This is a genomic window from Collinsella sp. CM84Y_54, from assembly GCF_036317945.1.
Lineage (GTDB): Bacteria > Actinomycetota > Coriobacteriia > Coriobacteriales > Coriobacteriaceae > Collinsella.
This window is the reverse complement of record NZ_JAWQCX010000006.1, coordinates 1-57,671: the sequence shown is the minus strand read 5'-3', so window position 1 is coordinate 57,671 and position 57,671 is coordinate 1. Positions and strand designations below refer to the sequence as shown.

Here is a 57,671-nt window from a genome sequence, read left to right as displayed (position 1 = left end):
GATGGAGGCAACCTTGCCCACGAGCAGGGTGCCCGCGGTGGCGGCAAAGGCGAAGGTGACGATGAGGACCCAGAAACGCGGGGTCTTGACCATCTCGCCCGGGGTGAGGTCGCCGAAGGTGCCGGCATGCGCGCCGCCCTTGGGGGCCTCGAAGCCCTCGGGCAGCCAGCCGGTCTCGGGGGCCTTCAGGAACAGGGCGGAGGCGGCGATCGTCACAAAGAAGATGACGCCGAGCGTCTTAAGGGCGCCAAAGATGCCCAGGCTCGGGATGAGCAGCGAGGCGAGCACCGGGGACAGCACGGCGGGGCCGGCGGTCGAAGCGGCCAGGGTGATGCCGGAGGCGAGGCCCTTCTTGTCGATGAACCACTTTTGGCCGGTGGTGAGTGCCGGGTTGTAGCCCAGGCCGTTGCCGACGGCGGCGACAAGCGAGAACCACAGGTAGAACTGCCACGGCTCGGTGACGGTGCCGGACATGAACCAGCCCACGCCGTAGCACACGGCGGCGGCGATCACGACGTTGCGCGGGCCGATCTTGTCGGAGATGCGGCCGGCGAAGATGCCCGTCACGGCCATGATGGTCTGGAAGACGGGGAAAGCCCAGGTAAGGGCGCTCGACCACTCGGGGTAGACGGCGAGCAGGTTCTTGCTCACGACGGAATACAGCGCGATGGAGCTGATGAAGAACATGGTGACGCACGCGGCGGAAAGCACGGCGGCGCGACCCTTGTTGGAGTTGGTGGAAGCCATTGGACTCTTTCTAATCGATACGGGGGAGGGGCGGGCGTGTCCGCGGGGCCTCCCTGTCAGGTTGGTTTACTGGTCAGTCGGCTTTGCGACGCCGGACTCATCGGACCAGAGCTCGACACCCTTGTTCTTAAGGTAGTTGTCGGCATAGGCGCGACGGCCGCCGGGCTTGGCGGTGAGGTCGCCCATCATGTTGGAGAAGCCGCCGTCGACCTTGATGGCGTCGCCGGTGGTAAAGTCCGAGCGCGTGGACGCCAGGAACATGACGGCGTTGGCGATATCGCTGACCTCGCCGATGCGGCGCGTGGCGATCAGACGGCTGCGGCTCTTTTCGACCTCGGGGTCGGCGTAGAAGTTGGCCGACATCGGGGTCTTAACGAAGCAAGGCTCGACGCAGTTGGAGCGGACGCCGTAGGGGCCCCACTCGGCGGCGAGCATCTTGGACATCATGTTGACGCCGGCCTTGGTGGAGCTGTACACGCCCGAGAACGTCTCGGGGGAGTGGCTGGCGACGGTCGAGATGTGCACCAGGCGACCCTGGCCGGCCTTGATCATCTCGCGACCAAAGCGCTGCGAGGTGATGAAGTAGCCGGTGAGGTTGACGTTGATGACCTCGTTCCAGTCGGAGAGCGGCAGGTCCTCCATGGCGGCGAAGCGCAGGATACCGGCGGTGTTGACGAGGACGTCGACACGGCCGAAGTCGGCGATGGTGGCATCGACGGCGGCCTGAACCTCGGCCTCGTCGGTGGCGTTCATCTTGTAGCCCTCGGCGTGGATTCCAAACTCGGCGGCGAGGTCGGCGGCTGCGGCCTTGACCTTTTCCTCGTCCAGGTCGAGCAGGACGACGTTGGCGCCGTTGCGGGCGAACTCGCGGCAAATCGCGACGCCCATACCGCCGAGTGCGCCGGTTACGGCGCAGACATCGCCCTCGAGCTTAAGCCAGTTGCTCATAGGAACTTCCCTTCTTGTGCCTCCCTGTGGGTCGTTCCCATTAATCGACCCACGTGGTTTTCGCAGGTTATCGTATGCTTTGCATTTGCGCAGGTGAATTGCATATTTGTTAGAATGGCGTTAACCGTAGGTTTACACTGTGCGATGCAGCTCATTCTCAATTGAGCGTGTGACCTGCGAAAACAACCCCCTGTGGCACCATGCGGTCACGGGCGCGAAAACGGGAGATTGACGTGTACGATCGACGACTTGAGGCCATATCGGCCGCCGCGGAGCTGGGGAGCTTCTCGCGTGCGGCGGCAAGATTGCGCGTGTCGACCCCGGCCCTCGTCAAGCAGGTGTCGGGCTTCGAGGCCGAGTTCGGCATCACGTTGTTCGAGCGCTCGCACTCGGGCGTCAAGGTGACGCCGGCCGGCGCACTGCTGGTGGACGACGCGCGCTCGATCATGCGGCAGTCCGAGGACGCGCTGCGCCGTGCCCGACGCGCGGCGGGCGATGGTGGTGCCGTGCGCCTGGGCGTGTCAATGATGTGCCCAGGACGCCAGACGCTGTCGATGTGGTCGGGCATCCACGATCTGGAACCGTCGCTACGATTTGAGATCGTGCCGGTAAGTGACCTCTACGACGAGCGCGAGACCGTCATGCGCAGCTTGGGCCGCGAGGTCGATGTGGTGCAGTCGAGTTTTTCTACCCCACGCTGGGGCGACGCTTGCCAAAAGCTCCACATCGTTAACGTACCGTTTTATATCGACCTGCCGCGCGCGAGCCCGCTGGCGCGCAAGAATCGCATTACGGTTGCCGACCTAGAGGGCATGCGCCTGCGCGTGCTCCGTCACGGCAACGATGCGATGGACAGCCTACGCATCGACCTTTTGGCCGACGGCGGCGTGGACGTGATCGATGTGGATAGCTTTGACTTTGCGCTCTTTAACGAGGCGGAGGAAAAGGGCGATGCGGTACTCACCTGTGGCGCATGGTCAGGGGTGCACCCGGCCTTTGTGGGCGTGCCGTTCCTGTGCGGGCGAGAGGTGCCGGTCTTTTTGCACTATCCGCTCGAGCCAACCCTCCAAGTCCAAAAATTCGTCAACGCCATGGCCCAACTTCTCAAATAGCTCATTTGGGACGGGGCTTTTTGACTCCTTACAAAATGAGGCCCTGGCCAAACGGCCAGGGCCTCACCACTTCTTTTCAGGCTGCGAGAAAAGACTGTGTGCGTAGGACCTCCCCGAGGGAGACGGGGTGTTTGCTCCGCGCGCAGTTTCGCAGCGAAGCGAGAATGTTTGAGCACGGAGTAAACACCCCGTCTCCCTCGGGGAGGTCCGTTGGGAGCGTAGGGGCTGTTTTGAGCTACTCCAGCTCAAACGCTCCGGTATAGAGCTGGTAGTAATACCCGCGCTTGGCGATAAGCTCGTCGTGGTTGCCGCGCTCGATGATGCGGCCGTGGTCCAGGCAGATAATCGCGTCGGAGTTGCGCACGGTGGAGAGGCGGTGCGCGATGACAAACGTCGTGCGGCCCTCCATGAGCTTATCCATGCCGGCCTGCACGATGGCCTCGGTGCGGGTGTCGATGGAGCTCGTGGCCTCGTCCAGAATCATTGCCGGCGGATCGGCGACGGCGGCGCGTGCGATCGAAATCAGCTGGCGCTGGCCCTGCGACAGCTGCGCGCCGTTGCCGGTGAGCATGGTGTCGTAGCCGTCGGGCAGGCGGGTGATAAAGTCGTCCGCGCCCGCGAGCTTGGCCGCCGCGATGCACTCCTCGTCGGTGGCGTCCAAGTTGCCGTAGCGGATGTTGTCCATCACGGTGCCGGTGAACAGGTTCACGTCCTGCAGCACCACGCCCAGCGAGCGGCGCAGATCGGCCTTGCGGATCTTGTTGACGTTGATGCCGTCGTAGCGGATCTTGCCGTCGGCGATGTCGTAGAAGCGGTTGATGAGGTTGGTGATGGTCGTCTTGCCGGCACCCGTGGCGCCGACAAACGCGACCTTCTGGCCCGGCTTGGCAAACACGGACACGCCGTGCAGCACCTCGTGGTCGGGCGTGTAGCCAAAGTCGACGTTGTCCATGACCAGGTCGCCGCGCAGCGGTACGTACTCGATCTCGCCGGTTGCGCGGTGCGGATGCTTCCATGCCCACATGCCGGTGTGGTGGTCGGCCTCCTCGAGCTGCCAGGTATCGGGGTTCACCTGCGCGTTGACGAGCGTCACATAGCCTTCGTCGGCTTCGGGCTTCTCGTCGATGAGTTCAAAGATGCGGTCGGCGCCGGCGAGGCCCATGACCACGGCGTTGATCTGCTGCGAGATTTGGCCGATCTGCCCGCAGAACTGCTTGGTCATGTTGAGGAACGGCACCACGACGGCGATGGACAGCGCCATGCCCGAGATGCTCAGGTTAGGCACGCCCAGCGCCAGGAAAATGCCGCCCGCCAGTGCGACCAGCACGTAGAGCAGGTTGCCCAGGTTCATAAGGATAGGCATGAGGATGTTGGCGTACATGTTGGCCTTCTGCGAGACCTCGAAGAGCTTTTCGTTGCGCTCGTCAAAATCGGCCTCGGCGGCAGACTCGTGGCAGAATGCCTTGACGACCTTCTGGCCGTTCATGACTTCCTCGATATGACCCTCGACCACGCCGAGCTCGGTCTGCTGCGCAATGAAGAAGCGCGCGGAGTTGGAGCCGAGCAGCTTGGTCATAAAGGTCATAAAGGCGACGCCTGCCACAATGACCAGGCACATCCAAACGCTGTAGTACAGCATGATAAAGAACACCGTGACGATGACGATGGTCGTCATGAGCAGGTTGGGCAGCGACTGGCTGATCATCTGGCGCAGCGTGTCGATGTCGTTGGTGTAGTGGCTCATGATGTCGCCGCGCTGGTGCGTGTCGAAGTAGCGAATCGGCAGGTCCTGCATGCGGTTGAACATCTTCTCGCGCAGCTTCTCGAGCGAGCCCTGCGTGACGATGGCCATGGCGCGGTTCCAGAACAGCGAGGACAGGATGCCGACGCCGTAGATGCAGGCGAGGGTGGTCACGAGCTGTGCGATCTTGGGCTGTGCGGCTTCCCAATCGCCCGACTGCCACGATTCGCTAATGATCTGCAGGGCGCTCTGAAGGAAGGTCGCGCCGATGGAGTTGATGATGGCGCAGAGTACCACGCCGACGACGACGAGGGGCAAAAGCACGGGGTAGAAGCCAAAGAGCGTCTTGATGAGGCGCGACATGGTGCCACCCTTGCGGTTGAGCGCGCGCTCGGCGGTCGTTGCCTTACTCATGTGCCTCGCCTCCTTCCTGGGTCTGAGCTTGCGTTACGGATGTCTCGGTGCCGGCTTCGACGGCCCCTTCGCCTTCGGCAGACATCTTGTTTTGCGAGGTAAAGGTCTCGCGGTAGATCTCGCTCGTCTTGAGCAGCTCGTCATGGTTGCCGATCTGCGCGATACGGCCACCCTCCATGACGATGATGCGGTCTGCGTCCTGCACGGAGCTGATGCGCTGGGCGATGATGAGCTTGGTCGTGTTGGGCAGATAGCTTGCCAACCCTGCGCGAATCTTGGCGTCGGTCTTGGTGTCGACGGCGCTGGTGGAGTCGTCCAGGATTAAGATCTTGGGGCGACGCAGCAGGGCACGCGCAATGCACAGGCGCTGCTTCTGACCGCCGGAAACATTGGAGCCGCCCTGTTCGATCCAGGTGTCATAGCCCTTGGGGAAGCCATCGACAAACTCATCGGCGCAGGCCAGATGTGCCGCCTCGCGGACTTCCTCGTCGGTGGCGTTCGGGTCGCCCCAGCGCAGGTTCTCGGCAATGGTGCCGCTAAACAGCACGTTTTTCTGTAGCACCATGGCCACTTGGTGGCGCAGCGCGTCCAGGTCGTAGTCGCGTACGTCCATGCCGCCCACGCGCACGGTGCCTTCGGTGGCGTCGTACAGACGGGCGATGAGGTTTACAAGCGTGGACTTGGCCGAGCCGGTACCGCCGATGATGCCGATGGTCTCGCCGCTCTTAATGTGCAGGTCGATATCGTCGAGCGCCTGGCGCTTCGCATGCGCGGAATACTTAAAGCTCACGTGGTCAAAGTCGATGGAACCGTCGGCAACCTCGAGCACGGGCTCGGCGGGATCGGCGATCGTGGGCTCGGCGGCCAGCACCTCGGTAATGCGGTGCGCCGATTCGTCGGCCATGGTCACCATGACAAAGATCATCGACAGCTGCATCAGGCTCATGAGGATCGCGAAGCCATAGGTAAAGATCGAGGAGAGCTGGCCCACGTCGAACAGCGTGCCCTGGCTCGTGATGATGAGCTTGGATCCCAGGTAGATGATGACGACAAATGCGCCGTTGACGCAGATATTCATCATGGGGTTGTTAAAGGCGAGCAGCTTCTCGGCGCGGGTGAAGTCCATCTGGACGTCGCGCGCGGCGGTCGCGAACTTCTCCTTCTCAAAGTCTTCGCGCACGTAGCTCTTAACCACGCGCATGCCGGTGACGTTTTCCTCGACGGACTCGTTAAGGGCATCGTACTTGTGGAACACGCGCGAGAAGATGGGGCGCACCTTAAAGATGATAAAGAACAGCCCAAAGCCCAGCAGCGGAATGATGACCAGGTAGACCATGGCGACGCTGCCGCCCATGATAAACGCCATAGTAAAGGCGAAGATCAATACCAGCGGCGCGCGCACGGCGATGCGGATGATCATCATAAAGGCCTGCTGCACGTTGTTGATATCGGTGGTCAGGCGCGTGACGAGCGAGGAGCTCGAGAACTCATCGATGTTGGCAAAGCTGAACGTCTGGATCTTGTAGAACAGGTCGTGACGCAGGTTCTTGGCGAAGCCGCAGCTCGCATGGCTGCAGGTGACGCCGGCGGCGGCACCAAAAGCAAGCGACGTCAGCGCGATGAGCACCAAAAAGCCCGCGGTGGGAAGCATCTCGGCTACGGTGGCGCCGTCTTTGATGGCGTCGATCAGGTTGGCGGTGATAAATGGAATCAGCATCTCGCAGAGCACCTCGCCAAGCACGAGCAATGGCGTGGCAACGGTGGCTTTCATATAGTCACGGATGCTGCCCATGAGGGTTTTAATCATCCAGTTCCTCCCAGGTTACACGGATTTTCTCGAGCATTTCGGCGAGCTGCTCGCGCTCGTCGTGAGTGAGGGCACTAAAGGCCCGTTCTCTAAAGCGGATGCGGGCCGCCTGGTCGATGCGGGCGTTTTCCCGGCCGGTTTCGGTCAGGCGAATGGTGAGCTGCCGTCGATCCTTGGGGTTACGGCTGCGCTCGATGAGACCGTTGACCTCGAGCTTGGACAGGATCTCGGAAAGCGACCCCGGCTTGAGGTCAAAGTGCATGCCGAGTTCCTGCTGCGACATCTCGCCGCCGGGCTGCTTGGCCAGCAGGCAGATGATGGGCGCCTTGCCGGACACGCCTCCGCCATGAAAATGCATGTAATGGCCGCAAAAACCCAGGCCGCTCAGGATGCGCTTGGCGAGTTTGTCTTCGGCACTGACCGCTTCGGGTACATCCGCCGGCTGTGACGGGTCGCCGCCGGGCTCGTGCGAACAAAGGTTAAGAGGTTCATCGCACATGAATTAGTGTTGCTCCTTTCTTTAGTTAGGTAGTGGAATTGTTTTGTGCCTAACCAATCTAGGAGCATGAGAAATGAATGTCAAGGTACCAAACTAGTGGTTGCGCGGTTTTGCCAAACCGCGCAACGGCTCGACGCTGCAAACCCGCCAGAGCGGCAATCTGCCTTTCAACTTCGGCGGCATGACCAGAAGGTCAATGCCGCCTTGCTTCAAGGCACCTTGCTCGCTCTGACGGGTTTTCGCTGACTTCGCCAAAACATCGGCGTTGCCCTTGTTGGGATAGTCGTTGGGGACGCTCTTGTTGAGTGATCCGTGGGGGACGGAGGAAAACGAATCATTTTGGGCTGCGGTGACACCCTTTCGAAGTTGCTTTGTCCAAAACTATGCCGGATTACTACGATGAATTCGAAATATCAGACCTCGGCATTGTTTTTCGTAAAATCACAAGCTGTCTACCTGCGGTTTTGCCGGAGTGCAATTCGTTGTGGTTGGAGGCTAACGGTTTATCGTAGTAATCCGGCATAGTTTTGGAATGGTAGTAAATAGATGGCAGCTACTGTGCCGCTACCGCCGCGATTTTGCCTCCCATTTCCGTAACCTTTCCGCAACAATGTGCCCTCCTCGGCGCCTGCGCCCGCTTGCAACGCCCCCTGCGCTACACTTAGTCGCACTATGGCGCCGTCGCGTCGCACCCGACCCAAGGGGGACACTCATGAAGAACACTCAGCTGCTGCTGATCAACGATATGTGCGGCTACGGTAAGGTCGCGCTTTCTGCCATGCTGCCGGTGCTGTCGCACATGGGTTACCGTATCCACAACCTGCCGACGGCCCTCGTTTCCGATACGCTCAACTACCCCAAGTTTTACATCCACGACACCACGGAGTACGTGCGTCAGAGTCTTGCCATCTGGGAGGAGCTCGGCTTTGAATTCGACGCCATCTCGACCGGCTTTATCGTGACCGAGGAAGAGGCGCGCATCATCTCGGACTTTTGCCACCGCCGTTCGCAAAAAGGCACCAAGGTGTTCGTCGACCCCATCATGGCCGACAACGGCAGGCTCTACGCCGGCGTGCCCGAATCGACCATCGGCCTTATGCGCAGCCTGGTCGAGTGCGCCGACTACGCGGTGCCCAACTATACCGAGGCGTGTCTGCTCACCGATACGCCTATGGCCGAGCAGATTACGGCCGATGAGGCTCGTGCGCTCGTGGACGCCATGCTCGCGCTGGGCGCCAAGTCGGTGGTCATTACGAGCGCGAAGGTCGACGGGGCGAGTGCCGTCATCGGCTACGACCATGTGGCGGGAGAGTACTTCACGATTCCCTTTGAGCTGATCCCGGTGTATTTCCCGGGCACGGGCGATACGTTCTCGTCGGTGCTCGTGGGTCGCGTTATGGCCGGCTGGAGCTTACAGCGTGCGACGACCGACGCCATGCGTGTGGTGGCCGAGCTTATCGAGCGCAATGCCGACCAAGAAGACAAGTCGGCCGGCCTTCCCATCGAGGCCTGCCTGGATGTGATCGACCATGAGTAACGCCGGCGAGGGCGGCGTCAAGCCTGCGGGCGAGAACGGGCCGCTCGGTGCGCCGCGTGGCAAGCGTCCGCGTATCCGCGTGAGCTGCGTGGACCAGCTGGGTGCGTGTCGCTGCCACCATGGTCATAAGCCGGGCGATGTCTTCGACTTCGATCGAGACCGCGGCAAGATGTGCGCTATGGCCTGTCACGTGGGCTTTCCCTATATCGATATCCTGCGCTACGGCGGAACCGTGCCTGGCAACGAGCCCGGTACGGCAAAGTTCTGCTGCCCCGAGGTCGATACGCTGAACGTTTGGCTTGCCGAGGTCGTCGACGAGTAGCTGAGCGCAATGTGACAAAGGGACAGTTCTTTTGTCACATTCGCGGGTGGTGTCCCTTCTTTTTGCTTATAATCTCAAATCTCTGCATTTCATCAGATTTTAGGTTCTAAAAATTCTGCGTTTCATCGATAATCAAGCGTATAAAACTTTGCATTTCATTTGATGACACCGAGGGGAGAGCCTATGCTGCGCAGGAAAATAGCGGCAGAGCTGGAGCGTTGGCTGAAGTCTTCCGAGCAAAAGGCCTTGTTCATTACGGGTTCTCGCCAGATTGGCAAAAGCTATTCGATTCGCGCATTTGGCAAAGCCAACCATGCAACCTACATCGAGCTTAACCTCATGGAAAACCGCCAGGCAAAAGATGCTCTTCTCGAGGCGCGGAATGCCGATGATTTCATCAGCAGGGTGACGCTTCTTTCGGGAAAGTCGATTGCGCCAGGCAAAACGCTCGTGTTTATCGATGAGGTCCAAGAGGCCCCCGACATCATGACGATGGCAAAGTTCCTTGTTGAGGACGGGAGGTGCCGCTGGGCGTTTTCGGGGTCAATGCTCGGGACTCAGTTCAAGGGCGTCAGGTCCTATCCCGTGGGGTATGTCCACGAGCTTAGGATGTTCCCGCTCGATTTTGAGGAGTTTTGCTGGGCAACCGGGGTGAGCGAGGGGGCTCGCCAAACGATACGTGACGCGTGTATCAGCGAGAGGCCCGTTCCTGATTACATTCATGACGCGATGATGGCAAACTTCAGGACCTATACCGTTGTCGGCGGAATGCCGGAGGTCGTGCAGCGTTTCCTTGACACGCAGGGCGACCTTGCCTCTGTTCGTCAGCTACAGTCAGAGCTCAACGAACAGTACCGGCGGGATATCTCCAAGTATGCAAGCGGGCGAGCCCTTCAGGTGCAGAGCATTTACGATCAGCTCCCTATTATGCTCGAGGGCGAAAACAAGCGCTTCGTGCTCAATTCCATTGACCCCAAGGCTCACTACGAGAAGTATCAGCGAGATTTTGTATGGCTTGTCGATGCCGGCGTTGCTCTCAAAGCCGATATCGTAACCGAGCCAAAATCGCCCTTGCTCAAGACGGCACGGCCATCGCAGTTCAAGCTATATCAATCGGATACGGGCATGTTGATGGCGCGCTACCCCGTCGGAGTCGCCCAAGCGGCGTATCTTGATAGCAAGGAGCCCAATCTGGGCGGCATTTACGAAAACGTGGTGGCCCAGCAGCTGGCTGCCCAAAATCGCCAGCTTTACTACTATCAGACAAAAAAGCGCGGTGAAGTGGACTTTGTGGTCGATGGACCGGATGGGACGGCTGTTCCGATCGAGGTTAAATCGGGCTCCTATTACCACGCGCACGCTGCGCTCGGTCATGTGCTTGATACGGCTGAATATGGCGTAAGGCTCGGGATTGTTTTCTCGAGAGGCAACGTTGAGCGCAACGGAGCGGTTCTCTATTTGCCGCTATATGCGACCTGGGCCCTTTCGGATGTTTTGGGCGACTCCTGCGCCGAGGGGATAAAGCTGGAGGTCAAGCCGGTCTAGGGCTAGTCCCGGATGTGACAAAGGCGTGGCCCGCGACCTCGATTGCCTACAGCTGCTCGAGCATAGCGGTGCAGCCGTCGAGTACGTCGCGGTAGGTGGCATCGAAATTGCCGGTGTACCAGGGGTCGGCCACGTCGCCGGGGCGCTCGGTCCAATCGAGCATGCGCGTAATCTTGCCGTCGGGGTCGTCGCCAAAGATGCGACGCAGGCCACGCGCGTTCTCGTCGTCCATATAGACAATGTGGTCCCAGTTGCCATACTCCGCGCGACGCACCTGACGTGCACGATGTGCGACGACGGGAATCCCGACCTCGCGCAGCTTGGCAACGGTACCGTGGTGTGGCGGGTTGCCGATCTCCTCGGTCGAGGTCGCAGCGGAGTCAATGACAAACTCGCCCGCGCGCCCGGCGCGCCGCACCAGCTCGGTAAACACCGACTCAGCCATCGTCGAGCGACAGATGTTGCCATGGCAGATAAACAGTATGCGTTGCATGAGCGGTTTCCTTTCTAGGCGGTCGTGCAGGGCTTACAGACTGCTCTTGAGGCAGTTTGCTCCAATAAAGCCCGCTGCGTAGTTTACCTGCGATAATAACAAGATTAGACCTTTAATCCCAACGCTTCTACTGTGTTCAACGAGCTGAATGGCTCAAAAAATAGTTTCCAATATAGGGAAGGAAATCCACTTTATTAAGGCCAGAAATCAGTCAAAAGTAGAAGCAAAAGTAGTAAAAACGTAGTACGGCTCAAATTTTTACTACCAATGTCTACCTGCGGTTTTGTTCAATAGCAAGCATCTCGTCTTGAATATCTTCAAGCCCAAGATGGGTGTAAACGTTGTAGGTGGTGTTGATATCCGAGTGCCCCATAATGTATCTGAGCTTTGCTGGACTCATGCCAGCGCGTGCCATTCGGCTACAGAAAGTGTGCCTGAGCTGGTGCGGAGTTATATGAGGCAGTTCTTCCTTATAGATGTGGTTGTGCTTAATGATGGCGCGTTTGAGCCTATGCTCCCAATGCAGAGCAACGCATGGCATCTCATTCTTGTCTAGGCATATGAAGCCCCTTACCCCATCAATAACAGGCTCTTCTTTTGGCTGCGCCCTCTGTTCGATGAGACTGTGGAAGGCCTTTTCGACAGAGGCGGTCATGGGGATATACCTCATACCAGATTTCGTCTTGGGCTCTTCAACGTAATACTGCATATCTCTCGCACGATGGAGTTGCTTTTGAACGCATATGCAGTGATTTTCGAAGTCAATGTCATCAAGGGTCAGGCCGCAGTATTCAGAAATTCTGAGTCCAGTGTTCAACAAGATGAAGTAAGTCTCAAAGTAGCGCGAGAAGTGATGATCCGAGCGCATGAACTCAAGGAATAGCCGTTCCTGTCTAACGCTTAACGATTCTCTGGATACCGTATCGTTGACCAGCACATTGATAAGCTCGAAGTTAAAGGGGTTTCTTCTGATGAGGCCGCATTCCTCAGCAAGTTGAAAGGCTGGCCTGAGTACGCCTCGGATGCAACAGACGCTGCTATAGCCCTTTCCAACATCTTGCTGAAGGTGGATAAGCCATTTCTTTGCGTCCAACACCGTAATGTTTGATATTTTGGCTTTGCTGAAGCTGTCTGTTTTCAGGTAATTGGTGACGGTTTTATAGGCGCTAACGGTTGTCTTTCGTACCGCAACCTTGGTCGCAAGGTAGTTCTCAACCAGAGTCATGACGTTCATGTTCTCAGGTGCGATGTGGTCGAAGAGGTCTTTTTGAACCTGCTGCTCTTTTTGTCTTAAGCAGAGGTCTCTCTTTTTGCCGTGCGGCGTTTGGTCGTGAATTGTCAAAGTCCACGAATAGACAAAGCAGGTTTTTCCCATCCAATTGGTGTATTTAAACGAGTAGCGACCGTCTGGGCGCTGGCCTTCTCCGCGATGGAGAACTCGACCCTTGTTATCTTTCCTATTCGACATAGCTTGGATCTCCTTTCAGAGACTCAAGCACGACAACATGATTGTAGCTATGGGGTTGTCTATGCCATGGTAAAAGGGTTCGTTTATTGGGTTAAATCAAAGGAAATGAGGCCTATTTGCCCCGTTGAGGCTGGGGTTGGAGTAAGTGTCCATCGGCGTAATTCCAAGCCCAAATTTCGCCCTCAGCGTGCATCTTTGCTATAGGCTGAGCGGACATCAATTGAAATCGCAGTTTGAAAGAAAGGGCACCGTGGCGAAGTACGCTACGGTGCCAGACATTGCACAGTGTGGATTGAGGAGCCTATGCGACTGTTGCCCTAAGCAGGACTTTCTCACCGTCGCTGGCAAAAAGATATGTAATCCCGTTTTTGCTTGTAGACCCACTGAAGTCTTCGACACTGTTTGCAAGATTTGTAACGACTTCCTGAGCATCGGTTTTCGAGAGTGAGGAATCGCAAGCCATCACGAATCCGCGTGCGACGATTGCTGAGTCACATTTTGTGGTGTCAATCATAAGGACGGGGGACGGGTTGCAGGAGCTGTCATACCTGCTGCTCTTTGTCAGGTTACTCTGCCCGTCCATTGTCGTAAAAGAGAGCATTGCGTACATATCGGGGTCTTTGATGTCGTCAACAAATATATAGGAAATAAGCTCATCGGTGCTCTTGTCGATAACGTCTGCGTCTAGATTGCTTTTGAGCTTTCCATTGAAGGAGCTAGGGGAAAAGGAGAATGCGGATGGGGCGGTCTCCTCTGTCGCGGCCTGATTGCTATCTTCAGATGACTGGCTAGTTGCGGTTGAAGGGCTATCGTCTTCCGCTTCATCGGTGCTATTCGGGGCTGGAATTATCTTTCCGCAGTACATGCAGACCTTTGAACCATCGCTTCTGTCCTCGAAGCAATGATTGTCTGGGTTTTTCTCTCCGACGGTTTTCCCGCAGTTGGCACAAGTTTTCGGTTCGGTGCACGTTGCGGGGTTCCAGTTGTGTGCATCGGGGTCAATTTTTCCATTGGGGTCGACCTTTCCGCATTTATAGCAGTGGTTGACTTGGTGACAGTCGTTTCCGCTCCACTTGTGTATGCAGATGATGTTTGACGCAAGCAGGGCTCCAACGGCTATTTCTGCGACTGCGACTATGCCGAGTACTGCTGCTGTCAATTTCATTTTGCCTGAAACGACCTGCTTCTTTTTCTTTTGCCCCTCTTCTGCTGGCTTTTTCGTTTGCGTATCGGGGAGCTTATTGTTGTCCTGCGCTTCATCCGAGGAGCCATCTTTTTGCTTCTCGGTCACAGATTCTGGCTGAACGCTTTGAGTGTCTTCTGTACCGTTGGTTGTTTCGTTGCTGGAGATGCTGTTCAGCGGAAAGCCACAATTTGGGCAGGTTGGAGCTTTGTCCGAAACCTGCTTTCCGCATTCTGGGCAGTTAATAAGGGGCACGACCTCTCCTTCCAAAGGAATCCCGACAAAAGTGGAAGGGGAGAAACACATCAACTAAATTAAGCGATGTGGAGGACACCTACCACAGTTACCACACCGCAAGGCTTCACATGCATATGCGAACAGACCTTGAAAGGCGGGTGCCCTCCAATTCGCCTGTTTGCATACGCAAAGCGGCAGCTATGCCATTGTGAAGCTCCATCCAAATATATGGATGTTGCGGTGTGGTAGATGAGATTGTATCAAAGACACGGGCTTTCATTTTGAGTAAAAGGGCGAACGGTTCCGCTTCCTGCTGGCATTTCTCAGGGCGCGAAGATTCAAGGCGTTTTAGGCAGCTAGCGATCTTCTCGATAGCATTGGCGATTATGCCTTGGTAATACACTGTTTACAGTGAAGGTAGACGGTCGGAGGAATTTATTCTTCCTGTCATGTTGATATCAACTACATATATGGGGTCTGCCAAGTAGAAGTTGAGGCCAAAGTGTAAAACACCCCGTATGCTACAAAACAGACTGGGGGCAGGGGCTTATGAGGTAACGCATCTTTTGCAAGCTGGGAGTGCGCAAGAGAGTTGAGCTGCGTTACGGTGTATCCCAAAATTCATAACATTTGAGACATGAGAAATACCACTCCCCAAGTGAGTCTTTTGAATCAAATAGTGTCCTAAAAGATATTCCAAAAGTATATGTCTCAATATAAAATACTAATAGGACTTTTGAGACATATAGGAATTGGAGGCACGCGATGAAGTTTCTCTACGCTCGCTGCTCAACAAAGGAACAGAACGAGGCAAGGCAGCTTGAATATGCGCATGAGCTTGGCTTAAAGGATAACCAGATATTTATCGATAAGGCTTCGGGCAAGAACGCCAATCGTCCTGCTCTGAAAGATATGCTCTCTCGTCTGCGCGAGGGCGATGAAGTCTATATCACTGAGTTGTCTCGACTTGGCAGGAGTACTAAAGACCTAATTGACCTTATGGAGACCTTCGAACAGATGCATGTCGAGGTTCATAGCAAGAAAGAGGCTATCGATACAACCACTCCAGCAGGCAAGTTGATATTTCATATGCTGTCAGCGATTGCTGAGTTCCAGAGGCAGATCATCCTTGAGAATGCTGCCGAGGGCAGGGAGGCCGCTATGAAGCAAGGTGTGAAGTTCGGCAGACCTAATGTTGATGAAGACGCTCTCAACATGGCTCTCTATCTATTTGGAAACGACAGAACGGAGTCGGTTAAAGAGATATGTGAAAAGACTGGTATCAGCAGGAGCACTCTATATAGAGAAGCTGGCAACAAAAATGTATGTCGTGGTAAATAAAAATCAAACATATAAACTCGATAGCTCAAAACTATATCGCGAAATAGGGAATTGATATTGATGGTTTGGCGTATAGCCGTTACATGCTAGGGGATACTTTCACTGTACCTAAATAGCGGAGTTGGTAATTTTAATTAAGGGAGGTAAGTTTATATCCGCTACTTACTAACGTATCTACCTGCATGTTTAACAATATCAATCTCGCATTACTTATAGTTTGCTACATCTCTTCGAGACGTAGCAAATGTTTATATTTGTCACCTTTCAAGTCCCTAAATAAATATTTAATTATATATGGTAGTTGATTGGTGACAAATTATGCGAGATGAAATCGAGCATCTATAAGTTAATAAAAATTTATAGTGACAAATTAAATTCGTGCAGGAAGGTAGTTCAGTTGGATTGATAGGAGGTTTATTTGGATTTAGGGCTAAAAGTTGGAGAGTACAGCTACAAGGAAATGTGTGAGCTATTTCACGAGAAACCAAAAACGGGCAAGTCGAAGCAACTGCAACTGAAGCATTGGGAACTGTATTGCCGTTATGAGAGGCCGACCAATCGATTGTTTGTTGTAAACGAGGTCTACGAGGAGCCGCTGGCGAGAGTCGACGGGAGAAAGACGAACGGGAGGAAGTCGGAAACCGAGGAAGAGTTTTCCATCCTATTTGGGTCACTGTTCGTTCGAGAATATACGCGAAATATGTACCATACAGCAAATGGACAGTGGCAGACGGCAAGACTGACCAATGGCGAGCTTTCTAAATATTTTGGACTATATGGGGATCGTCTTTATTATGCAAAAAAAGACAAGAAGATAGACGATGACCTATTTCAAGAGCTGACATCCAAGCTGAGCGGCAAAAGAAGGAGTCTTATTGTCGACCGCGCTGCAAAGATAGATTGGGTTGAAGTAAAAAAGGAGGTGATTGTATATTGGGGAGACCATCCTCTTTACTATGACGAAGAGTATCGAGAGTCTTTTGATTCGTATCGCATCGAGTATGTTCGCAAACATGGATATAAATCTCTTGCTGATGTAATAAAACACGGCGAGTGGTCTGATATGTCTGAGTACGTACTTGGGCGATTTAAGGCAACGTGGGAGAGTTCCCTTGCTGAGAAAAGTCCCTGGTTATTGTCGGACTATGGTTCAATAAATAGGATTGAATCGTGCACCTCGTTCGGACTTAAAGAAGGAGCGGAGAGGCCGCCGTTTTATTATTCTCTTGAAGAGGTTGATTCTGCTAGATATAGCTTCAACCTGAAAACAGTGGCATCACTGGTCAAACTCTTCGAAAAACAAGTGCCAACAAAGGGTTGGAATATGGAACAGGTTCGCTATCTCCTTAGGAAATATGTTTTGTTGCCCAACTGGCAAGACTATAGGAAACGTTCCAAGGCTGCATAGCTCTTGGTCTGGTCTAAAACTGAAAGGCAATAGAATGTGCCGTAGAGGCCATGGAGAATGACTTGGAGGAAGGGCATCATGCACCCTCCTCCAAGTTTAATTATCATTATGCAGCTATTTCACTGTTATCCGCAGACCTTGCAACAGCGGCTTTTACCGCTTGCGGAGATGCTTCCGCTGTGAATTCCAGATGAGCGTTTCAGCGTTGGGCAGTTTGGCGTGGTGTGGTAGACGCTGCCGCCCGAGACCCAGTACACGGTTTGGCCCTGCGTGGCCTGAGCTTCACTTTGGATGCGGTTTTGTTCAGCCTCCCGTTGGGCGCGCTCTTGCTCCAGTTTCTTCGCATCAACCTGTTTTTGGAGTTCATCGCGCTCGCTTTGAAGAGCATCAAGCTGGGAGTGGAGTTCTTCGAGCTTCGCTTTCTCATCGTCGATAGTTGCCTGCTGGTCTTTATAGAGAGTAAGCTCTCGACTTAAATCTGCTTTTTCGTTCTGTATCTTTTCGATGCGGCTCCGCAGCTTGTTGTTGTTATCTTGCAAAAGAGTTGCCTTGTCGAACGCATCATCATAGTCATCTGAAAGAGAATCGTACTTAGCGGAAAGTGCGTTGTAGCTCTCAACCTGCTCGCTATATGAATGGACTCCAATAGCCGTGCTGGCGATAAGTAATGCGAACAATACGGCGAAGGCTATGACGGATCCCTTGCGAGCCCTGAGGTGCCGTGAGATGCGACGTGCTTCAGAACGGATTTTGATGCACGTGCTTGGTGCGCTGTCGTTGGGCTGATCGACTTTTCCTTTGGATTGGTTGGTCTCTGCGGTTCGCTCAATAGCAACGCAGAGACGGGCTAGGGTTTCATGGGCTAATTTGCGCCCTTCAGGGTTTTCTTCATCGGCGCAAAGGTCGATGAGCTTGCAATTCAATGGTTCCATGGTCACTCTATTAATTAATGGTTATTGAAAGATGGCCTTAATAGACAATATCCGTGTAGTAGTTATTCCATTCGCATCCACCATAACCGCTATCGGGATTGGAGAAGTAGAACGTCACCGTATATCTAGAATGAGGCTTAATGTTATCAACTTGGCATGTTGAATTTTCAGTCACGGTGCCCGACTCATTTTTTAGCGAACATTCCCAAGCCGAATCAAATTGATAGTCGGTGTTGTTGTCGACCTCGAAGCTGGCAGAATAGTCAGTCCATGTTACCTCGTTGTCGATTCGGTCGGTCTGGCTGTCGATATCGGCCTCAATGGCTTCGAGAGCTGTTAGCAGCTTCTTCTGTTTGTCTAGTCCTGCGATGTAATTAGAGACAAAGTCATCGTCCGTGGCAAGGAATCCTATCTCCTCATAAAGCTCGTTGAGCGCTTCGTAACGAAGAACCATGCCCTTTTGCCATTCAATTTGCTCGTCCGATTTAAGGGCTTCGCCGAGGGCGGCTTTTTGGGTGTCGAGTCCTTCCAAATACTTGGTGCAAGAGTTCTTAACCGTGTCGCTGGAGAAATCTGCGGAACGGTATTTTTCTAGCTTTGCTAGCTCAGCATCTACTAAAACACCCTGATCCGTATCGTCCGCGTGTTTTTGCCGCCAATGGATCGACTTTTTCAAATCTTTGCTAAATTGCTGGTCGGTTCTGAGCTTCGAGCATTCTACGAGGGCGCTTTCCAAGTCTTTGTAGTGTTTAACATCCCGCTTCCCGCTAGCATCAAGTTCTTTATATTGGCTATTAAGAGACTGAAGCTCGTCCCAAGAGTCGGCGGTAATTTTTCCGATTGAGGCAATCTGCTGGTCGAGTTTTGTCCCCTGACTTGCGCAGCCGCTCAGCAGGATACATGAAGCCAACAATGGGATGAGCAATGCTTGTTTGCGCATTTGTTCCTCCAAGAAAACGTGAAGATGTGGCTGAAGGCTCTGTTTGTGGTTTGCCGCAAACAAAAGCCAGAATGCTGGCATCGCTCATCGTGGCAGTGCCATTTTCAAGATTGATCATGAACGCTTCGTCAGATGGTCGGGCTTGTTGCGTAAAGCGGCTGATAGGCTGATGGGGCGCAATCGTTGATTGCAGTGAAAATCAGAGACGGGACGAGTTCTGCCGTAACAGCAAACGGGCGGTTCTTTTGGCTCATTGGGCTTTCCTTCCTCCGACACTTGGTAAACGCTGTGTTTGGTTGGCTGATACGCCTGATAATCAGCGCTTATCTAGCCGAGCGATAGATATTGCCGTGTCATTGGAGACTGTTCCAAGTTTTTCCATTATCGGTTGAATAGGAATCGAGTTTTCCGTCTCCATCGTTATCCACGGCTTTATTGCCATTGCCGTCAGCAATTGCTCCAGTTCCATCAGCATTTTTATGAATGGCGTACTCCCCATCGGTGTCGATATAGTCTGTGCCACCGTCTTCCGAGTCAGACTTTAGATACGTTTTGCCGTCATCCGTATCAACCCAATCGTCCTCATCTAATAATGTGCTAGAAGATGAGCTCGATGAGGAGCTGGAGTAAGAAGAATAATCATCATCGTCCTCAGAGTCTTCATCATCGTCCTCAGAGTCTTCATCATTTTCATCATAGGCGGCAGAAGAAGAGGAGCTTGACGGATCATTGAAAGAATTCAATATGCAAGCACAGCTGGTGATGTATAGGGCGCAAAGAAGGCAGACAGCAAGCATAGGCAGCAATGCCTTTTTAAAGTGCGTCGCAAACTTCGCGCTTTCACTTTCGGTGCCAGTGTTTTCGTCCGTCATGGGTGTCATCCCTTACGCATCGTAGTCTTCGCGGAATCCGCAGTTCTGGCAGTAATACGTCTTTTTCTTCTTGCCAAGTGCTCCGCCCACGAGGCCAATGGGGCCTAAAAGCAGACCTCCAGCGGCGGCTTTTCCCACACTGAAGCCTTTATTAGATTCTCCTGTGCATTTCCAACCTGTGCGTTCTCCGCAAGATGGGCATTGTGCTGGTGCTTTGTTTGCCATAAAAATCATCCTTTCTCTGGCGATCGGTGCATCAACGTCTTTATGACTTCAAGTATTTCTTTTCAAGACGTTTGTGAATTAAATGCTATCGGTGTGAACTGACACTGATTTCGCAGCTTGGGGTTAACGGACGAGGGTCACGTTTTATTCATCGTGATAACGGAATTGTTGTGCAGCAAATTGAACTTTTTGAGAGATGAAAGCTATGTGTTTGTGCACGATGCGTTCTCCTTCCATTGGCGTGACGGAAACTGCGGAAGGAGGCTCATCCGAAGAGCGGAATGTGTAGCACGAAAAGGAGGAGTATCCACCCACAGTTGCTACACAGCTCCGAGCGCCTCGCAATAGCACGAACCAGCAAGGAGAAAGGGCAAATACCCCTCCTTGTCGCTGGTTGAGTGTCTTCAGTTGTGAAGCGCGAGCATTAAAAAATGCTAGAGCTGTGTAGCAGGTACAACTCTAGCATGCTGATAAGTTATTTAATCTACTGACCTGTTGAACGGTCGAAAAAGTAGGCTGTTGTGAAAAGCGGAACCATCTGACCTGTCGTGCCTGAGCCTCTATGAGTAGTAAAAAGGTAGTAGGTCAGATGATTTGAATGGTTAATATGCCTGATAATCAGCGGTTACCTCGTCGAGCGGCAGATGTTGCCATGGCAGATAAACAGTATGCGTTGCATGAGCGGTTTCCTTTCTAGGCGGTCGTGCAGGGCTTACAGACTGCTCTTGAGGCAGTTTGCTCCAATAAAGCCCGCTGCGTACAAGGGGAGGTGGCGTAGCTCGCGCCCGTCATCGGTTTCGCTGCGGAAAAAATTGTTCTCGGACAAAATGTAGGCATATGGCGATCGGGCTTTGTCCATGAACGACCCGAGGGTTCTCGCGCGCACGTTGCGTGCGGACTTTACCTCGACGGGCACGATTTCCATACGGTCGGTCTGAAGTAGAAAATCGAGCTCGCCGGTCGTCTTCCAAGACGACGGCGGCACCCAGTAATACGTCTGCAAGCTGTTACCCGAAAATGCTTGCATGACCGAGTTTTCCGCCAGGGCGCCTCGGAAGTCGGAAGATAGCGCTATGGCGGAATCTTCTTTGAGGTCGAGCCAGAGCCTCGGGTTGATGCCGAGTTTGTAGAACATGAGGCCGGTATCGAGAAGATAGACCTTAAAGAAACTTCCATCTTCGTCGTCGAAGGGAACGAGGGGAGGCTCGATGCCTTCGGTCAGGTTGTTGACCGATATGATACCGGCGCCTTCGAGCCAGTCGAGCGGCTCGATAAGCTTGGCGCGACGGCCTCCGCGTTCGACCTCGGAGTACTTGAATTTTTTTGTGGACGATCTCAGCAGCTGGGACGGAATGGAGCGCCAGACCTTGCGTGCCGCCACGCCGCTGATCCCGTTTTCGGGGTCGGTCATATCGGCGGTATAGGTCTCGTTGATTTCGCGCTGCTCGACGCGCGCATCCTCGATGGATAACGTCTTGCGATATGCGTTGACGGCGGCGGGCATGCCGCCCACGATCTGGTATCGATGAAACAGGCTGAGCGCGGCTTGGTGCGCGGCGTAGGTCTCGAGCGTGCCGGCGTGGGTACGAATGGCATCGGCCATCTGCTCCTCATCGAGCGCCCAGAGAAACTCCTCGAACGACATAGGATGCATGGTCTCTTGACGAACGCCGCTGGGAAAAGGCAGCTTACGTTTGCGCGTGGCGACGCCGAGCTGACTGCCGGTCGCGCATATGCGCCAGCCCGAACCCGAAAAAAAGCGAAGCGAGTTGAGCGCCCGTTCGCAGAGCTGCACCTCGTCAAACAGGATGAAGGTGGTTTCTTTGCGAATGGGGGCGCGTTTATAGTCTGAAATCCGCGCCACGATGGTGTCAACGTCGTCGGTGGGACAATCGAACAGCGGAGCGATCAGCTCAAGATCGGTCTGAAAGTCGAGTTTGACAAACGCATCGCCGGCGATTCGCCTGCCGATTTCCTCGGCAGCGTACGTTTTGCCTACGCGTCGCGCACCACGGATGAGGAGGGGGCGTGAGGCGTCCTTTGTCGCCCATGATTCGATAACGGACTCGATTGATCTGCGCATGGGGCCGCCTTTCCAATTTCGTGTACTTCAGATACATAGTTTAGTACGATTTCATGTACTTGAAATACACGAAATAATAGAAAAGCGTGTATCTCAAATACACGAAATTGCACTGCTGAAGCTTCCAGGCGGATAAACATACTCATATTGGGCGGTTTTCACCGGTTACTCGCCACCTTGGGCTATGTTTGCCCCTATGCCCGTATTGAGGGCCGTGCTGATTGACGACGGCGCTCCCAGCGAGCCAGCTTAATCGTCACCAGCGTGAGGGCCCAGGCCACAAGCGAGAACGCGGCGCCCACTGCGCCCACGTACGCAATGCCAACGCTGCTTACCACGGCGCCGCCCACTGCGGTGCCAAACGAGATGCCGACGTTAAACGCCATGGGCTCAACCGAACTTGCGAGTACCATCGACTTGGGATGGCGGCTGCGTGCCACGTCCATAAAGTGCGTGATGCATGAGACCGAGAACAGGTACATGAGCATCGCCAGGCTAAAGACAAAGACCAGCGCGAGCGGCATGGCGGCGCCCACGGCAAACAGCCCGAGCAGTGCCGCCGCCTGCAGCACAAACGTAACCAGCAGCGCCTTCATGCCAAAACGCGCATCGATCCATCCGCCCAGGATGTTCGAGATCAGGCAGAACACGCCATAGGCCATAAGTGTGGTGCTCGCCTGAACGGTATCCATGCCCAGCACCTGCTCCAGATAAGGCGTCACGTAGCCGTAGAATACGTAGACCGAGCCCACGCCAAACAAGAAGATGAGCATGCCGGTGATGATACTCGGCTCGCGTAGTAGCCCCGCCTGCTCGCGGAAGGTGGCGGGCTCATCGGTCTGCCCGGCGCGAGGCATAAACGCCACGAGTGCGCTACAGATCAAAACGGCAAAGGTCAGCGTGCCGTACATGGCCACGTGCCAATCGAGTGTGTCGGCCACAAACTTGCCAATCGAGGTCACAAAGACCATCGCCACGGAAAACGCGCCGTACACGACCGAGATGGCAAGTGAGGTTTGCTGCGGGGATAGCAGCTCAGGGATGTACGTCACGCCCACGGCGAGCAGCGCACCCGAGACAGAGCCCAGGACAATGCGTGAGATAAACAGCACCTGGAAGTTGGGAGCCAACGCCATGACCAGGTTGCCGAGCACAAAGACGACGCTATAGCACACGAGCAGCTGGTAGCGGCGGAATCGCCCCGTGCTGAGCGCGAGCACCGGCGTCGCGATAGCGTAGACGAGCGCAAACACGCTGATGAGCTGGCCCGCAGTGGCAAGTGATATGCCGAGTTCCGTTGCCAAGTCGCTTTCGATGCCGATGACCACGAACTCGGAGCAGCCGAGCGAGAATCCCAACAGCACGAGCAGCGCCAGGCAGAGCTTGGTGCGCGCGGGGGAGAGCGCGGCGGCGGTTGGCTTACTTTTAGGCGTGGTTGCGGCGGTCAAGGTTGTCACTCCAATGTCGCATGAATAAGCGGGATTCAATCCCTGCAACTCTAACAGAATGTGACAAAGGGGCAGTCCCTTTGTCACATGGAGGGCTTGCCTGTATAGTCGCAATACAGGCGAAGATGGTCTCAGGTACATCGCGGGCGGCAGGAGATCCCATGGGTATGCACACGACAAAGGTTGCAGTGGGCGAGGGCAAGTTTGCGCTCGAGGCCCAGCTGACGGTGACGCCGCGAGGCATGGCGGTGTACGCCTGCTCGCCGGAGTTTGCGCACCTGGGCGCCACGGCGCAGGCCATTCCGCGCCCCGAGCCCGGCCGTACGGCAACGGTGAGCATCCTGGCCGTTCCGTGCCATCGAGACGAGATCCCGGCGCACGATATCGCGGCGGCGCTGGCCACGCGCTTTGGCGTGCCGGTAGTTGCAAGCACGGGTTTTCATGTTGAACAAGCGAGCGGTGACGACCTGCAGCGCGTGCTCGACACCACCAAGGAGCTCATCGCCGCGCTCGAGGAAGCCGCAGCCCGCATTCTGCGCGCCGGCTGGGATGAGGGCGGTGCGGGCGCCGAGGTCGTGGCGGTCGATGCTGCGACCGGCGAGGCGCTTGGCTCCGTCGACCGCATCGAGGCCCATGCTGGTGAGGGCATCCTGCATCAGGCATTTCTGACGCTTTTGGTCGAGGGCCGGGGCGAAGACGCGCGCCTGCTGCTCTGTCGCCGCAGTCCGCTCAAGCGCCTGTGGGGCGGGGTGCTGGCCGATAGCTGCGCCGGCCATCCGCTCCCCGGGGAAGACGTCGCGGCCGCCACGGCGCGCCGCATCAACGAAGAGCTCGGCATTACGCGCGAGCCCGATCAGCTCAAGCACCTCGGACACGTGGTGTACCGCGAGGACCACGGCGACGGTCGCTGCGAGTGCGAATGGTGCGAGGTCTACCTTGCCCATGTTGAGCCGGGCGAGCTGCATATCAACCAAGAGGAGATCTCGGAAGTGCGTCGCGTGGCTCCGTCCGAGCTCAAAGGCTACCTGCAGGGTCACCCCGAGCAGCTGGCCCCCTGGCTCCGCGAGGCCCTCGGCGACCCATTCATCCGCACGGCCCTCGCTATGTAAAAAAGACAGTCCCTTTGCCACATCCAAACCGTCACAACATTCGGCGAAAATCTCGAAAACGAGGAAAAGCGTCGAATGTTGTGACGGTTTTTGTCTAGGGAATCGCTTCTCATCCAAAAAATCCGCTTGACTGTATTGCCGCAACACAGCGCAACGTAAGGGGTGTCCGATAACGGGCGCCCCTTTTTAAGCGGCAACATGGCTGCGAATTCGGAGCGCCCCCAACAAGAAAGGTGGGGAGATGGAAGCGGAAAAGAAGGCGTTTAAGATCACCAAGCGCGAAATTGGCTTTGTGCTGGGTATCGTTGTCTTTTTGCTGGTGAAGTTTCTTCCTTTGGCGGAGCTGAGCTCGACGGTCGAGCTCACGGTCGGCGGTCAGACCTGTCTGGCACTGACGCTCGCCACGGTGGTGTTCTGGGCATGCGGCGTGGCACAGCCGGGCTTTGTGGGCCTGCTCTACTGCGCACTGCTCGTCCTGTTCAAGGTGTGCGTGGACGACACGGGCGCCGCGAGCATCTCGGCGACGGTCGCCTCCACGTTTAGCTCGTGGACCAAGGCCACCATGTGGCTCGTCATCGGCGCCTACCTCATCGCCAGCGCGGTCAAGGAGTCGGGCCTGGGCGAGCGTATCGCCTACGCGTTCATGCTCAAGTTCGTGCGCGACGCCAAGTCGCTCATCATCTCGATCTTCGCGCTCACCTTTGTGCTGTCGCTGCTGATCCCGCATCCGTTCCCCCGCGCCTTCCTCATCCTCGCCGTCGTCTCGGTCATCGCCGAGTCCGCCGGCTACGGTGACGACGACAAGGGCAAGCTCGGCTTCCTCGTGTTTGCCGCTGCCGCCCCGGGTTCCATGTTCTTCCTGACGGGCGACTCCACGCTTAACCCGCTCGTTGCGCAGTACAGTGCCGAGGCCGGCGGCATGAGCCCGTCCTTCGTCGACTGGTTCCTGTACATGAGCGTGCCTATGCTGGTTGCGCTGCTGTGCACCCTGTTCCTGGGCCTTTTCCTCTTTAAGCCCAGCAAGGAGCTCGTCTACGATCGCGAGCAGATCGTGGCCAAGCAGGCCGCGCTCGGCAAGCTCTCCGTCAAGGAGATCCGCACCATCGTGTGGCTTGTCATCGCCATCGCGCTGTGGCTCACCGTCTCGGGCGACTATATCGGCTGGGTCACCCTGGCCATTGGCGTTGCTCTCGCCATGCCCATCATCGGCGAAGTCCTCACTCCCGCCAGCTGGAACGCTGTCGACATCAAGTCCCTCATGTTCCTGACGGCCGCCATGGCCGTGGGCTCCGTGGGCGGTGCCACCGGCATGAACGCCTGGATCGCCGACGTCGTGCTCCCCAGCTCCGTGCCTGAGAACATCTTCCTGTTCGCCCTGCTCGTCGCCGCGCTTTCCATGATCATCCACATGTTCATGGGCTCGGTCATGGCCGTGCTCGGCGTGTGCGTGCCGGCATTTATCAGCTTTGCCGCCGGCTCCAGCGTGAGCCCACTCGCCGTGGCGCTCATCGTCTTCACGTCCATCAACATCCACTACATCCTGCCGTTCCATAACCTGCCGATCCTTATCGGCGAAGGCAAGGACGCCGGCGGCTACACCTCCAAAGAGGCTATGCGCATGGGCATCCCCCTCACCGCGGTCGTCTTTGTCGTCGTGCTGGTCGAGGCCGCCTGGTTCCACCTCTTTGGCCTGATGTAAGCGGTCGAGCGCCCCGGCTGTAAGCAGCCAAGCGCTTGAACTTCGAGTGGTCGAGCGCTCCATTTGTGAGCGCCGCGGCCCCATTACGTTACCCCGTCCGGCGGCACCCCGTCGCCGGACACTCTCCCGAAAGGAGTACGCCATGTCCACTACCGATGCTTCCCAGATCCACGACCTGCGTTCCGCGCTCGACTTTTTGCGTGAGATGCCGGGCCAGCTGCTCGAGACCGACACCCAGGTCGATCCCGATGCCGAGGTCTCGGGCGTCTACCGTCACGTCGGTGCTGGCGGCACCGTCATGCGCCCGACCAAAGAGGGTCCGGCGATGGTCTTCAACAACGTCAAGGGCTTTGACGACGCCAAGGTCTGCATCGGTATGCTTGCCAGCCGCAAGCGCGTTGCCGCCCTGCTCGACCTGGACGAGGAGCACCTGGGCCTCGAGATCGGCAAGCGCTTCGAGAACCTGATCGCCCCCGAGCAGATCGCCGAGGGCAAGCACGTCGACTGCCAGGAGGTCGTGTACAAGGCGACCGACGAGGGCTTTGACCTGCGCAAGATCGTTCCCGCTCCCACCAACACGCCCGTTGACGGCGGCCCCTACATCACCATGGGCCTCGCCTATGGCACGAGCCCCGATGGCACCCAGTCCGACGTAACCATCCACCGCTTCTCCTGCGTCGACAAGGACAAGCTCGCCATGTGGATCACCCCGGGCAGCCGTCACCTGGGTGCGTTCTTTGACGAGTACTGCCAGCGCGGCGAGGATATGCCCATCTCCATCTCCATCGGCCTGGACCCCGCCGTGTACATGTGCTGCGGCTTCGAGGCTCCCACCACGCCGCTCGGCTTCAACGAGCTGCAGATCGCCGGCGCCCTGCGCGGCCGCGCCGTCGAGCTTGCCGACTGCGTCACCGTTCCGCAGAAGTGCATTGCCAATGCCGAGTACGTGCTCGAGGGCTACCTCATGCACGACGAGACCATCAACGAGGATGTCAACGGCCACGGCTACGCCATGCCCGAGTTCCCCGGCTACACCGGTGGCGCCAAGGTCTGCCCGGTGATCAAGATCACCGCCGTCACCACGCGCGTCAGCCCCATTATGGAGAGCTGCATCGGCCCTTCGCACGAGCACGTGTCCATGGCCGGTATCCCCACCGAGGCCTCCATCTACAAGATGGTCGAGACCGCTATCCCGGGCCGCCTGCTCAACGTTCACGCCGCTCCCTGCGGTGGCGGCAAGTTCGTTGCCATCATGCAGTTCAAGAAGTCGAGCAAAAATGACGAGGGCCGTCAGCGCAACGCCGCCATGCTCGCCTTCTCGGCGTTCTCCGAGCTCAAGCACGTCATCCTTGTCGACGAGGATGTCGACATCTTCGATATGAGCGACGTGATGTGGGCCATGACCACGCGCTTCCAGGCCGACGTGGACCTCATCACCATCCCCGGTTGCCACTGCCACGTGCTCGATCCGTCCAACGACCCCGCGTTCGATCCTTCGATCCGCGAGCACGGTATCGCCTGCAAGGCCATCTTCGACTGCACGGTTCCGTTTAACCTCAAGAAGAACTTCATCCGCTCGCAGTTCATGGAGATCGACAAGGACAAGTGGGCCGCCGAGCTCGCCTTCTAGTAAGTAGCCCTACCAAGTAGTTAAGGAGTTGTCATGCCTGAGTCTTCTGTTCGTCCCCGTCGCATTGTCGTTGGCGTGTCTGGCGCCAGCGGTGCGGCACTGGGCCTTGAATGCCTCAAATGCCTGCGCCAGGCCGGCGCTGAGTCGGCGCTTGTCGTCACGCGCGGGGGAGAGATCACCATCGAGCAGGAGCTCGGCATGACGCTCGACGAGTTTGCGTGCTATGCCGATGTGGTCTACGACAACAAGAACATCGGTGCTGCCATCGCAAGCGGCACCTATCCGGTCGACGGCATGATCGTGGCGCCCTGCTCTATGAAGACGCTCGCCGGCATTGCGAGCGGCTACAGCGAAAACTTGTTGCTGCGTGCGGCCGATGTGCAGATGAAGGAGCAGCGCCGCCTGGTGCTTATGGTGCGCGAGACGCCCTTCAGTGCGATCCATGTCGACAACATGGCACGCCTGGCGCGCGTGCCGGGCGTCATGCTCATGCCGCCCATGCTCACGTTTTACAACGGCCCCGCCACGCTCGATGAGGCGGTGCATCACATCGCCGCCAAGGCACTCGAGGCCGTCGGCGTGTCGTGCGCCAACTATAAGCGCTGGTCATAGGCATCTTTAGGGTAGGATACGAGTAGTGTTTGAGCCCGCTGCCCCTGTGGGCGGCGGGCTTTTCGTGTCAAAGGGTGTGTCGGGAGGACCTATGCAGACGGGTATGTATGCGATTAGCGAGATGGCGAGCTTGTTTAACGTTTCGCGCCAAACGCTCATCTACTACGACAAGATCGGTCTGTTTAAACCCGCCGTGGTTAACGAAAAAGGCTACCGTTTCTATTCGCCCACGCAGATCCCGCTCATGCGTCTGATCTGCATGCTGCGCGACTTGGGACTGGAACTCGATGAGATCGATCGCCTGACCTCGACGTTCGACATTGGAGAGATGACCGATCACCTGCGCTCGCGGGTGCAGGCGCTCGACGAGCAGATTGCCGGGCTCAAAGCCGAGCGCGCGAGCGTGCAGGAGCGGCTGAGTTTTTACGACGAGGCGGTCTATTGGCGCGAGCGCGAGGGCAAACCGGAGCTCAAGCAATTCGAGCGCCGCTACGTGGTCTTTGAGGAGTTCCCGAGCGATATCGAGCGTGGCCGCTCGATGCTGCACCCCACGCTCATGCGGGCGATTCTGCGCATGCGTGCGCTCACGGGCACACGCCCCATGCGCGGTTGGGGCGCCATGCTGCGTCGCGAGGCGCTGCATTCCGACGACCCCATCGCCGGTGCCGGTTCCTTTGCCGTGTTGCCGCGTGGTGCCGAGGAAATACTGCCGAGCGATCCTGCCGAGCTGGCGGAGATTGGCGTCGAGGTGCTGCCCGAGGGCACGTACCTGTGCATGAGTCGCTGGGGCATGCCGTACGAGCCCGAGGGTATCCGCGCCATCGTGGCCTGCATGGACAGGCACGCGCTCCAGCCCATCGGCAATGCTTTCGATTTTTGCTACCTGGACACCACGAGCTACGACGAGTCTCACCAAGAGGACTTCTGCTGTATCCAAATCCCCGTCGCCCTCAAATAACTTGCGGTGAAATAGTCCCTAAATAGCTCGAGTGGGCGTGCAAACAGGAACTATTCCACCGCAACTTCGATGTGACAAAGGAGCAGTCCCTTTGTCACATTCCGTGCGAGCCCTCGTGCCGTCTGGGGGTATAAGGCTAACAAGTGTTTATTTGCGAGGCCTAAGGGGCGCCCCGTATGGATATCGATAACTTTGAATGGTGGTATAGCGAGGGCGAGGCTCCGGACGAGGAATGGGACGAGCCCGCGTCTCGTGACGCGTCGAGCGACGAGGGCGAGACCGGCAACGATGCCGTCGAGACGGATGCCGCTTCCGACCTCGCCGAGCCCCTAACCTTTGAACAGGCCTGGGCCCAGGCCGAGGCCGACGAGGCAAAGGCCGATGCCACGGCCACGCTGGGTGAGCCGGCAGACATGTCCATCTCGCCGGCAAAGACCCCGCAACCGCGCCACACCATCGACCCCGGCAGTACAGCATCTTTCAGCATTCTCGACGTGCCCGCGCAAGGCGCCCAGGCGCCTGCACCCACGCATCGCCCCGACCTGGCTCGTGAGGAAGACGCGGGCCGCCGTTCTCCACTCGGCCCCATCCTCATCGCCTTCATGGCCGGCGTTATCGCCTGCTCGGCAATCGGCAGCATCTGGGGTCATGTCGAGCAGCAGCGCCAAGACGCCGCCAAGGTCGAGATGTCCGTCGAGCAATCGCTCAGCCGCACGCGCTCGGTGCATGTGACGGTCGAGGTTAAGGACGGCGCGACGTGGGATACCGCGCGCGGCGATAGCCAAATGCTCGTCCATATCGTGGGTCGCACACTCAAGGGACAAGCAATCGACGAGTACCAATACGTTAATTCCGAAGGTGACGGCATCGAGCTCAAGCCCGGCGACTACGAGCTCACGGTCGATGAGCCGCCCGTCGCCACCGACGGCACGCGTTACCGCGCCTCAAAGCGCATGGTTCCGGTGAGTTTTAATTCGCAGGCGCCCGACACGGTCGATAGCGCGCCGCAGAGCGGGTTTGACCTTTACGCTATTGCTCAATAACTGCGCCCGCCGCTCAACCCCGCCGCCAAGAGTGGGACAATATCCCTCGACACTGTTGTTTACTTTTGGAGGAAGTAGCATGTCCACCGTCACTACCATCAAGCGCGGCGGCCTCACCGCGGCCATCGATTCCATGGGCGCCCAGCTCACGAGCCTTGCCCTCAACGGCAATGAGTATCTGTGGCAGGGCGACCCGGCCTTTTGGGGCAAGCACGCGCCCATCCTGTTCCCCATCGTGGGATCGCTGCGCAACAACACGGCGACGTCTGCCGCCGGCACCTGCGAGATGGCGCGCCACGGCATCGCACGCATTGTCGAGCACAAGATCGTCGAGGTGTCGGAGGACAGTTCGTCCGTTACCTACGAGCTCACCGACACGCCCGAGTCGCTCAAGGCGTTCCCATTCCACTTTAAGCTCAACATGACCTATGCCCTGACCGGCGACGCCACCCTTACGCAGACCTTTGCCGTCACCAACACCGGCGACGTGGACCTGCCGTTCTCGGTGGGCGGCCACCCCGCATTTAACGTGCCCGCCCCCGGCGCCGAGGACGAGGCGTTCGAGGATTACGAGCTGGCGTTTACCGAGGCTTGGACTAACGAGGCCCCCGTCATCACGCCCGATGGCCTTATGACGTTCGAGGGTAGCTACAAGGCCCCCGATAACTCGGACGTGCTGCCCATCACGCACCGCAGCTTCGATAACGACGCCATCATGTTCACCGATACCCCGGGCTCCACGCTCACGCTGCGCGGCCGCAAGTCGGGCCACGGCGTCAAGATCGACTTTGAAGGCTTTAAGTACATCGGCGTGTGGTCTGCCGCCAACGACGCTCCGTTTGTGGCGCTCGAGCCTTGGACCGGTCACACCACCATGTCCACCGAGGACGACGTCTTTGAGCACAAGGTCAACACCATCACCTTGGCCCCCGGCGCTACCGATAAACGCAGCTTTAGCGTCACCTTGCTCTAGAGGTTCCTCCGCTCGGTCGATGCTGCGTGCCGTCCAGAGCGATAATTTGTCATTCAAAAGGCAAGGCATAGACCTTCTGGTCATGCCTTGTCTTTTTCATGCCACTTGTTCGCTCTGGACGTCGCTCGCCGGCATTGCCAAAACATCGACGTCCCCAATGACTACCATGTGTCTATTAATTTTTCGAGCTTGTGCTGCACTGCTGGTCGCTGGCGTATATCCTGTTAAGTCGTCAGCATACGATTCAACAGGGAAGGCAGATTATGCATTCTCCCCATCAGCACGACGCGCATCCACAGCCGGTGTGCAGCCGTCGCATCTTCTTGGGTAGCGCTCTCGCTGCGAGCGCTTCCGTCGTCGCCGGCGCGCTCGCCGGCTGTCAGCGTCCGTCCACGCTCAAGGTGGTTCAGCCCACGACGGGCGGCGGTCGCGACGACCTGTCCGATTCCGTGATCGGCAAGGACAAGATCCGCATTGGCATGGAGGCGGCCTACGCCCCGTACAACTGGCAGGTTTCCGAAGCCAGCGAGTACACCATCCCCATCGACAACGTGCAGGGCGCCTATGCCGATGGCTACGACGTGCAGATCGCCAAGATCATCTGCAAGGCCCTCGGTGGCGAGCCCGTTGCCGTCAAACAGAGCTTCTCGGGTCTCATCGATTCGCTCAACAACGGCCAGATCGACCTCATCATCGCCGGCATGAGCGCCACACCCGAGCGCGAGGAGTCCGTCGGCTTTTCCGATCCGTACTTTATCGGCTACTTTGGCCTGTTCGTAAAAGAGGGCTCGCCTTACCAGAACGCCACCAAGCTCAGCGACTTCAGCGGTGCTACGGTCCTCGGCCAAAAGGACACCATGCTCGATACCGTCATCGACGAGATCCCGGGCGTTGTGCACAAAAACCCGGTCGACTCCGTCCCCACGGTGTTTTCGAACCTGCTGCAGGGCACGTGCGACGCCGTGACCTACAACACCGAGAACGAGAAGGGCTATATGGCCCAAAACCCGGGTATCGTGCCGATTCAATTTGCCGAGGGCGAGGGCTTTAAGCAGGAGGTCACGGCAAACGTCGGCTGCCGCAAGGGCTCGGACAAGCTGCTTAAACTCATCGACAAGACACTCAAGGGCATTAGCCAAGAGGAACGCGACCAAATGTGGGACGCGTGCCTCGATCGTCAGCCGGCATAGGGAGGCAGCATGAAAACCACCAATCGCCTGGCCTCCTTTATCAAGGCCGACCACCGTTATGTATACCTGGGCACGAGCGTTATCGCGGCGCTCGGCCTGGCGTTTAGCCAGCGCAACCCCACGCCGCTGAGCTTCTTGGCCCCCACCGGCATCTTCCAGGATTGCCTTTGGGCGATTCTTTGGGCCTGGATTGTCGTGTCGGCGGCGGCGCTGGTCACCAAGCTTATACACTGGAGTGACTATCGCGAAACGTCGCCGTTCGCATCCGAGCGTTTCCGCCGCGGCGCGCGCCTGGGCAGCTACGTCGTGGCCGCTATCGCGGCGATCTTTTTCGTGGACCGCTGCGTCATGTCGTTTATCGACCTGGTGCGGGTGAGCATTGTCTCGGACTCCAACCCCAGCGACTTTTTGTCGAGCCTGGTCTACATGACCTACAAGAGCGGGGACTTCTTTATCCGCGGCATCGAGATCACCATCGCACTTGCGACCTTCGGTACCGTCATCGCCTTTTTCCTGGCGCTGCTCTTTGTGTTCCTGCGTATTCAGACGTTCGATCGCGTGGACAACGACCTGGTGCGCTTCTTTAAGAGTATCGGCCGCGGCTTTGCGACCATCTACTCCACCATCGTGCGCGGCACGCCCATGATGGTTCAGGGCCTGCTCATCTATTACGCGGGCTTCACCGTTTTGCGCGGCATGGGCTTCGAGACCGCTCAGGCCAACCAGATTTGGAGTACCTTCACCGCCGGCCTCGTCACCATCTCGCTCAACTCCACCGCCTACATGATGGAGGTCCTGCGCGGCGGCATCGAGTCCATCGATCCCGGGCAGGCCGAGGCAGCACGCTCGCTGGGTTTGTCGCAGTGGCAGGCTATGCGCAAAGTCGTGTTCCCCCAGGGTATTAAAAACGCGATTCCGGCGCTCACCAACGAGCTCATCATCAACATCAAGGATTCGTCGGTGCTCTCGGTTATCGGCGTGTTCGACCTTATGTACGCTACTACCACGGTCGCCGGCGTGTACTACCGCCAGATGGAGGTTTACTGCGTGGCGCTCGTGGTCTACCTGATCCTGACGCTCGTGGCGAGCCGCCTGCTCGAAGCCTTTGGCAAAAAGCTCGGCGCCGAGGCCTCGGCAACGCTGCCCAGCTCCAACTAGGCTCAAGACGAGGAGAATTATCATGGCAGATACCGCCACTACCGGCGTTGCGGCCGCCGCACAGACCAATGAGCCGCTCATCCGCGTTGAGGGCCTGCGCAAGAGCTTTGGCTCGCTCGAGGTGCTCAAAGGCATCGACCTGTCCGTCAAATCCGGCGAGGTCGTCACCATTATCGGCGCCTCGGGCTCGGGCAAGTCGACCTTTCTGCGCTGCCTCAACCTGCTCGAGACCCCGGACGCGGGCCACATCTGGTTCCACGGCCAGGACCTTACGGCCGAGCGCTGCAACATTAATAAGCTGCGTGAGGACATCGGCATGGTGTTCCAGGGCTTTAACCTGTTCAACAACATGGATGTGCTCGACAACTGCACGCTCGCGCCCGTCACGCTCAAAAAGATGAACAAGGCCGAGGCCGAGAAGGTCGCGATGGAGCATCTGACGAGCGTGGGACTCGAAAAGTTCGCGCACGCCGCCGTGGGCCGCCTGTCCGGTGGTCAAAAACAGCGCGTGGCCATCGCTCGTGCCCTGTGCATGAATCCGCAGATCATGCTGTTCGACGAGCCGACCTCCGCGCTCGACCCCGAGATCGTGGGAGAAGTGCTCGAGGTCATGCGCAAGCTCGCTGCCGACGGCATGACCATGGTCGTCGTCACGCACGAGATGGCCTTTGCCCGAACCGTGTCCGACTGCGTGGTCTTTATGGACAAGGGCGTGGTGCTCGAGGACGCCGCGCCGGCCGAGCTCTTCGGCAACCCCAAGCACCAGCGCACCCGCGAGTTTCTCTCGCGTTATCTCGAGGACAAATAACCAACCGCAAATGTTTGCGTGGCAGGGCCGCTCCGGTGGGGCGGCCCTCGTCATCACAATCGAAAGGATGTCATGGCCGAGGTTTGGCGCTTCTTTGCGCATGAGGACGTTTTTGCCGATTTGGACGAAACTGGCGCGTGCGAGCGCTTGGGCCGCGTGCTGTCATTTCCGACCATCTCGAGTATGGATGCCGAGGCGGTGGACTGGCAGCCGTTCGACGACCTGCGCGCCTATATGCAGCAGGCGTGGCCGCGCGTGTTCGCGGCGGGCGAGGTCGACCCTATCGACCATTCGCTATTGGTGACGCTTAGTGGTTCCGACCCTGACCTCAAGCCCATTATGCTCATGGGCCACATGGACGTGGTTCCCGTGGTGCCGGGCACCGAGGCCGACTGGACGCACGACCCCTTTAGCGGGCACGTGGACGACACCTACATCTGGGGCCGTGGAGCGATCGACATGAAGGACCAGGTCGCAGGCATTCTCGAGGCTGTCGAGTATGCGCTGGCGCACGGTTGGCAGCACGAGCGGACGCTGCTCCTGGCCTTTGGCCAGGACGAGGAGACGACGCAGTGCGGCGCAGGCGCCATCGGCCGCGCGCTCGAGGAGCGCGGTGTTGAGCTCGAGTTCCTGATCGACGAGGGCGACTACCGCATCGTTTCGGATGCCGAGTACAGCGCGGGCGAGGGTTGGCTCATGCACGCCGACCTGGCTGAGAAGGGCTATGCCGACATTGTGCTCAAGACAAAGAGCGCAGGTGGACATTCTTCCAACCCCTACGGCGGCACGTCGCTCGAGGTGCTCAGCCGTGCCATCACCGCAATCTGCGATATCGAGTGGCCGACGCGCGTGACCGATTTACTTGCCGCACAGCTCGTCGAGCTGGGGCTCTACACGGCGGATGAAATTGCCGCCAACGGGGGCGCCATTGTCCGCGATTGCCTCGCCAGCAAGAAGCTCTATCCGCTGGTGACGACCACCTGCGCACCCACGCAGATCGAGGGTGGCAGCACCGGCGCCAACGTAATGCCGCAGGATATGTGGGCCAACATCAACTTCCGCATGCTCGAGGGCACGAGCGTGGCCGACGTTGTGGCGCGCTGCCGTGAGGCGGTTGCCGGGGCGGACCTTGCCGGTCGTGTCGAAGTGGAGCTGGGCCCCGGTAGCTCCGAACCCTCGCCGTCCCCGCGCATCGGTGGTCCCGGCCTCGAGGCGGTTCGCTCCATTGCCGCCCGCTATTTCCGTGATCCAAAGGGGACGGAGGAAAACGGATCATTCGAGCCGGTAGCAATTGTGCCCTCGACCGTAATCGGTGCGACCGACGCTGCCAACTACCAGCACATTTGCCCTGAGTGCATTCGCTTCTCGGCCTTTGTGGTTGATGACGACGAGTGTGAGTGCGGTGTCCACGGCACCAACGAGCGCATCACCCGCCGCGCCTACCTCCAGGGCATCCGCTTCATCGTCGCTCTACTCCAAACGCTCTAGCCAAAAAGCAAGCCCTTGATGCAATGAGGTCAGGTTTGTTTGTGCCAATCATTCCGTGCGGGTTATATGCAGGTTTGCCTGCGCACGCTATCATGTATGGGTTAGACCGCAACTATGTACCCCATACGCGAAGGGATGCGCATGTATCTGAAGATCGACATGTTCTAGCCGGGCTTACCCCCGCAGTGGCGCCGCGCGCCCCATCAACTCTGCCGATTTTCACCTTCACGCATATAAAGGAGTCCCGCCATGCGCGACAAGCTCGAAAAGATCATCAAGGCCTACGAGGAGCTCGAGAAGAAGCTCTCCGACCCGGCCGTCGCCTCCGATATCAAGGAGTTCACGCGTCTCAACAAGGAGTACGCACACCAGTCCGACCTCATCGCCGCCTCGCGTGAGTACATCGGCGCGCTCGATGACATCGAGGCCGCCAAGGAAATGCTCCACGATACCACCGATGCCGATGAGAAAGAGATGCTCCAGATGGACATCTCCGAAAACGAGGCCAAGCTTCCCCAGCTCGAGGAAGACATTAAGTACATGCTCATCCCGAGCGACCCCAACGACGACAAGAACACCATCGTCGAGATCCGTTCCGCCGCCGGTGGCGACGAGGCGGCCATCTTTGCCGGCGATCTGTACAAGATGTACCAGCGCTTCTGCGAGTCGCGCGGCTGGAAGACCACCGTGCTCGATTCCAGCCCCAGCGAGGCCGGCGGCTTTAAGTCCATCGAGTTCAAGGTCGAGGGCGACCGCGTCTACTCCGTCATGAAGTACGAGTCCGGCGTGCATCGCGTCCAGCGCGTCCCCAAGACCGAGTCCCAGGGTCGCATCCAGACCTCCACGGCAACCGTCGCCGTGCTTCCCGAGGCCGAGGAGATCGACGTTCAGATCAACCAGTCCGACCTGCGCATCGATACTTACTGCGCTTCGGGCCCTGGCGGTCAGTGCGTTAACACCACCTACTCCGCCGTGCGCATCACCCACCTGCCCACCAACACCGTGGTGCAGTCGCAGGAGCAGCGCTCCCAGATCCAGAACCGCGAGGTCTGCATGCAGATGCTGCGCGCCCGTCTGTACGAGATGGAGCTCGAGAAGCAGCAGGCCGAGCTCGGCGCCGAGCGCCAGAGCCAGATTGGCCACGGCAACCGTTCCGAGAAGATTCGTACTTACAACCAGCCTCAGGACCGCGTGACCGACCACCGTATCGGTTTCAACTCCACCTACAACGGCGTCCTTCTGGGCGATCAGCTCGGCACCGTGATCGAGGCGCTCGCCGCCGCCGAGCGAGCCGAGAAGCTGGCACAGGCTGTGTAGTGGGTTCCGCCGTTCTACCGAACGGCGGACCAGCCGACGCTGCGCGGGCCGCATTTGGACAATCTGACGTTCAACTTCAAGGGTGCGACCAGAAGGTCTGCGCCCTTTCGTTTCACGTCACCTTGCCTCAAATGCGACCCGCTCGCTGGCATTGCCAAGACATCGGCGTTATCTTGGTTGGCACTTGAATGATCCCTTTAGTCATTGGGGACGTTCTTAAATGACTAGGTTGGGCACATTGCTTTGAGATGTTATTCAATCGGCTTTGATGGCCTTTAAGCTGTTTATCTGCTTAAAGCAATCAACGGCGTGCATCTGTTATTGAAAATATTGCTCGAAAAATCGTCCAAGAAGTCGCGGGGTGATTTTTGACGCGTCGCGCGTCAAGCGATGTGGCAAGCGTTTGGTTAGATATTGGTCAGGCTAAGGGCAAGCTTGCCAAAAGCTTGACGAATGCAAATCTAGACGTCGGCGAATGAACACTTTGAGCGAGCCCGGTGCAAAATTCTGGGCTGATTCTCGATAATCGCTCTCAATCGTCCCTTGTCGTGCGTCGCCCTCGCGTACAATCTGCTCCGACATTCGCGCGCCGCCCGGCGCTTAAGAGGGGAGGACCCCATGGCAAACGAGATCTGGACCATCAAGCGTTGTCTCGAGTGGACCAAGGAGTACCTGGCCGAGCGCGGCGAGGAGCACCCCCGTCTTTCTGCCGAATGGCTGCTGTGCGCAGCCACGGGTTTGGCACGCATCGACTTATATATGCGTATGGACGAGACACTCGATGCAGCTCAGCTCGAGATCATGCACACGGCGGTCGTTCGTCGCGCCAAGGGCGAGCCGCTGCAGTACATCACCGGCAGCACGCAGTTTCGCATGATCGACGTCGCGTGCGCACCTGGTGTGCTCATTCCGCGTCCCGAGACCGAGATGCTCGTCGAGGAAGTCCTCAATTATCTGGATGCCGAGGTGCTGAGTCCCGAGGCTGCCACCCGTCAGCGCGCTGAGCTGCCCTGGAACGACGAGGTCGAGCAAGCGCGCAAAGCCGAAGCCGCATTGGCCGACGAGCGAGCGACGGCCGAGCGCCGTGCTGCCAACCTCACAGCTGCCGACGAGGCGGCGTTGGGTAGCGATGTGTTGGGCAGCCGTGCCTATGCCGAGGAGCTGGCCGATCGCGAGGCCGAGCAAGCCGCTGCGCAGGCAGCAGATGCCGAGGCCGATGCCGAGGAAACCCCCGAGCCCGAGCTCGACGAATACGGCATCGCCATTGAGGGCAACGACCAACAGACGACTCCCGCGCAAGATGCCGCCGAGGCCAACGTACCTGCTCCAGCCGAGCCCCGTATCGCCCGCGTTCTCGAGGTCGGCTGCGGCACGGGCTGCATCTCGCTCTCGCTTACCTGGGAGCGTCGCGGCCACGTCACCTGCACTGCTACCGATATCGAGCCGCGCGCCATCGACCTTGCTACCAAAAACCGCGATGCGCTTGGCCTCACGTCCGACGAGGTCGCCTTCAGCCTCACGAACCTGGTGAGCTCCATTCCCCGCGAAGAGTGGGGCACCTTTGACGTACTCGTCTCCAACCCGCCCTACATCCCCAGCGATGTCATGCGCTCGCTGCCGCACGAGGTCAAGGACTTTGAGCCCGATCTGGCGCTCGAGGGCGGTGCCGACGGCCTCGATATCTTCCGCCGCCTGCTCAACGCGGCGCCCTACATGTTGCGCGCCGGTGGCCTCTTTGCCTGCGAGCTCTACGAGGGCGCGCTCGACGCTGCGGCCGAGCTCTGCCGTCAAGCGGGTCTGTCGGACGTGCGTATCGTCCGCGACCTCACCGATCGTCCCCGTATCGTCCGAGCCATCGTCACCGAGCCCAAACAGCGTATTTAAGCTGAACTAATAGACATTTGCTCAAGTTTGCTCTTGCAATATACCGTAAAACTTCTACTATAGAAGGAGAAAGGTATGTCAAATCAGCTGCATCGGTACCGTATCGTGCTTGATTACATTGAACCTTGGCTTGATGAGCAGGATGAAGCTACGCTGAAGCAGATTTATGCAGACCTTTTGGTGCTAGAGAAGGAAGGTCCCATCCTTGGTCGTCCACTGGTTGACCGTGTCAAGGGCTCGAAGCTTCATCATTTAAAGGAGCTGAGAGTGACTTCATGTGGTGGGCAGGTGATCCGCATCCTCTTCGCCTTTGACCCCAAACGCCAGGCGGTATTGCTATTGGCGGGTGATAAGTCGCGAGCGGGATCGTCAAGGGCAAAATGGAACGGCTGGTATGCGATCAACATTCCAAAGGCCGAGCAAATATACCGTCGCCACGTAAGGAGGCTCGATCGAGATGGAACTGCATGAGTATATGGAATCTCGCGGGATAACACGCGACTCCATTACCGCCGAGCAGGAGAGGACTCGCGATCGTATCGAAGCCTATAAGCTTGCTCAGATTCGCAGGCTAAAAGATCTAACACAGGCGTCGGTCGCCCAATCGATGGGCGTTTCTCAAAAACGCGTATCCGAGCTCGAGCGTGGGGAATTGGGTTCGATGAGGCTTGACACGCTGAGCAGGTACGCAGAGAGCCTCGGCGGAAAACTGGTTGCAAGCATCGAGTTTCCCGATCGTACCGTTACGCTTGCGCGCTAAAAATCTTCAATTAACTCCCTCACTTTCACCGACTACTCGAGCCGCTCACCAAACCAACATGCGCTCTGGGCAAATAGGTTGAACGTTTCGTGCGAGAATGCCCCACAGTAAACAAACTTGCACCAGAGCGTAAGGGGCTGGCATACACATGCAGACGGTCTATCGGGTATTCGAGGGAGCGCGCGAGCCGCATCGGCTCGCCGTTGAGCGTACGGCCGAGGTACTCCGCTGTGGCGGCTTGGCCCTGATCCCGACCGAGACCGTCTATGGTGTCGCCGTGGCAGTCAACGCCTTCTCGGACGCCGTGCCTCAAGATACAAGTGAATTCCCATCGTGGCCGCGCGATCCGCAGGCTGCCGTCAACGGCGCCGCAGTCCCTGCGCTCGGCACCGGCTATCGCCGTATCTTCACTCTCAAGCAACGTGAACTCACGCAAACCGTCGCTTGGCTGGTCGATGGCGTCGAAGCACTCGGCCGCTATGGCGTGGATATCCCGGAAGATGCCCGCGTACTCGCGCGACGATGCTGGCCGGGCGCCCTGACTATCGTGGTCAAGGCGGCCCCCTGCGTGCCGACCTTTATGCGCGCCGCCGACGACACGGTGGCACTTCGCGCTTCGGCCTCGCCCGTGGTGCAAGCGCTCATCCGCGCCTGCGGCAGCCCTCTTGCCTGCACCAGCGCCAACACGCATGGCGCGCCCGCGCCGGCAAGTTTTGTCACGGTGGAGGAGCGCATCCTGGAGGGGGTCGATGTGGCCGTCGACGCCGGTGAGACCCCGTGTCGCGACGCCTCAACCATCGTGTCGTTTCAGCACGGCGAGCTCCAGATCCTGCGCCAAGGCGCGCTTCCCGCATCAGAGATCGAACGGGTCCTGTCCGACCCGATGCAATAGAAAGGTGTAAGCGATGTCGTTGAATCTAGGTAGCCTGGGCATGGAAGACGCCTCGTTTAGCTTTGGCGGTTCCTACATCATGGCGCTCGACTGCGGCACCACCTCGGTACTCGCGACCATCGTCGACGAGTACGGCTGCATCGTCGCCCAGGCGCGTCGTAGCGTCAAAACCAGCTTCCCGCGCCCCGGCTGGGTGGAGCAGGATCCCACGGAGGTGCTTGCCAGCCAGATCGGCGTGATGATGGAGGTCCAGTTTAAGAGCGGCATCCATTCTGACCGCATTGCCGCCATCGGTATCTCCAACCAGCGCGAGACCACGGTGGTCTGGGACCGCATAAGCGGCCAGCCCATCTACAACGCCATCGTATGGCAGTGCCGTCGTACCGCGCCGGCAATCGACGCGTTGGTTGAACAGGGTTGCGAGGAGCTGGTGCGCTCCCGCACGGGACTCACGCTCGACCCGTATTTCTCAGCCTCCAAGGTGCAGTGGATTCTCGACAACGTCGACGGCGCGCGCGAGAGCGCGGCGGCGGGCGACCTCATGTTTGGCACCATCGATACCTGGCTCATCTATAACCTCACCGGCGGCCAAACCTTCGCCACCGACTACACCAACGCCAGTCGCACGGCACTCTTCAATATTCATACGTTGGACTGGGACGATGACCTGCTGTCTCTCTTCGACATCCCGCGTGCCATGATGCCCGAGGTCCGTTGGAGCTCCGGTGACTACGGTCGCGTCGCGAGCGACATCATGACCAACATGCCGCCCATCATGGGTGTGGCGGGCGACCAACAGGCGTCGCTGTTCGGACACTGCTGTTTCCATCCCGGCCAGACCAAAAACACCTATGGCACGGGCTGCTTTATGCTCATGAACACCGGCGACGAGATCGTCGAATCCAAGAATGGCCTGGTCTCCACCATCGGTATCGCTGCGGACGGCAAGGTCAGCTATGCGCTCGAGGGCTCTATTTTTGCCGCCGGTTCCACCATGAACTGGCTTCGCAACAACATGGGCATCATCTCGAGCGTGAGCGAGTCGGCACAGCTCGCCGCTTCGATTAGCGACAACGAGGGCTGCTACTTCGTTCCCGCCTTTGCGGGTCTGGGCGCTCCCTGGTGGGACCCGCATGCCCGCGGTATCGTGTGCGGTCTGACCGGCGCCTCGAGCCGTGCGACTATCGTACGTGCCGCCTGCGAATCCATGGCATATCAGAGCTACGACGTGCTGCGCGCCATGGAGCAGGACGTGGGGCTTTCGATCGAGCGCCTGTCTGTCGATGGCGGTGCCTCGCGCAACGAGTTCATCATGCAATTCCAGGCCGACCTGCTGGATATCCCCGTGCTGCAATGCGAGACGGTGGAGACCACGGCAATCGGTGCCGCGTACTTGGCGGGTCTTGCCGTCGGCTATTGGGAAGACCTGGAAGAGCTGGAGCAAAATGCCCAGATCGTTAGGACCTTCCTTCCCCACATGTCCGCCGAGCGCCGCGAACAAAACCTTGCGGGCTGGTGTGATGCAGTCAGGCGCTCGCTCAGTACCGCACAGTAGGGCTGCGATGGGCTGCTCGATACAACAAACCGCTAAACTAATGCATGGCGTGCGGCGGCAACGTTGCTGCGTGCCTTGTCAGCAAGGCCATCTTCCGGCCGCAACGAAAGGGGCAATCAACCCATGACCGTCACCTACGATACGTCCCGTGTGACGCTTGTCGATCACCCGCTCGTCCAGCACAAGCTGTCGATCCTGCGCGACAAAAACACCGGCACCAACCAGTTCCGCCAGCTCGTGCGCGAGCTCGCACTTTTTGACGGCTACGAGGCCATGCGCGACCTGCCCATGGAAGACGTCGAAGTCGAGACCCCCATCACCACCGCAACGTTTAAGCAGCTTGCCGGCAAAAAGCTCGCCATCGTGCCCATCCTGCGTGCGGGCCTTGGCATGGTCGACGGCATCCTCGACCTGGTGCCCTCCGCTCGCGTGGGCCACATCGGCATGGAGCGCGACGAGGTTACCCACGAGCCGCATGAGTATTACTGCAAGATGCCCAAGGATATCGACCAGCGCATCTGCCTGGTCGTCGACCCCATGCTCGCCACGGGCGGTTCGGCCGAGATGGCCATCAGCTACCTGCGCGAGCGCGGTGTCAAGGACATCCGCATGCTGTGCATCGTCGCGGCCCCCGAGGGCCTCAAGTCACTGACCGAAAAGGACCCCGACGTACATATTTATACCTGCGCCATCGACGACCATCTCAACGAAGCTGCCTACATCGTTCCCGGCCTGGGCGACGCCGGCGACCGCATCTACGGCACGCTGTAATCTCTGGGGCATACCGGCTAACGTCGAAAATACGAAGAAATGGTGCGCGCGGTCGAACAAAAGACGACCGCGCGCACTCCTGTTAACGGACGTTTTGCCCTGCAGGGTTCGAGAAAAACGTATTACCGTACCTGCGGCATAAAGAAGGTCTTAAGAAAACGAACAGGTGCGTATTAACCGATGCTTTTTCGGTTGTACTTTAGCGATTGGCTCGTACAATAGTCACCAATGTTTGGCGGGAACTGTCCTGTGAGGCGATAAAAAAGGAAAGTGAGGACGCCAGTGTTTCAGATAGCCGATCTGCTCGCTATCGTTGCAGGCGCCATCGCGGGCGCGATTGCCTTCCTTCCCTTTGTCTTTACGCTCAAGCCGGTTCTTGACGATAAGCAGAATGCGGACATGCTCAAGGGTATGGTGAGTCTCGCGGTCTCGGCAATCGCGTTGCTTGTCTTTACCTTGGTTGTGTTTGTGTTGTTCGGAGAGGCATTTCGCATGTTCCTCCTGGGCGAGGCGATCGGCTTCGTGGCCTTTATGGCCGCCTGCGCGGTTCGCGTCGCCAAGGCGCTGCGAGATCCTCATGAGGTCGAAAGGTAAGTCGTGGAAATTTTTGAAAAGCTGCCTGATGAGATAAATCATCTGGTCAGCGAGTTCAGCTCCACCCCTGTCGTGGGCGATCTGAGCTGCGGCATCACGCAGTACTCGTTTTGGCTGATCGTCTCCACGATCGTGCTCCTGATCGTCCTGGCCGTGTTCAAGAAGAAGCAGACCCTGGTTCCCAAGGGCTTCTTCGTCAACGGTTTCGAGTACATCATCGAGTACGTCGAGAACGATATCGGCAAGGGTGTCGTGGGTGAGAACTGGAAGAAGCACTTCCCGTTCCTGTGCTCGCTTTTCCTGTTCATCCTGATCAATAACATGATCGGCCTGATCCCGGGAATGAAGCCCGGCACCGGCGCAATCGGCTCCACCGCCGCACTCGCCATTTTCGCCTTCGTGTACTTCATCTACTACGGATGCAAGGCTCACGGCGTGATCGGCTACATCAAGAGCCTCGCCCCGCAGGGCGTGAGCTTCCCGATGAACGTGCTCGTGTGGGTCGTCGAGCTTTTCTCGACCTTCCTGCGCCTCATCACGCTCGCCGTCCGTCTGTTCTGCAACATGTTCGCAGGACACGTGGTCATGGGCTCGTTCGCCATCATGGCGAGCATGTTCATGCAGCCGCTGCTTCAGCAGGTTTCCGCGGCCCACGCCGTCGGCGCCCTGCCTTCGCTGGCCTGGCTTGCCATCCTCATCCTGATTTATGCGATCGAGCTTGTGGTCGGCGCCATCCAGGCTTACGTCTTCACGGTCCTTACCGCCGTGTATGTCTCTGAGGCAGAGGAGGTCGCGGAGGAGGAGTAATCTTCCGTTCGTGCCTTAAAGGTAAGGCAATTCGTTAAACCGCCGGTGCCCGTACCCATGGAGCCCGGCAGTTATAAAAAGGTTATCCTGCGTGAAATAAGACACGCACGACAAAGGAGGAATCGTGGGAGTTATCGGTTACGGTCTCGGTGTTATCGGCGCTGGTCTTGCTATCGGCCTGTCTGCTCTGGGTGCTACGGGTGCTATGGCCCGTCAGCCTGAGGTCCAGGGCCGCGTGTTCACCGTCTTCATCATGGGCTCCGCTTTCGGCGAGGCTCTGGCTCTGATCGGCTTCGTTGTCGCGCTGATCGTTAAATAGCACGGAGCGTCAAGTATGAATCTTTCATCCCAGAAGAGCGCGATCGCACTCTCCGCGTCCGCGGCCGCGCTGCTCATGCCGGTTTCCGCGTTCGCCGAGGACGGCGCCGCCGGTGCGGACATCCTCATCCCTAAGATGGCGGAGTTCATCCCGGCGCTTATCGCCTTCCTGATTATCTGGATCGTGCTGGCCAAGGTCGCCCTGCCGGGCATCATGAAAACCATGGAGGAGCGCGGCAAGAAGATCGAGGAGAGCCTCGACGAGGCCGAGAAGACCAAGCAGGAGGCCATCGCCAAGCGCGCTGAGTCCGACTCGATCGTCACCGACGCCCGTCGTCAGGCTGCCGACATCGTTCTCGAGGCCCGTAAGGACGCCGAGTCCGAGCGCGCCCGTATCATCGAGGCTGCTCACAAGGAGGCCGAGGAGATCATCGCCAAGGCCCACACGACCGTCGAGGACGAGCGCAAGTCCATCTACGCCGGTGCCGCGAGCTCCATCGCCGACCTGTCCGTTGCCGTCGCCACCAAAATCGTGGGCGAGGCACTCGAGGACGAGTCCGAGCAGAAGAAGCTCATCGAGCGCTACATCCAGGAAGCAGGTAGCCTGAATGCCGACTAGCCGCTATCAGGACAAGGTACTCGAGACCTACGCGCGCTCCCTTTTGGAAGCCGCCAAGGCCGAGAACCATGTGTTCGAGGACCTCGAGATGATCGAGCGCCTGGCTAGCGCCAGCCCTGAGATCGTCGCCGTGCTCGACACCATGTCCAAGCGCGACCAGCTCGACCTTCTTCCCAAGGTGGCAGCTGCCTTTAAGTATGTTGCCGAGGAAGACGAGGATGTAGTGGGCGTGACCGTCACCACGGCGATCCCGCTCGACGACGAGCTGCGTCAAACCATCACTAAGAAATGCGAGCAGGACTTCGGCCGCAAGGTATTCCTTATCGAGCAGGTCGACCCGTCTATCGTGGGCGGCCTGGTGCTCGAGGCCCGCGGCGAGCGTCGTGACATCTCCGTCAAGACGCAGCTGCGCATCGCGCAGGAGACCCTCGCAAACTCTGCTAATTCGTACGGAGGTGAAGCCTAATGTCCGAAACCCTCAATGCCCAGGATATCGCCAAGAAACTGCAGGAGCAGCTCACGAGCCTCTCCGCGACGGTCGATACGCATGAGGTTTCAACGGTCGACGAGGTAGGCGACGGCATCGCGCGCGTCTCCGGCCTCAAGAGCGCCATGGCAGGCGAGCTTCTGGAGTTCAAGAGCTCCGATACCGGTGAGACCGTCTTCGGCCTTGCCCAGAACCTTGACCGTGACGAGGTCGGCGCCGTTCTGTTTGGTGCCGTCGACTCCATCAAGGAAGGCGACGAGTGCCGCACCACTGGCCGCATTATGGATATCCCCGTGAGCCGCGCCATGCTCGGCCGCGTCGTCAATCCGCTCGGCCAGCCTATCGACGGCCTGGGTGACATCGTCGCCACGCACCGTCGCCCCATCGAGTTCAAGGCCCCCGGCGTCATCGATCGTACCCCGGTGTGCGAGCCGGTTCAGACCGGCCTGTTGGCCATCGACTCCATGGTGCCTATCGGCCGTGGCCAGCGTGAGCTCATCATCGGCGACCGTAAGACCGGTAAGACCGCTATCGCCATCGACGCTATCCTCAACCAGCGCGGCAAGGGCATGGTCTGCATCTATGTCGCCATCGGCCAGAAGGCCTCCACGGTTGCCAACATCCGCGAGACCCTCGTTCAGCACGGTGCGCTCGATTACACCATCATCGTTTCGGCCACCGCTGCCGATTCCGCCCCTATGCAGTACATCGCGCCTATGGCCGGTGCCGCTATCGGCGAGTTCTTCATGTACAACGGCGAGGACGGCAAGCCCGCCAGCGAGACCAACCCCGGCGGCCACGTGCTCGTCATCTACGACGACCTGTCCAAGCAGGCTGTGGCCTACCGTCAGATGTCGCTGACGCTGCATCGTCCGCCCGGACGCGAGGCCTATCCTGGCGACATCTTCTACCTGCACTCTCGTCTGCTCGAGCGTGCCGTCAAGATGTCCAAGAAGAACGGTTATGGCTCCATGACGGCTCTTCCGATCATCGAGACCCAGGACGGCGACGTCTCGGCCTACATTCCGACCAACGTCATTTCCATTACCGATGGTCAGATCTACCTGCAGTCCGAGCTCTTCTTCCAGGGCCAGCGCCCGGCAGTCGACGTGGGCATTTCCGTGTCCCGCGTCGGTGGCGACGCGCAGACCAAGGCTATGAAGCAGGTCGCCGGCAACCTCCGTCTGGACCTCGCTTCGTACCAGGAGCTCGCCGGCTTTACGCAGTTCGGCTCCGACCTCGACGAGGCTACTCAGAAGCAGCTGACCCATGGTGCCCGCATGACAGAGCTCCTGAAGCAGCCGCGTTACAAGCCGTTTGAGGTTGGCGAGCAGATCGTTACGCTGTTCGCTGGCAACGAGGGCTTCCTGGATGACCTGGAGATCGCCGACGTGCTGCCTTTCCGTGCCGAGCTCATCGAGTACATGGACAATGGCTTTGGCTCGCTGCTCGACAAGGTTCGCGCCAAGAAGATCGATGATGACACCAAGGCTGAGCTCTTGCGCGTCATCGGCGACTTCAAGCAGCAGTTCATGGCCAAGCACCATTCGGATGTTTCTGGATCAGAGGAGAACTAAGCCCCATGGCCAACCTTCGCGACATTAAGAAGCGAATCTCCTCGGTTACCACGACCAAGCAGATCACGCGCACGATGGAGATGGTCTCTACGGCCAAGATCCGTCGTGCCCTCGATCGCTCCAAGCAGGCCGAGCCCTATAAGGAGGCGCTGACCGACGTCATGTTGACGGTCGCCGGCGACGCCTCCTGTTCGGGCACCGATCCCATGCTGCAGAAGCATGAGAGCGTCAAGCATGGCCTGATTGTCGTTATTGCCTCGGACCGCGGCCTTGCCGGCGGTTTCAATACGACGGTGGAGCGCACGGCCGAAAAGCTCGCCGCTTCTTGGGCGAACGACGGCATCGAGTGCGAGATCATCGCGTGCGGGCGCAAACCGGCCACGTATTTCCGTGACCGCTCAAACGTCGTCATGCACTTTGAGGGCAACTCCTCCGAGCCCGATTTCAATCAGGCCCGCATGATCTCCTCTCATATCTGCGATGCGTATCGTGCCGGTGAGCTTGACCGTGTCGAGCTTGTCTACCACCACGCCAAGAACCGCGTGGATCAGGAGCTTCGCGTCGAGCATCTGTTGCCGCTCGACCCCGAGATGATCGCTATGGCCCACGGTCCGCGTAAGAACGAGACCGACGCCCCTAAGCGCATCTCGTCCACGTTCGAGTTCGTGCCCTCTCCCGAGCATGTTCTCGGCAAGCTTGTGCCGTCTTATATCCTGACGGTCATCTACCAGGCCCTGATCGATTCGGCGGCTGCCGAGCAGGGTGCACGCCGCAAGGCCATGCACTCCGCGACGGAAAACGCCACCGCGATCATCTCGACCCTTACCCGCACGTATAGTCGCGTGCGCCAGGCTTCGATCACGACCGAGATTAACGAGATCGTCGGCGGAGCCTCAGCATTGGAGGAACAGTAATGGCTAATAACACCGTACAGCTTGCGGTCGAGGAAGCCACCAAGAAGACGACTGCCGGTGATGGTCGCATCGTGCGAATCATCGGCCCTGTCGTCGACGTCAAGTTTGACGGCGCGGTGCCCCCGATCTACAACGCGCTCACGGTCGAGGCCGAGACCCCGATCGGTCATCTGAGCACGATCCTCGAGGTCGAGAGCCAGCTTCCGGGCGGCGTCGTCCGCACGGTCGCCATGTCCTCGACCGATGGCCTGCAGCGCGGCCTCATCGCCACCGATACCGGTGAGCCCATGAAGATGCCCGTTGGTCCTAAGACGCTCGGCCGCATTTGGAACGTCATGGGTAAGCCCGTCGACGGCAAGCCCATGCCCGAGGTGGAGGAGTTCTACCCCATCCACCACGCGGCGCCCCGCTTTGACGAGCTCACCACCAAGACCGAGATCTTCGAGACCGGCATTAAGGCCGTCGACCTGCTTGAGCCCTACATCCGTGGCGGCAAGACAGGCCTGTTCGGCGGCGCCGGCGTCGGCAAGACCGTTTTGATTCAGGAGCTCATCAACAACCTCGCCCAGGAGCACGGCGGCACCTCGGTGTTCACCGGCGTCGGCGAGCGTACCCGTGAGGGTACCGACCTTTATCTCGAGATGAGCGAGTCGGGCGTTATCGACAAGACTTGCTTGGTCTATGGTCAGATGAACGAGCCGCCTGGAGCGCGTCTGCGCATCGGTCTGGCCGGCCTTACCACCGCTGAGTACTTCCGCGATCGTGGCCAGGACGTTCTGCTGTTCATCGATAACATCTTCCGCTTCTCCCAGGCCGGTTCCGAGGTTTCCGCACTGCTGGGTCGTATGCCGTCCGCCGTTGGTTACCAGCCCACGCTGGCTACCGAGATGGGTGACCTCCAGGAGCGCATCACCTCGACCAAGACGGGCTCCATTACCTCCGTCCAGGCCGTTTACGTCCCTGCAGACGACCTGACCGACCCGGCGCCTGCCACGACGTTTACGCACCTCGACGCCACCACGGTTCTTTCGCGTAGCATTTCGTCGCTCGGTCTGTTCCCGGCTATCGACCCGCTCGCGTCTTCTTCGGACGCTCTCGATCCCTCGATCGTTGGCGAGGAGCACTACCGTGTCGCCGTCAAGGTCCAGGAGCTCCTGCAGGAGTACTCCGACCTTCAGGACATCATCGCCATTCTGGGTATGGACGAGCTGTCCGAGGAGCAGCGCCTTACGGTCAACCGTGCCCGTAAGATCCAGCAGTTCCTCTCCCAGTCCTTCCACGTCGCCGAGAAGTTCACCGGCAACCCCGGTGTCTACGTCCGCGTCGAGGATACCGTCCGCTCCTTCGCCGAGATTGTCGACGGCAAGGCCGATGACCTGCCCGAGCAGGCATTCCGCTATGCCTCCACGATTGAGGACGTGCGTGAGCGCGCCCGCAAGATGGAGGAGAAGTAGGTTATGCGTATCCGCATCGTGTGCCCCGTGAGCCTCGCCTATGAGGGTGACGCTGCGTTTGTGTCGATTCCGTCTACGGATGGCGAGTTTGGCGTTTTACCTGCTCACTCCAGCGAAATCTGCACGATCGACCGCGGTTACGTTCGCGTTTCCGATAAGGCCATGGGCACTGTCGACCACACGTTTGCCGTGGCCGGCGGCTATGCCCAGGTTGCGGACGATGTCGTGACCGTCCTCGCCGAGCGCGCTTGCGATTTGGCGACCGTCGACGCCGACAAGGTTAAAGCTGATATTCAAGGTTTTGAAGAGAAGCTGGGTAATTTGTCGGAGGATGATGCACGCCGCGCCTACCTCTATAATGAAATCGCATGGTGTAAGCTCAAGCTTGCCCAATAGTCAAACGTTTTGGCGTTCGACCATTTGCGAACACATCATGCCCGGGATGGCTCAGCCACCCCGGGCATGCTTTTTGAAAGGGTAGACCTTGGATATTATCCGCGTTGAGGGTGGCCACGCCATCGGAGGCTCCGTGCCCGTCTCGGGTGCAAAGAATTCCGCACTCAAACTCATGGCTGCAACGCTTCTGGCGCCGGGCAAGACAACGCTTCAGAACGTGCCCGATATTTCCGATGTCCACGTTATGGGCAAGGTACTCAAGGGCATGGGCGCCACAATCGAAGTTCTCGATGAGCACACGCTCGAAATCGATACTTCCCAGGTTGATTCTTGGGAGGCTCCCTACGAGCTCGTCGCCAAGATGCGCGCCTCCACGGCTGTGATGGGCCCCCTGCTGGGTCGTTTCCATCGCGCCAAGATCGCCATGCCGGGCGGCTGCAACCTGGGTGCCCGCAAGATCGATATGCATATCCTGGGTCTCGAGGCTCTGGGCGTCGAGTTCGACACCGCCCATGGCTACATCAACGCCAGTGCTCCCCAGGGCCTGCGCGGCACCACCGTCACGCTCGAGTTCGCGAGCGTGGGTGCTACCGAGAACCTCATCATGGCTGCCGTGCGCGCGCAGGGCACCACGGTTATCGACAACGCTGCCCGCGAGCCCGAGATCGTCGACCTTGCCAACATGCTCAACGAGATGGGTGCCAAGATCGTCGGCGCGGGCACGCCCGTCGTGACCATCGAGGGCGTGGAGGAGCTGCACCCCGTTACCCATTGCGTGGTGGGTGACCGCATCGAGGCCGGCACCTTTATCGTCGCCGGCGCCCTCATGGCCGATGAACGCGGCGTCGATGTTGCGGGCTTCTGCCCCATCCACCTGGGCATGGTGCTCAAAAAGATGGAACTTATGGGTATCGAGTGCGAGCGTATCGAGAACGGTGTCCACGTCAATCGCGCCGAGCGCATCAAGCCGGTCGATATCCAGACGCTTCCGTTCCCGGGTTTCCCGACCGACATGCAGGCGCAGATCATGGTGCTTTCGGCCCTTGCCGACGGAAGTTCCGTGATTACCGAGAATATCTTCGAGAACCGCTTTATGTTCGCCTCCGAGCTCGTGCGTATGGGTGCTGATATTCGCATTGAGAGCCATCACGCCATGATTCACGGCGTTAAGGGGTTCTCAGGCGCACAGGTCACCTCGCCCGACCTTCGTGGCGGCGCGGCGCTTGTGGTTGCCGGTCTTATCGCCGACGGCGTTACCGAGGTCTCTGCCATCCATCACATCAAACGTGGCTACGAGCAGTTTGTCGAAAAGCTGCAGGCGCTTGGCGCGCATGTCGAACATGCCACCGTCCCCGATCCCGTCATCTACTAATGCAGGTTGCCTATGTTTAACAAGAAGCCCCTGGCGGATAACACCCGAAGACCCTCGACTGGTGCGCAGGCCAAGATCTACAGCCGCGACAACGTCGCTCGCTATTCCGAGCGCGCCCGTCAGCGCCGTCGCGGGCGCACGGTTCGCCGCGTAGCTCTCATCGCCGTGCTCGGCGTACTGCTGAGCGCCACGACCGCTGCAGGTCTGTGGTTTGCCACCATCATGGGCAAGCTTGGCGACTCCAATGTCATTACCAACAACTTGCGCCAGATTCTGGTCGATACCGATGAGGCAAAAGATCCGTTCTACGTGCTGCTTCTTGGTACCGATGGTCGTCCGGGCGAGGATACGTACCGTGCCGACTCGATTATCCTGGCTCGCGTTGACCCTACGCAAAAGCAGGCAACGCTCATCTCCATTCCGCGCGATACCAAGGTTGTCTACAAAGGCTCGACCATGAAGATTAACGCCTGCCATACCTATGGCGGCGCCGAGGCCATGGTCCAAGCGGTCAACGAGCTGTGCGGCGTTCAGATTGCTCACTATGCCGAGGTCAGCTTTGACGGCATGCAGTCGCTTATTGATTCGGTTGGCGGTATCGACATTAACGCGACCGACGACGTCGACGATCCCGAGCACCTGGATATTAAGATTACTGCCGGCCAGCAGCACATGGATGGCGCCACCGCCCTTACCTACGCCCGTTGCCGTTACACCTATGCCGACGGCGACTATACGCGCATGCGCCATCAGCGTCAGGTACTTGGCGCCCTCGCCAACCAGATCCTCAACAACTTTGATGCCACCAAGATCTTTGATCTGGTCAACTCGCTGTCCGACATGCTCGTAACCGATATGAGCGTTCAGGATATCGTCTCTACGGTCAATGCCATGCGCGGCATGGATGTCGATGGCATCTACTCGGCCAACCTGCCCTCGTATGCCGACGGCAGCACTATGATCGACGGTGTGAGCTATGTCTTTGTCTACGAAGACGAGCTTAAGGAAATGATGGCCCGTGTCGAAGCCGGTGAGGATCCCAAGGGCCCCAACACCATGGGCCTTTCCGACGGCTCCAGCTCCACGATCGGTGACCTCAACAACAATACGTCCGAGGACTACGCATATGGCACGGCGACCTCGTCGGGTGGCTCGGACGATTCCGACGATTCGGGCGACGGCTCCGATAACTACGAAGAGCCCACCGGCGACGGCAACGGCTACGAAGCCAACTATTAGAGTTACGCGGGCTTACCAGCCCGCGTAACGGCTCGACGCTGCGCGCCGCCCAGAGCGACAATTTGTCATTCAAAAGGCAGGGCATGACCAGAAGGTCAATGCCCTGCCTTTTTCATGCCAACTTGTTCGCTCTGGACGTCGCTCGCTGACGTTGATTCAACCAGCGATGCCGACTACACTCCTTGCACCAAAAATCGCCCCGTTCTCGGTTGAGGACGGGGCGATTCGTCTTTTGGGCTTATGCGGCCAGTCTTATGCGAAACGGGCGACAAGCTCCTGCAGGACGTCGGTCATCTTGACGAGTGAGCTGACCGGGACAAACTCGTTGACGCCGTGGTAGCAGTAACCGCCTGTCGAGAGGTTGGGGCAGGGCAGGCCACGGAACGACAGCTGGGCGCCGTCGGTGCCGCCGCGAATCGGCAGCACCTGGGGCTCGACGTCGCAGGCAAGGAAGGCATCCTTGGCGACATCGATCAGCTCCGGGTAGTCGCGGACGATCTCGGCCATGTTGCGGTACTGGTGCTTAATCTCGACCGTTACGCGCTCCTCGCCCAGTCGCTGGTTGAGCAGTGCGGCGGCGGCATCCATCAGCTCGAGCTTCTGCTGGAACTTAGCGGCATCGTGATCACGGACGATATAGCGCGCCGTGGCATGGTCGACCGTTGCCGAGACGCCCTCAAGGTGATAGAAGCCCTCGTAGCCCTCGGTGTATTCCGGACGCTGCTCGTAGGGGAGCAGGGCATTGAAGTCGCAGAACAGGTTGCTCGCGTTGACCATGCGGCCCTTGGCGTCGCCGGGGTGAATGGACTGGCCCTCAAAGCGAACGGTTGCCTCGGCGGCATTGAAGCACTCCCACTCAAGCTCGCCAACCGGACCGCCGTCTACCGTGTAGGCGTACTTGCAGCCGAAGGCCTCGATATCCAACAGCTCAGCACCGTGACCGATTTCCTCGTCCGGGCAGAAGCAAATGCCGAGCGCGGGGTGGGGCAGGGAGGGATCCTGCGCGATGCGAGCGACGAGTGCCATGATTTCGGCGACACCCGCCTTGTCGTCGGCTCCCAGCAGCGTAGTTCCGTCGGAGCAGACAAGGTCCTCACCCACCAGATCGTTGAGGGCGGGAAGCTTGGCGGTGCTCATGGACACGGGCTTGCCGTCAACGATGCCACAAACCAGGTCGCCGCCCTCGTAGTGCACGATGTGCGGCGCTACGCCGGCGCCCGGCGCGACCTCGGTGGTATCGAGGTGCGCGATCAGGCCCAGGGCGGGCTTATTCTCGGAACCGGCGCTAGCGGGAATGTGCGCGCAGACATAGGCGTTTTCGGTTACATGGGCATCGGTCGCACCCAGCTCGCGCAGCTCCTCGGCAAGCACGTTGGCAAGGTCAAACTGGACGGTGCTCGACGGCACCTGGTCGCAGTTGGCATCCTCGGACTGCGTGTTGATCTGGACATAGCGCAAAAAACGCTCGAGGACGTCGGGGTTCGTGGTGGTGTTTTCCATAAAGACCGCTCCAATCTTGGTCGTCGTGTGCAACAAGAACTCTAGCACGGTATGCCGCGGCATACCGCGACGCTTGGATGGGGTAGAATCAGCCATTGAATGCAGAAGGGACGGATGTTCATGGATACGACAAATAGCTCGCGCGAGCTACGCCTAACGGTGGCGAACGAAGACTACTTGGAGTGCATGGTTCGCATCGAAAGCGAAGATGGGGAGACCAATGGCGTGCGATCGGTCGATATCGCACAGCGCCTTGGCGTCTCGAAGGCATCGGTCAACAAGGCGGTTTCGGCTCTCAAGGCATCCGAGCTTGTCGAGCAGTCTCACTACGGCAAAGTTATCCTGACTGACCGTGGACGCGAGGTCGGCTCGGCTATCTGGTATCGCCATCGCCTGATCCGCACGTTTTTGGTCCAGGAACTCGGCGTCGACTTTGAGTGTGCCGATACCGAGGCCTGCATGATGGAGCACGCGCTTTCCGAGGACACGATGAACCGCTGGCTCGCCTATCTCGAAAAGCAGGGAATCAGCGTCGAGGAATAGCGGGATATATGGATACGAGTTATTACAACCGCTTTGGCGGCGAGGAACTTATGCGCCGACTTGCCAGTGAGACATTGCTGGCGCAGGGTCCCATGGGCAGCGTATTGCTGAGCGAGTGCGGTGCCGCCGATATTCCGCCGGCATTTTGGAACCTCGCCGAACCGCAGACGGTTTCCCGTATCCATCGACTGTACGCCGCCGCTGGCGCGCAGGTGCTCATCACAAACACGTTTCAGGCGTCGGGCCACGCGCTCGATCAAGATGAAATCGCCCCATCCATGGCGGAGGTCAATCGCGGGGCGGTCGACGATGCCCGCCAGGCAAATCCTCAGCTCCTGTTGGGGTCTATGGGCCCTATTGCCATTGAGTGGTTCGTCGAGGATTCTCTCGAGTATCGAGAGATCCGCGCAAACGCTCGTGAGCAGGCGTCCGCCTTGCTCAACGCCGGCGTCGACGGTCTCCTGGTCGAGACAGTCACGTCGACCCGCAATCTGCAGCCCGTGCTCGCCGGTGCCCATGATGCCGCTGACGGCATGCCCGTTCTGGTGAGTTTTGCTATTGATGACAAGGGCGACCTGCTGGGCGATGGCCTAAACATCGAAGGTGCCATCTTGTATGCCGAGAAGCACGGTGCGAACTCGGTTGGGGTCAATTGCTGCTCCCTGACAGCGGCTACTGCCGCGGTGCCAAGGATGGTCGCCACGGCCACCACTCCCGTTACGGTTCGGCCCAACGCGGGAAATCCGGTTCAGACACAGGATGGGCTCGTGTGGCGCGAGGACCCCGAAGCCTTCGCTCGCGCATGTGTCGAATGGAAGCGGGCAGGCGCCGCAATGGTAGGCAGCTGCTGCGGAACCACAGCGGTTACGACGGCCGCTCTGGCAGATGCGCTCGATATATAGAGCCCTAAAATAGGAGTTTCGAATCACCGCCCCCCGGCGGTTTTTTTGTTGCCGGTGCGCACCTCGGCGGCTTTTGCCTAAACGGTGAACGAGCGTGTCGGCGGCTTGTCGGATGCCCATTGCGGGTATACCTCATGCGTACCATGATCCAAACACTGCGAGGTGTCTGCGCGTGTGCGCGATAATTCACTTTGGAACTGACGGTTGGCGAGCTCGCGTCGACGGAGACTTTACTATCGACAACGTCGCTCGTGTCACCGATGCTATCGGCGGGCTGTGGCAAAAGACGAATCCCGGTAAAACGGTATATGTAGGATTTGACACGCGACCGCAAGCGCGCGAGTTTGCCGAGCTCGCGGCGGGTGTGATTGCCGCCCACGGGCTCGATGCCGTGCTCGTGTCTCGGCCGGTGCCGACTCCCGCTCTTACGTGGGCGGCCGCGTATGACGGCGAGGCGTGCGGCGCGCTCATGGTGACGGGCTCACATCATCCGCAGGGCTATCTATGTCTCAAGCTGCGGATGGGCGATGGTTCGACGGCCAACCAGGATGTCATCGAAGAGCTCGAGGAGACGATGGCCACCGAGCCGCTGGGGCTCGAGGGGCAATACCGCACGGCAGATATCATTCCCGACTATATGCGAGCGGTGGCATCGTTTGTCGATGCAGATGCCATTCGCGCTGCGCGTTTGCGTGTGGTGGTTGACCCCATGGGCGGAGCGGCTCAGGGATATCTTGCCGACTTGCTTCGAGAGCTTGGCGTCGAAGTCCACGAGATTCATGCCGGCGAGACGACCGATAGGGGAGATATTTGTCCCGACCCGGTTGAGCCGTGGGTGGATGCTTGTGAGCGTGTGGTTGTCGAGGACGGGGCGTGCGCCGGCCTGGTGACTGATGGCGACGCCGATCGCATCGGCGCGGTTGATGAGCGCGGTAGATATATACATCCGCATCAGATCATGGCGCTCGTTTTGGGCGACTTGGTCCAGTATCGCAATCTGGAGGGACGCGTCGTCGTCAACCTTTCTTGCTCCACGCTTGTGCGTCGCGTTGCCGAAGCGCTTGGCTGCCGCGTGGTCATCAAGCCCGTCGGTTTTAAATATATAGCGGCCGAGATGAAGAAGGGCGGTGTCCTCGTGGGTGGCGAAGAGGCCGGCGGCATCGGTATCGCAGCGCACATGCCCGAGCGTGATGGCATTCTTGCCTGTCTGATTTTGTGCGAGCTCATGGCCAAGACCGGTGCGCCCTTGGGCGTGCTCATCGATCAGCTCGAGGCGAGCTTTGGCAAGACGAGCTACGGACGTCGAGATTTGCGGCTTGAGGCCGAGGATGCCGAGACGTTGCGCACGCTGCTTCCCGGCGTGAATCCCAAGTCGATATGCGGCAAGGCGCCGCAGAGCGTAAGTCATATGGATGGTTTGCGCCTGGCATTCGGGGACGATACCTGGCTGCTGGTCCGTCCCAGTGGAACCGAACCGGTGGTGCGCGTGTACGCCGAGGGCTTTTCGGTGGAGGAGCGCGATGAGTTACTGGATGCCGGCTGCGATTTGGCCAGGGGCGCATATCGGCTCTAGCCATGGGGCTGCTTTATATAAAGATGCGCTCGGCGAGCGGTAGCTAACAACTGGCAAACGTCAATTGATGGCACAATTGTGTAGGAAATGTGTACGCCCAGATTCCCGCCCACGGCGCCCCTCCGGTCTGGCAATATATCTCCTTGCCGCGCGGCCCGGTCGGACCGGATGAGCCGCGCAGGCGTGCACCTTGAGAACCGGATACTGCGAGGATGGACACTTCAAGT

53 protein-coding genes (1 of these 53 running past the window's edge) are annotated in these 57,671 nt (G+C 58.5%); 38 read left to right on the top strand and 15 right to left on the bottom strand.

All coding sequences use genetic code 11. The annotated features are described in order from the left end of the window. Both V2391_RS09150 and V2391_RS09145 read right to left on the bottom strand, forming a co-directional pair. Window positions 1–747, bottom strand: partial view of an MFS transporter gene (locus tag V2391_RS09150; RefSeq protein ID WP_329739073.1) — the 5' portion only. 510 nt of this gene lie to the left of the window's left edge; 747 of the gene's 1,257 nt are visible here — the first part of the coding sequence; the start codon lies at window positions 745–747; the stop codon falls past the left edge of the window. Window positions 748–813: 66 nt separating this feature from the next. Then, window positions 814–1,695, bottom strand: coding sequence for an SDR family NAD(P)-dependent oxidoreductase (locus V2391_RS09145; protein ID WP_196022795.1), 882 nt, complete (start codon window positions 1,693–1,695; stop codon window positions 814–816). Between the two features lie 233 nt (window positions 1,696–1,928). Between V2391_RS09145 and V2391_RS09140 the strand changes: the two genes are divergently transcribed. Beyond that, complete coding sequence (locus V2391_RS09140) at window positions 1,929–2,807, top strand: LysR family transcriptional regulator (protein WP_271741027.1); 879 nt, start codon at window positions 1,929–1,931, stop codon at window positions 2,805–2,807. Window positions 2,808–3,042: 235 nt separating this feature from the next. Here the strand turns inward: V2391_RS09140 and V2391_RS09135 are convergent, their stop codons facing one another. From V2391_RS09135 to V2391_RS09125, 3 genes are read right to left on the bottom strand one after another with little or no spacing between them, the layout of a single operon-like run. Next, window positions 3,043–4,962: an ABC transporter ATP-binding protein gene (locus tag V2391_RS09135; RefSeq protein ID WP_118081662.1), complete on the bottom strand. Its 1,920-nt coding sequence runs from the start codon at window positions 4,960–4,962 to the stop codon at window positions 3,043–3,045. After that, window positions 4,955–6,769 (bottom strand): ABC transporter ATP-binding protein, encoded by a 1,815-nt coding sequence (locus V2391_RS09130; RefSeq protein ID WP_329739072.1) that lies wholly within the window; start codon window positions 6,767–6,769, stop codon window positions 4,955–4,957. The genes V2391_RS09135 and V2391_RS09130 overlap by 8 nt, the downstream gene beginning before the upstream one ends. Beyond that, on the bottom strand, window positions 6,762–7,268 hold the full coding sequence (locus V2391_RS09125) for a MarR family winged helix-turn-helix transcriptional regulator (RefSeq protein ID WP_055286298.1): 507 nt from the start codon (window positions 7,266–7,268) through the stop codon (window positions 6,762–6,764). The genes V2391_RS09130 and V2391_RS09125 overlap by 8 nt, the downstream gene beginning before the upstream one ends. Before the next feature lie 712 nt (window positions 7,269–7,980). On the opposite strand from V2391_RS09125, the gene V2391_RS09120 reads away from it, so the two are divergent. The 3 genes from V2391_RS09120 (at window position 7,981) to V2391_RS09110 (ending at window position 10,672) form a co-directional block, all read left to right on the top strand. Then, entirely contained in the window at window positions 7,981–8,805 is an 825-nt protein-coding gene (locus V2391_RS09120) for a PfkB family carbohydrate kinase (protein WP_260699598.1), read from the top strand. After that, window positions 8,798–9,127: a TIGR04076 family protein gene (locus V2391_RS09115; protein ID WP_329739071.1), complete on the top strand. Its 330-nt coding sequence runs from the start codon at window positions 8,798–8,800 to the stop codon at window positions 9,125–9,127. The genes V2391_RS09120 and V2391_RS09115 overlap by 8 nt, the downstream gene beginning before the upstream one ends. 183 nt (window positions 9,128–9,310) lie before the next feature. Further along, on the top strand, window positions 9,311–10,672 hold the full coding sequence (locus tag V2391_RS09110; protein WP_118081660.1) for an ATP-binding protein: 1,362 nt from the start codon (window positions 9,311–9,313) through the stop codon (window positions 10,670–10,672). A 46-nt stretch (window positions 10,673–10,718) separates the two neighbouring features. Here V2391_RS09110 and V2391_RS09105 read toward each other — a convergent pair whose 3' ends face one another. The 3 genes from V2391_RS09105 to V2391_RS09095 form a co-directional block, all read right to left on the bottom strand. Further along, complete coding sequence (locus tag V2391_RS09105) at window positions 10,719–11,165, bottom strand: low molecular weight protein-tyrosine-phosphatase (protein ID WP_329739070.1); 447 nt, start codon at window positions 11,163–11,165, stop codon at window positions 10,719–10,721. Between the two features lie 271 nt (window positions 11,166–11,436). Next, on the bottom strand, window positions 11,437–12,633 hold the full coding sequence (locus V2391_RS09100; protein WP_329739069.1) for a site-specific integrase: 1,197 nt from the start codon (window positions 12,631–12,633) through the stop codon (window positions 11,437–11,439). A gap of 301 nt (window positions 12,634–12,934) precedes the next feature. Beyond that, window positions 12,935–14,071 carry a zinc ribbon domain-containing protein gene (locus V2391_RS09095; protein WP_329739068.1) on the bottom strand — a complete coding sequence of 379 codons (1,137 nt, stop codon included), beginning with the start codon at window positions 14,069–14,071 and terminating at the stop codon, window positions 12,935–12,937. A 747-nt stretch (window positions 14,072–14,818) separates the two neighbouring features. On the opposite strand from V2391_RS09095, the gene V2391_RS09090 reads away from it, so the two are divergent. Both V2391_RS09090 and V2391_RS09085 read left to right on the top strand, forming a co-directional pair. Next, entirely contained in the window at window positions 14,819–15,394 is a 576-nt protein-coding gene (locus V2391_RS09090) for a recombinase family protein (protein ID WP_329739067.1), read from the top strand. Window positions 15,395–15,812: 418 nt separating this feature from the next. Then, entirely contained in the window at window positions 15,813–16,802 is a 990-nt protein-coding gene (locus V2391_RS09085; protein WP_329739066.1) for a hypothetical protein, read from the top strand. Window positions 16,803–16,927: 125 nt separating this feature from the next. Here V2391_RS09085 and V2391_RS09080 read toward each other — a convergent pair whose 3' ends face one another. The 6 genes from V2391_RS09080 to V2391_RS09055 all read right to left on the bottom strand — a co-directional run bounded on the left by V2391_RS09080 (window position 16,928) and on the right by V2391_RS09055 (window position 23,311). Then, window positions 16,928–17,734, bottom strand: a complete 807-nt coding sequence (locus V2391_RS09080; RefSeq protein ID WP_329739065.1) for a hypothetical protein — start codon at window positions 17,732–17,734, stop codon at window positions 16,928–16,930. Between the two features lie 37 nt (window positions 17,735–17,771). Beyond that, a complete protein-coding gene (locus V2391_RS09075) occupies window positions 17,772–18,674 on the bottom strand; it encodes a hypothetical protein (protein WP_329739064.1) in 903 nt (300 codons plus the stop codon). A gap of 353 nt (window positions 18,675–19,027) precedes the next feature. Beyond that, window positions 19,028–19,546 carry a hypothetical protein gene (locus V2391_RS09070; protein WP_329739063.1) on the bottom strand — a complete coding sequence of 173 codons (519 nt, stop codon included), beginning with the start codon at window positions 19,544–19,546 and terminating at the stop codon, window positions 19,028–19,030. Window positions 19,547–19,558: 12 nt separating this feature from the next. Next, window positions 19,559–19,771: a hypothetical protein gene (locus tag V2391_RS09065; protein ID WP_329739062.1), complete on the bottom strand. Its 213-nt coding sequence runs from the start codon at window positions 19,769–19,771 to the stop codon at window positions 19,559–19,561. Window positions 19,772–20,483: 712 nt separating this feature from the next. Beyond that, window positions 20,484–21,854 carry an ATP-binding protein gene (locus V2391_RS09060; protein WP_329739061.1) on the bottom strand — a complete coding sequence of 457 codons (1,371 nt, stop codon included), beginning with the start codon at window positions 21,852–21,854 and terminating at the stop codon, window positions 20,484–20,486. A gap of 194 nt (window positions 21,855–22,048) precedes the next feature. Further along, window positions 22,049–23,311: an MFS transporter gene (locus V2391_RS09055; RefSeq protein ID WP_329739060.1), complete on the bottom strand. Its 1,263-nt coding sequence runs from the start codon at window positions 23,309–23,311 to the stop codon at window positions 22,049–22,051. Between the two features lie 152 nt (window positions 23,312–23,463). On the opposite strand from V2391_RS09055, the gene idi reads away from it, so the two are divergent. From idi to V2391_RS08910, 29 genes are all read left to right on the top strand, one after another. Beyond that, window positions 23,464–24,411 carry an isopentenyl-diphosphate Delta-isomerase gene (gene idi / locus V2391_RS09050; protein WP_329739059.1) on the top strand — a complete coding sequence of 316 codons (948 nt, stop codon included), beginning with the start codon at window positions 23,464–23,466 and terminating at the stop codon, window positions 24,409–24,411. 241 nt (window positions 24,412–24,652) lie between these two features. Next, window positions 24,653–26,110: an SLC13 family permease gene (locus V2391_RS09045; RefSeq protein WP_070100742.1), complete on the top strand. Its 1,458-nt coding sequence runs from the start codon at window positions 24,653–24,655 to the stop codon at window positions 26,108–26,110. Between the two features lie 142 nt (window positions 26,111–26,252). Then, window positions 26,253–27,740, top strand: coding sequence for a UbiD family decarboxylase (locus tag V2391_RS09040; RefSeq protein ID WP_329739058.1), 1,488 nt, complete (start codon window positions 26,253–26,255; stop codon window positions 27,738–27,740). Window positions 27,741–27,773: 33 nt separating this feature from the next. Further along, window positions 27,774–28,352, top strand: coding sequence for a UbiX family flavin prenyltransferase (locus V2391_RS09035; RefSeq protein ID WP_055286312.1), 579 nt, complete (start codon window positions 27,774–27,776; stop codon window positions 28,350–28,352). Between the two features lie 91 nt (window positions 28,353–28,443). Beyond that, window positions 28,444–29,310 (top strand): MerR family transcriptional regulator, encoded by an 867-nt coding sequence (locus V2391_RS09030; protein WP_215693964.1) that lies wholly within the window; start codon window positions 28,444–28,446, stop codon window positions 29,308–29,310. Window positions 29,311–29,486: 176 nt separating this feature from the next. Next, window positions 29,487–30,353 carry a hypothetical protein gene (locus V2391_RS09025; RefSeq protein ID WP_329739057.1) on the top strand — a complete coding sequence of 289 codons (867 nt, stop codon included), beginning with the start codon at window positions 29,487–29,489 and terminating at the stop codon, window positions 30,351–30,353. Window positions 30,354–30,432: 79 nt separating this feature from the next. Further along, the gene (locus tag V2391_RS09020) at window positions 30,433–31,326 is read left to right on the top strand and encodes an aldose 1-epimerase family protein (RefSeq protein WP_329739056.1); all 894 of its coding nucleotides are present in this window, start codon (window positions 30,433–30,435) and stop codon (window positions 31,324–31,326) included. Window positions 31,327–31,589: 263 nt separating this feature from the next. Continuing rightward, entirely contained in the window at window positions 31,590–32,516 is a 927-nt protein-coding gene (locus tag V2391_RS09015; RefSeq protein WP_329739055.1) for a transporter substrate-binding domain-containing protein, read from the top strand. Window positions 32,517–32,525: 9 nt separating this feature from the next. Continuing rightward, a complete protein-coding gene (locus tag V2391_RS09010) occupies window positions 32,526–33,674 on the top strand; it encodes an amino acid ABC transporter permease (protein WP_329739054.1) in 1,149 nt (382 codons plus the stop codon). 22 nt (window positions 33,675–33,696) lie between these two features. Then, window positions 33,697–34,482 (top strand): amino acid ABC transporter ATP-binding protein, encoded by a 786-nt coding sequence (locus tag V2391_RS09005; RefSeq protein ID WP_329739053.1) that lies wholly within the window; start codon window positions 33,697–33,699, stop codon window positions 34,480–34,482. 72 nt (window positions 34,483–34,554) lie between these two features. Then, a complete protein-coding gene (locus V2391_RS09000; RefSeq protein WP_329739052.1) occupies window positions 34,555–35,970 on the top strand; it encodes a M20/M25/M40 family metallo-hydrolase in 1,416 nt (471 codons plus the stop codon). A 249-nt stretch (window positions 35,971–36,219) separates the two neighbouring features. Next, window positions 36,220–37,287 carry a peptide chain release factor 1 gene (gene prfA, locus V2391_RS08995; RefSeq protein WP_035138783.1) on the top strand — a complete coding sequence of 356 codons (1,068 nt, stop codon included), beginning with the start codon at window positions 36,220–36,222 and terminating at the stop codon, window positions 37,285–37,287. Window positions 37,288–37,905: 618 nt separating this feature from the next. Continuing rightward, window positions 37,906–39,171: a N5-glutamine methyltransferase family protein gene (locus V2391_RS08990; protein WP_329739051.1), complete on the top strand. Its 1,266-nt coding sequence runs from the start codon at window positions 37,906–37,908 to the stop codon at window positions 39,169–39,171. Between the two features lie 75 nt (window positions 39,172–39,246). Continuing rightward, window positions 39,247–39,642, top strand: coding sequence for a type II toxin-antitoxin system RelE/ParE family toxin (locus V2391_RS08985; RefSeq protein WP_117746945.1), 396 nt, complete (start codon window positions 39,247–39,249; stop codon window positions 39,640–39,642). Then, on the top strand, window positions 39,629–39,931 hold the full coding sequence (locus V2391_RS08980) for a helix-turn-helix domain-containing protein (RefSeq protein ID WP_006235701.1): 303 nt from the start codon (window positions 39,629–39,631) through the stop codon (window positions 39,929–39,931). Before V2391_RS08985 ends, V2391_RS08980 begins: the two co-directional genes overlap by 14 nt. 148 nt (window positions 39,932–40,079) lie before the next feature. Continuing rightward, a complete protein-coding gene (locus V2391_RS08975; RefSeq protein ID WP_329739050.1) occupies window positions 40,080–40,823 on the top strand; it encodes an L-threonylcarbamoyladenylate synthase in 744 nt (247 codons plus the stop codon). A gap of 13 nt (window positions 40,824–40,836) precedes the next feature. Next, window positions 40,837–42,378, top strand: a complete 1,542-nt coding sequence (gene glpK / locus V2391_RS08970) for a glycerol kinase GlpK (RefSeq protein ID WP_117746944.1) — start codon at window positions 40,837–40,839, stop codon at window positions 42,376–42,378. A gap of 123 nt (window positions 42,379–42,501) precedes the next feature. Next, entirely contained in the window at window positions 42,502–43,149 is a 648-nt protein-coding gene (gene upp / locus V2391_RS08965; RefSeq protein WP_117746943.1) for a uracil phosphoribosyltransferase, read from the top strand. Between the two features lie 282 nt (window positions 43,150–43,431). Then, complete coding sequence (locus V2391_RS08960) at window positions 43,432–43,743, top strand: hypothetical protein (RefSeq protein WP_035138788.1); 312 nt, start codon at window positions 43,432–43,434, stop codon at window positions 43,741–43,743. A gap of 3 nt (window positions 43,744–43,746) precedes the next feature. Then, window positions 43,747–44,550 (top strand): F0F1 ATP synthase subunit A, encoded by an 804-nt coding sequence (gene atpB, locus V2391_RS08955; RefSeq protein ID WP_022094263.1) that lies wholly within the window; start codon window positions 43,747–43,749, stop codon window positions 44,548–44,550. Window positions 44,551–44,674: 124 nt separating this feature from the next. Next, on the top strand, window positions 44,675–44,869 hold the full coding sequence (locus V2391_RS08950) for an ATP synthase subunit C (RefSeq protein WP_022094262.1): 195 nt from the start codon (window positions 44,675–44,677) through the stop codon (window positions 44,867–44,869). Between the two features lie 15 nt (window positions 44,870–44,884). Beyond that, a complete protein-coding gene (atpF, locus tag V2391_RS08945) occupies window positions 44,885–45,487 on the top strand; it encodes a F0F1 ATP synthase subunit B (protein ID WP_055286332.1) in 603 nt (200 codons plus the stop codon). After that, window positions 45,477–45,953 carry a F0F1 ATP synthase subunit delta gene (locus V2391_RS08940; protein WP_117746942.1) on the top strand — a complete coding sequence of 159 codons (477 nt, stop codon included), beginning with the start codon at window positions 45,477–45,479 and terminating at the stop codon, window positions 45,951–45,953. Before atpF ends, V2391_RS08940 begins: the two co-directional genes overlap by 11 nt. Then, window positions 45,953–47,551 carry a F0F1 ATP synthase subunit alpha gene (gene atpA, locus V2391_RS08935; RefSeq protein ID WP_117746941.1) on the top strand — a complete coding sequence of 533 codons (1,599 nt, stop codon included), beginning with the start codon at window positions 45,953–45,955 and terminating at the stop codon, window positions 47,549–47,551. Before V2391_RS08940 ends, atpA begins: the two co-directional genes overlap by 1 nt. 5 nt (window positions 47,552–47,556) lie before the next feature. Beyond that, window positions 47,557–48,465 (top strand): ATP synthase F1 subunit gamma, encoded by a 909-nt coding sequence (gene atpG / locus V2391_RS08930; protein ID WP_329739049.1) that lies wholly within the window; start codon window positions 47,557–47,559, stop codon window positions 48,463–48,465. After that, window positions 48,465–49,919 carry a F0F1 ATP synthase subunit beta gene (gene atpD, locus V2391_RS08925; protein WP_117746940.1) on the top strand — a complete coding sequence of 485 codons (1,455 nt, stop codon included), beginning with the start codon at window positions 48,465–48,467 and terminating at the stop codon, window positions 49,917–49,919. The genes atpG and atpD overlap by 1 nt, the downstream gene beginning before the upstream one ends. A gap of 3 nt (window positions 49,920–49,922) precedes the next feature. Then, complete coding sequence (atpC, locus tag V2391_RS08920) at window positions 49,923–50,315, top strand: ATP synthase F1 subunit epsilon (protein ID WP_117746939.1); 393 nt, start codon at window positions 49,923–49,925, stop codon at window positions 50,313–50,315. Between the two features lie 88 nt (window positions 50,316–50,403). Continuing rightward, window positions 50,404–51,687, top strand: coding sequence for a UDP-N-acetylglucosamine 1-carboxyvinyltransferase (gene murA / locus V2391_RS08915; RefSeq protein ID WP_329739048.1), 1,284 nt, complete (start codon window positions 50,404–50,406; stop codon window positions 51,685–51,687). A gap of 12 nt (window positions 51,688–51,699) precedes the next feature. Further along, window positions 51,700–52,926 carry an LCP family protein gene (locus V2391_RS08910; RefSeq protein WP_329739047.1) on the top strand — a complete coding sequence of 409 codons (1,227 nt, stop codon included), beginning with the start codon at window positions 51,700–51,702 and terminating at the stop codon, window positions 52,924–52,926. A gap of 252 nt (window positions 52,927–53,178) precedes the next feature. Here V2391_RS08910 and pepT read toward each other — a convergent pair whose 3' ends face one another. Continuing rightward, a complete protein-coding gene (gene pepT / locus V2391_RS08905; RefSeq protein WP_329739046.1) occupies window positions 53,179–54,426 on the bottom strand; it encodes a peptidase T in 1,248 nt (415 codons plus the stop codon). Window positions 54,427–54,546: 120 nt separating this feature from the next. On the opposite strand from pepT, the gene V2391_RS08900 reads away from it, so the two are divergent. From V2391_RS08900 to V2391_RS08890, 3 genes are all read left to right on the top strand, one after another. After that, complete coding sequence (locus tag V2391_RS08900; RefSeq protein ID WP_329739045.1) at window positions 54,547–54,969, top strand: metal-dependent transcriptional regulator; 423 nt, start codon at window positions 54,547–54,549, stop codon at window positions 54,967–54,969. An 8-nt stretch (window positions 54,970–54,977) separates the two neighbouring features. Then, window positions 54,978–55,871 carry a homocysteine S-methyltransferase family protein gene (locus V2391_RS08895; RefSeq protein ID WP_329739044.1) on the top strand — a complete coding sequence of 298 codons (894 nt, stop codon included), beginning with the start codon at window positions 54,978–54,980 and terminating at the stop codon, window positions 55,869–55,871. Between the two features lie 172 nt (window positions 55,872–56,043). Next, the gene (locus V2391_RS08890) at window positions 56,044–57,444 is read left to right on the top strand and encodes a phosphoglucomutase/phosphomannomutase family protein (protein WP_329739043.1); all 1,401 of its coding nucleotides are present in this window, start codon (window positions 56,044–56,046) and stop codon (window positions 57,442–57,444) included. Window positions 57,445–57,671: the final 227 nt, after the last annotated feature.

Excerpts from the sequence above, each read along its gene's own strand:
- V2391_RS09145 (WP_196022795.1), bottom strand. The coding sequence starts at position 1,695 with ATGAGCAACTGGCTTAAGCTCGAGGGCGATGTCTGCGCCGTAACCGGC.
- V2391_RS09135 (WP_118081662.1), bottom strand. The coding sequence starts at position 4,962 with ATGAGTAAGGCAACGACCGCCGAGCGCGCGCTCAACCGCAAGGGTGGC.
- V2391_RS09130 (WP_329739072.1), bottom strand. The coding sequence starts at position 6,769 with ATGATTAAAACCCTCATGGGCAGCATCCGTGACTATATGAAAGCCACC.
- V2391_RS09125 (WP_055286298.1), bottom strand. The coding sequence starts at position 7,268 with ATGTGCGATGAACCTCTTAACCTTTGTTCGCACGAGCCCGGCGGCGAC.
- V2391_RS09120 (WP_260699598.1), top strand. The coding sequence starts at position 7,981 with ATGAAGAACACTCAGCTGCTGCTGATCAACGATATGTGCGGCTACGGT.
- V2391_RS09115 (WP_329739071.1), top strand. The coding sequence starts at position 8,798 with ATGAGTAACGCCGGCGAGGGCGGCGTCAAGCCTGCGGGCGAGAACGGG.
- V2391_RS09110 (WP_118081660.1), top strand. The coding sequence starts at position 9,311 with ATGCTGCGCAGGAAAATAGCGGCAGAGCTGGAGCGTTGGCTGAAGTCT.
- V2391_RS09105 (WP_329739070.1), bottom strand. The coding sequence starts at position 11,165 with ATGCAACGCATACTGTTTATCTGCCATGGCAACATCTGTCGCTCGACG.
- V2391_RS09100 (WP_329739069.1), bottom strand. The coding sequence starts at position 12,633 with ATGTCGAATAGGAAAGATAACAAGGGTCGAGTTCTCCATCGCGGAGAA.
- V2391_RS09090 (WP_329739067.1), top strand. The coding sequence starts at position 14,819 with ATGAAGTTTCTCTACGCTCGCTGCTCAACAAAGGAACAGAACGAGGCA.
- V2391_RS09080 (WP_329739065.1), bottom strand. The coding sequence starts at position 17,734 with ATGGAACCATTGAATTGCAAGCTCATCGACCTTTGCGCCGATGAAGAA.
- V2391_RS09075 (WP_329739064.1), bottom strand. The coding sequence starts at position 18,674 with ATGCGCAAACAAGCATTGCTCATCCCATTGTTGGCTTCATGTATCCTG.
- V2391_RS09070 (WP_329739063.1), bottom strand. The coding sequence starts at position 19,546 with ATGACGGACGAAAACACTGGCACCGAAAGTGAAAGCGCGAAGTTTGCG.
- V2391_RS09065 (WP_329739062.1), bottom strand. The coding sequence starts at position 19,771 with ATGGCAAACAAAGCACCAGCACAATGCCCATCTTGCGGAGAACGCACA.
- V2391_RS09060 (WP_329739061.1), bottom strand. The coding sequence starts at position 21,854 with ATGCGCAGATCAATCGAGTCCGTTATCGAATCATGGGCGACAAAGGAC.
- idi (WP_329739059.1), top strand. The coding sequence starts at position 23,464 with ATGGGTATGCACACGACAAAGGTTGCAGTGGGCGAGGGCAAGTTTGCG.
- V2391_RS09045 (WP_070100742.1), top strand. The coding sequence starts at position 24,653 with ATGGAAGCGGAAAAGAAGGCGTTTAAGATCACCAAGCGCGAAATTGGC.
- V2391_RS09040 (WP_329739058.1), top strand. The coding sequence starts at position 26,253 with ATGTCCACTACCGATGCTTCCCAGATCCACGACCTGCGTTCCGCGCTC.
- V2391_RS09035 (WP_055286312.1), top strand. The coding sequence starts at position 27,774 with ATGCCTGAGTCTTCTGTTCGTCCCCGTCGCATTGTCGTTGGCGTGTCT.
- V2391_RS09030 (WP_215693964.1), top strand. The coding sequence starts at position 28,444 with ATGCAGACGGGTATGTATGCGATTAGCGAGATGGCGAGCTTGTTTAAC.
- V2391_RS09025 (WP_329739057.1), top strand. The coding sequence starts at position 29,487 with ATGGATATCGATAACTTTGAATGGTGGTATAGCGAGGGCGAGGCTCCG.
- V2391_RS09020 (WP_329739056.1), top strand. The coding sequence starts at position 30,433 with ATGTCCACCGTCACTACCATCAAGCGCGGCGGCCTCACCGCGGCCATC.
- V2391_RS09015 (WP_329739055.1), top strand. The coding sequence starts at position 31,590 with ATGCATTCTCCCCATCAGCACGACGCGCATCCACAGCCGGTGTGCAGC.
- V2391_RS09010 (WP_329739054.1), top strand. The coding sequence starts at position 32,526 with ATGAAAACCACCAATCGCCTGGCCTCCTTTATCAAGGCCGACCACCGT.
- V2391_RS09005 (WP_329739053.1), top strand. The coding sequence starts at position 33,697 with ATGGCAGATACCGCCACTACCGGCGTTGCGGCCGCCGCACAGACCAAT.
- V2391_RS09000 (WP_329739052.1), top strand. The coding sequence starts at position 34,555 with ATGGCCGAGGTTTGGCGCTTCTTTGCGCATGAGGACGTTTTTGCCGAT.
- prfA (WP_035138783.1), top strand. The coding sequence starts at position 36,220 with ATGCGCGACAAGCTCGAAAAGATCATCAAGGCCTACGAGGAGCTCGAG.
- V2391_RS08990 (WP_329739051.1), top strand. The coding sequence starts at position 37,906 with ATGGCAAACGAGATCTGGACCATCAAGCGTTGTCTCGAGTGGACCAAG.
- V2391_RS08985 (WP_117746945.1), top strand. The coding sequence starts at position 39,247 with ATGTCAAATCAGCTGCATCGGTACCGTATCGTGCTTGATTACATTGAA.
- V2391_RS08980 (WP_006235701.1), top strand. The coding sequence starts at position 39,629 with ATGGAACTGCATGAGTATATGGAATCTCGCGGGATAACACGCGACTCC.
- V2391_RS08975 (WP_329739050.1), top strand. The coding sequence starts at position 40,080 with ATGCAGACGGTCTATCGGGTATTCGAGGGAGCGCGCGAGCCGCATCGG.
- glpK (WP_117746944.1), top strand. The coding sequence starts at position 40,837 with ATGTCGTTGAATCTAGGTAGCCTGGGCATGGAAGACGCCTCGTTTAGC.
- upp (WP_117746943.1), top strand. The coding sequence starts at position 42,502 with ATGACCGTCACCTACGATACGTCCCGTGTGACGCTTGTCGATCACCCG.
- atpF (WP_055286332.1), top strand. The coding sequence starts at position 44,885 with ATGAATCTTTCATCCCAGAAGAGCGCGATCGCACTCTCCGCGTCCGCG.
- V2391_RS08940 (WP_117746942.1), top strand. The coding sequence starts at position 45,477 with ATGCCGACTAGCCGCTATCAGGACAAGGTACTCGAGACCTACGCGCGC.
- atpA (WP_117746941.1), top strand. The coding sequence starts at position 45,953 with ATGTCCGAAACCCTCAATGCCCAGGATATCGCCAAGAAACTGCAGGAG.
- atpG (WP_329739049.1), top strand. The coding sequence starts at position 47,557 with ATGGCCAACCTTCGCGACATTAAGAAGCGAATCTCCTCGGTTACCACG.
- atpD (WP_117746940.1), top strand. The coding sequence starts at position 48,465 with ATGGCTAATAACACCGTACAGCTTGCGGTCGAGGAAGCCACCAAGAAG.
- atpC (WP_117746939.1), top strand. The coding sequence starts at position 49,923 with ATGCGTATCCGCATCGTGTGCCCCGTGAGCCTCGCCTATGAGGGTGAC.
- V2391_RS08910 (WP_329739047.1), top strand. The coding sequence starts at position 51,700 with ATGTTTAACAAGAAGCCCCTGGCGGATAACACCCGAAGACCCTCGACT.
- pepT (WP_329739046.1), bottom strand. The coding sequence starts at position 54,426 with ATGGAAAACACCACCACGAACCCCGACGTCCTCGAGCGTTTTTTGCGC.
- V2391_RS08900 (WP_329739045.1), top strand. The coding sequence starts at position 54,547 with ATGGATACGACAAATAGCTCGCGCGAGCTACGCCTAACGGTGGCGAAC.
- V2391_RS08895 (WP_329739044.1), top strand. The coding sequence starts at position 54,978 with ATGGATACGAGTTATTACAACCGCTTTGGCGGCGAGGAACTTATGCGC.